53 protein-coding genes and 1 other RNA gene (2 of these 54 only partly in view) are annotated in these 57,164 nt (G+C 65.1%); 36 read left to right on the top strand and 18 right to left on the bottom strand.

The features are described from left to right. From GTK09_RS15725 to GTK09_RS15715, 3 genes are all read left to right on the top strand, one after another. Positions 1–652, top strand: partial view of a radical SAM protein gene (locus GTK09_RS15725; RefSeq protein WP_163464182.1) — the end only. 956 nt of this gene lie to the left of the window's left edge; the window shows 652 of its 1,608 coding nt (coding positions 957–1,608); the start codon falls outside the window, past its left edge; the stop codon is at positions 650–652. 9 nt (positions 653–661) lie between these two features. Further along, on the top strand, positions 662–2,161 hold the full coding sequence (locus GTK09_RS15720; RefSeq protein ID WP_163464179.1) for an ATP-binding protein: 1,500 nt from the start codon (positions 662–664) through the stop codon (positions 2,159–2,161). Between the two features lie 95 nt (positions 2,162–2,256). Then, complete coding sequence (locus GTK09_RS15715; RefSeq protein ID WP_163464177.1) at positions 2,257–4,644, top strand: DGQHR domain-containing protein; 2,388 nt, start codon at positions 2,257–2,259, stop codon at positions 4,642–4,644. Between the two features lie 9 nt (positions 4,645–4,653). On the opposite strand, the gene GTK09_RS15710 is transcribed toward GTK09_RS15715, so the two are convergent. Then, positions 4,654–5,562 carry a hypothetical protein gene (locus GTK09_RS15710; protein WP_163464175.1) on the bottom strand — a complete coding sequence of 303 codons (909 nt, stop codon included), beginning with the start codon at positions 5,560–5,562 and terminating at the stop codon, positions 4,654–4,656. A gap of 619 nt (positions 5,563–6,181) precedes the next feature. On the opposite strand from GTK09_RS15710, the gene GTK09_RS15705 reads away from it, so the two are divergent. The 8 genes from GTK09_RS15705 (at position 6,182) to GTK09_RS15670 (ending at position 14,839) form a co-directional block, all read left to right on the top strand. After that, positions 6,182–6,826, top strand: a complete 645-nt coding sequence (locus GTK09_RS15705) for a hypothetical protein (RefSeq protein WP_163464173.1) — start codon at positions 6,182–6,184, stop codon at positions 6,824–6,826. Continuing rightward, positions 6,823–8,568, top strand: coding sequence for an AAA family ATPase (locus GTK09_RS15700; RefSeq protein ID WP_163464171.1), 1,746 nt, complete (start codon positions 6,823–6,825; stop codon positions 8,566–8,568). The genes GTK09_RS15705 and GTK09_RS15700 overlap by 4 nt, the downstream gene beginning before the upstream one ends. Then, positions 8,529–8,804 carry a hypothetical protein gene (locus GTK09_RS15695; RefSeq protein ID WP_163464169.1) on the top strand — a complete coding sequence of 92 codons (276 nt, stop codon included), beginning with the start codon at positions 8,529–8,531 and terminating at the stop codon, positions 8,802–8,804. Before GTK09_RS15700 ends, GTK09_RS15695 begins: the two co-directional genes overlap by 40 nt. Before the next feature lie 297 nt (positions 8,805–9,101). Next, complete coding sequence (locus tag GTK09_RS15690) at positions 9,102–9,365, top strand: hypothetical protein (RefSeq protein ID WP_163464167.1); 264 nt, start codon at positions 9,102–9,104, stop codon at positions 9,363–9,365. Between the two features lie 80 nt (positions 9,366–9,445). Next, complete coding sequence (locus GTK09_RS15685) at positions 9,446–9,922, top strand: hypothetical protein (protein WP_163464165.1); 477 nt, start codon at positions 9,446–9,448, stop codon at positions 9,920–9,922. Between the two features lie 77 nt (positions 9,923–9,999). Continuing rightward, entirely contained in the window at positions 10,000–12,153 is a 2,154-nt protein-coding gene (locus GTK09_RS28025) for a TnsB C-terminal domain-containing protein (protein ID WP_163464164.1), read from the top strand. A 5-nt stretch (positions 12,154–12,158) separates the two neighbouring features. Continuing rightward, the gene (locus tag GTK09_RS15675) at positions 12,159–13,268 is read left to right on the top strand and encodes an ATP-binding protein (RefSeq protein ID WP_163464162.1); all 1,110 of its coding nucleotides are present in this window, start codon (positions 12,159–12,161) and stop codon (positions 13,266–13,268) included. A gap of 14 nt (positions 13,269–13,282) precedes the next feature. Further along, positions 13,283–14,839: a TniQ family protein gene (locus GTK09_RS15670; protein WP_163464160.1), complete on the top strand. Its 1,557-nt coding sequence runs from the start codon at positions 13,283–13,285 to the stop codon at positions 14,837–14,839. 207 nt (positions 14,840–15,046) lie between these two features. On the opposite strand, the gene GTK09_RS15665 is transcribed toward GTK09_RS15670, so the two are convergent. After that, positions 15,047–16,654, bottom strand: a complete 1,608-nt coding sequence (locus tag GTK09_RS15665; protein WP_163464158.1) for a ComEC/Rec2 family competence protein — start codon at positions 16,652–16,654, stop codon at positions 15,047–15,049. Positions 16,655–17,242: 588 nt separating this feature from the next. On the opposite strand from GTK09_RS15665, the gene GTK09_RS15660 reads away from it, so the two are divergent. After that, positions 17,243–17,578, top strand: a complete 336-nt coding sequence (locus tag GTK09_RS15660) for a hypothetical protein (protein ID WP_163464156.1) — start codon at positions 17,243–17,245, stop codon at positions 17,576–17,578. Positions 17,579–18,160: 582 nt separating this feature from the next. Here GTK09_RS15660 and GTK09_RS15655 read toward each other — a convergent pair. Beyond that, complete coding sequence (locus GTK09_RS15655) at positions 18,161–18,460, bottom strand: Rdx family protein (RefSeq protein WP_163464154.1); 300 nt, start codon at positions 18,458–18,460, stop codon at positions 18,161–18,163. Positions 18,461–18,705: 245 nt separating this feature from the next. Here GTK09_RS15655 and GTK09_RS15650 point away from each other — a divergent pair, with 245 nt between their 5' ends. The 5 genes from GTK09_RS15650 to GTK09_RS28160 all read left to right on the top strand — a co-directional run bounded on the left by GTK09_RS15650 (position 18,706) and on the right by GTK09_RS28160 (position 22,462). Further along, positions 18,706–19,515 carry a potassium channel family protein gene (locus GTK09_RS15650; RefSeq protein ID WP_163464152.1) on the top strand — a complete coding sequence of 270 codons (810 nt, stop codon included), beginning with the start codon at positions 18,706–18,708 and terminating at the stop codon, positions 19,513–19,515. Between the two features lie 156 nt (positions 19,516–19,671). After that, positions 19,672–20,976: a dual-specificity RNA methyltransferase RlmN gene (gene rlmN, locus GTK09_RS15645; RefSeq protein ID WP_163464150.1), complete on the top strand. Its 1,305-nt coding sequence runs from the start codon at positions 19,672–19,674 to the stop codon at positions 20,974–20,976. 126 nt (positions 20,977–21,102) lie between these two features. Further along, positions 21,103–21,543, top strand: coding sequence for a CopM family metallochaperone (gene copM, locus GTK09_RS15640; protein WP_246217932.1), 441 nt, complete (start codon positions 21,103–21,105; stop codon positions 21,541–21,543). 461 nt (positions 21,544–22,004) lie between these two features. Continuing rightward, positions 22,005–22,109 carry a ribbon-helix-helix domain-containing protein gene (locus GTK09_RS15635; protein WP_163464149.1) on the top strand — a complete coding sequence of 35 codons (105 nt, stop codon included), beginning with the start codon at positions 22,005–22,007 and terminating at the stop codon, positions 22,107–22,109. A gap of 125 nt (positions 22,110–22,234) precedes the next feature. Then, entirely contained in the window at positions 22,235–22,462 is a 228-nt protein-coding gene (locus GTK09_RS28160; protein WP_203561060.1) for a type II toxin-antitoxin system RelE/ParE family toxin, read from the top strand. A 169-nt stretch (positions 22,463–22,631) separates the two neighbouring features. Here the strand turns inward: GTK09_RS28160 and GTK09_RS15625 are convergent, their stop codons facing one another. Continuing rightward, positions 22,632–23,312 (bottom strand): DUF1223 domain-containing protein, encoded by a 681-nt coding sequence (locus GTK09_RS15625; protein WP_163464147.1) that lies wholly within the window; start codon positions 23,310–23,312, stop codon positions 22,632–22,634. 117 nt (positions 23,313–23,429) lie between these two features. Here GTK09_RS15625 and GTK09_RS15620 point away from each other — a divergent pair, with 117 nt between their 5' ends. From GTK09_RS15620 to GTK09_RS15590, 7 genes are all read left to right on the top strand, one after another. Next, positions 23,430–23,906 (top strand): hypothetical protein, encoded by a 477-nt coding sequence (locus GTK09_RS15620; protein ID WP_203561059.1) that lies wholly within the window; start codon positions 23,430–23,432, stop codon positions 23,904–23,906. A gap of 117 nt (positions 23,907–24,023) precedes the next feature. Beyond that, positions 24,024–24,581: a biotin transporter BioY gene (locus tag GTK09_RS15615; RefSeq protein WP_163464145.1), complete on the top strand. Its 558-nt coding sequence runs from the start codon at positions 24,024–24,026 to the stop codon at positions 24,579–24,581. 10 nt (positions 24,582–24,591) lie between these two features. Then, positions 24,592–25,266 (top strand): energy-coupling factor ABC transporter ATP-binding protein, encoded by a 675-nt coding sequence (locus GTK09_RS15610; protein ID WP_163464143.1) that lies wholly within the window; start codon positions 24,592–24,594, stop codon positions 25,264–25,266. Further along, complete coding sequence (locus tag GTK09_RS15605; protein ID WP_163464141.1) at positions 25,263–25,853, top strand: energy-coupling factor transporter transmembrane component T family protein; 591 nt, start codon at positions 25,263–25,265, stop codon at positions 25,851–25,853. The genes GTK09_RS15610 and GTK09_RS15605 overlap by 4 nt, the downstream gene beginning before the upstream one ends. 94 nt (positions 25,854–25,947) lie before the next feature. Continuing rightward, positions 25,948–26,949, top strand: a complete 1,002-nt coding sequence (locus GTK09_RS15600; protein ID WP_163464140.1) for an ABC transporter substrate-binding protein — start codon at positions 25,948–25,950, stop codon at positions 26,947–26,949. Further along, entirely contained in the window at positions 26,939–27,748 is an 810-nt protein-coding gene (locus GTK09_RS15595; RefSeq protein ID WP_203561056.1) for an ABC transporter permease, read from the top strand. The genes GTK09_RS15600 and GTK09_RS15595 overlap by 11 nt, the downstream gene beginning before the upstream one ends. After that, entirely contained in the window at positions 27,690–28,451 is a 762-nt protein-coding gene (locus tag GTK09_RS15590) for an ABC transporter ATP-binding protein (protein WP_163464138.1), read from the top strand. The genes GTK09_RS15595 and GTK09_RS15590 overlap by 59 nt, the downstream gene beginning before the upstream one ends. 85 nt (positions 28,452–28,536) lie before the next feature. On the opposite strand, the gene GTK09_RS15585 is transcribed toward GTK09_RS15590, so the two are convergent. Next, on the bottom strand, positions 28,537–29,175 hold the full coding sequence (locus GTK09_RS15585; protein WP_163464136.1) for a pyridoxamine 5'-phosphate oxidase family protein: 639 nt from the start codon (positions 29,173–29,175) through the stop codon (positions 28,537–28,539). Positions 29,176–29,323: 148 nt separating this feature from the next. Between GTK09_RS15585 and GTK09_RS15580 the strand changes: the two genes are divergently transcribed. Then, positions 29,324–30,256 carry a LysR family transcriptional regulator gene (locus GTK09_RS15580; RefSeq protein ID WP_163464135.1) on the top strand — a complete coding sequence of 311 codons (933 nt, stop codon included), beginning with the start codon at positions 29,324–29,326 and terminating at the stop codon, positions 30,254–30,256. 3 nt (positions 30,257–30,259) lie between these two features. Here GTK09_RS15580 and GTK09_RS15575 read toward each other — a convergent pair whose 3' ends face one another. Next, entirely contained in the window at positions 30,260–30,508 is a 249-nt protein-coding gene (locus tag GTK09_RS15575) for a DUF1344 domain-containing protein (protein ID WP_163464133.1), read from the bottom strand. 362 nt (positions 30,509–30,870) lie between these two features. On the opposite strand from GTK09_RS15575, the gene aroC reads away from it, so the two are divergent. The 4 genes from aroC to dxs all read left to right on the top strand — a co-directional run bounded on the left by aroC (position 30,871) and on the right by dxs (position 35,496). Beyond that, on the top strand, positions 30,871–31,971 hold the full coding sequence (aroC, locus tag GTK09_RS15570) for a chorismate synthase (RefSeq protein ID WP_163464131.1): 1,101 nt from the start codon (positions 30,871–30,873) through the stop codon (positions 31,969–31,971). 64 nt (positions 31,972–32,035) lie between these two features. Continuing rightward, positions 32,036–32,962, top strand: a complete 927-nt coding sequence (locus GTK09_RS15565) for a histone deacetylase family protein (RefSeq protein WP_163464128.1) — start codon at positions 32,036–32,038, stop codon at positions 32,960–32,962. Positions 32,963–33,028: 66 nt separating this feature from the next. After that, positions 33,029–33,301: an exodeoxyribonuclease VII small subunit gene (locus GTK09_RS15560; protein ID WP_163464127.1), complete on the top strand. Its 273-nt coding sequence runs from the start codon at positions 33,029–33,031 to the stop codon at positions 33,299–33,301. Between the two features lie 278 nt (positions 33,302–33,579). Continuing rightward, positions 33,580–35,496, top strand: a complete 1,917-nt coding sequence (dxs, locus tag GTK09_RS15555) for a 1-deoxy-D-xylulose-5-phosphate synthase (RefSeq protein ID WP_312869901.1) — start codon at positions 33,580–33,582, stop codon at positions 35,494–35,496. Positions 35,497–35,545: 49 nt separating this feature from the next. Here dxs and GTK09_RS15550 read toward each other — a convergent pair whose 3' ends face one another. From GTK09_RS15550 to msrB, 3 genes are all read right to left on the bottom strand, one after another. Continuing rightward, positions 35,546–35,971, bottom strand: a complete 426-nt coding sequence (locus GTK09_RS15550) for a gamma-glutamylcyclotransferase family protein (RefSeq protein ID WP_163464123.1) — start codon at positions 35,969–35,971, stop codon at positions 35,546–35,548. A gap of 221 nt (positions 35,972–36,192) precedes the next feature. Further along, a complete protein-coding gene (locus tag GTK09_RS15545; protein WP_163464121.1) occupies positions 36,193–37,065 on the bottom strand; it encodes a GGDEF domain-containing protein in 873 nt (290 codons plus the stop codon). Between the two features lie 146 nt (positions 37,066–37,211). Continuing rightward, positions 37,212–37,613, bottom strand: coding sequence for a peptide-methionine (R)-S-oxide reductase MsrB (gene msrB / locus GTK09_RS15540; protein ID WP_163464119.1), 402 nt, complete (start codon positions 37,611–37,613; stop codon positions 37,212–37,214). A 278-nt stretch (positions 37,614–37,891) separates the two neighbouring features. Between msrB and ssrS the strand changes: the two genes are divergently transcribed. Both ssrS and GTK09_RS15530 read left to right on the top strand, forming a co-directional pair. Further along, a non-coding RNA gene (gene ssrS / locus GTK09_RS15535) (6S RNA) lies at positions 37,892–38,048 on the top strand. A gap of 90 nt (positions 38,049–38,138) precedes the next feature. Then, a complete protein-coding gene (locus tag GTK09_RS15530; RefSeq protein WP_163464118.1) occupies positions 38,139–38,711 on the top strand; it encodes a 5-formyltetrahydrofolate cyclo-ligase in 573 nt (190 codons plus the stop codon). Positions 38,712–38,759: 48 nt separating this feature from the next. On the opposite strand, the gene GTK09_RS15525 is transcribed toward GTK09_RS15530, so the two are convergent. Then, the gene (locus tag GTK09_RS15525) at positions 38,760–39,278 is read right to left on the bottom strand and encodes a CAP domain-containing protein (RefSeq protein WP_246217931.1); all 519 of its coding nucleotides are present in this window, start codon (positions 39,276–39,278) and stop codon (positions 38,760–38,762) included. Between the two features lie 136 nt (positions 39,279–39,414). Here GTK09_RS15525 and GTK09_RS15520 point away from each other — a divergent pair, with 136 nt between their 5' ends. From GTK09_RS15520 to GTK09_RS15505, 4 genes are all read left to right on the top strand, one after another. Further along, positions 39,415–40,056, top strand: a complete 642-nt coding sequence (locus tag GTK09_RS15520; RefSeq protein ID WP_163464114.1) for a glutathione S-transferase family protein — start codon at positions 39,415–39,417, stop codon at positions 40,054–40,056. Beyond that, positions 40,056–40,877 carry a TIGR00282 family metallophosphoesterase gene (locus GTK09_RS15515; RefSeq protein ID WP_163464113.1) on the top strand — a complete coding sequence of 274 codons (822 nt, stop codon included), beginning with the start codon at positions 40,056–40,058 and terminating at the stop codon, positions 40,875–40,877. The genes GTK09_RS15520 and GTK09_RS15515 overlap by 1 nt, the downstream gene beginning before the upstream one ends. Before the next feature lie 154 nt (positions 40,878–41,031). Further along, positions 41,032–41,862 carry a TerC family protein gene (locus GTK09_RS15510; RefSeq protein WP_163464111.1) on the top strand — a complete coding sequence of 277 codons (831 nt, stop codon included), beginning with the start codon at positions 41,032–41,034 and terminating at the stop codon, positions 41,860–41,862. A 212-nt stretch (positions 41,863–42,074) separates the two neighbouring features. Then, complete coding sequence (locus GTK09_RS15505) at positions 42,075–43,220, top strand: YbfB/YjiJ family MFS transporter (protein WP_163464110.1); 1,146 nt, start codon at positions 42,075–42,077, stop codon at positions 43,218–43,220. Between the two features lie 122 nt (positions 43,221–43,342). On the opposite strand, the gene GTK09_RS15500 is transcribed toward GTK09_RS15505, so the two are convergent. From GTK09_RS15500 to tssK, 8 genes are all read right to left on the bottom strand, one after another. Then, positions 43,343–44,779: an alpha,alpha-trehalose-phosphate synthase (UDP-forming) gene (locus tag GTK09_RS15500; RefSeq protein ID WP_163464108.1), complete on the bottom strand. Its 1,437-nt coding sequence runs from the start codon at positions 44,777–44,779 to the stop codon at positions 43,343–43,345. 56 nt (positions 44,780–44,835) lie between these two features. Further along, on the bottom strand, positions 44,836–45,564 hold the full coding sequence (gene otsB / locus GTK09_RS15495; protein WP_163464106.1) for a trehalose-phosphatase: 729 nt from the start codon (positions 45,562–45,564) through the stop codon (positions 44,836–44,838). A gap of 183 nt (positions 45,565–45,747) precedes the next feature. Continuing rightward, positions 45,748–47,910, bottom strand: a complete 2,163-nt coding sequence (locus GTK09_RS15490; protein WP_163464099.1) for a serine/threonine-protein kinase — start codon at positions 47,908–47,910, stop codon at positions 45,748–45,750. Continuing rightward, entirely contained in the window at positions 47,903–48,658 is a 756-nt protein-coding gene (locus tag GTK09_RS15485) for a PP2C family protein-serine/threonine phosphatase (protein ID WP_163464098.1), read from the bottom strand. The genes GTK09_RS15490 and GTK09_RS15485 overlap by 8 nt, the downstream gene beginning before the upstream one ends. After that, positions 48,655–49,506 (bottom strand): type VI secretion system-associated protein TagF, encoded by an 852-nt coding sequence (gene tagF, locus GTK09_RS27500; RefSeq protein ID WP_163464096.1) that lies wholly within the window; start codon positions 49,504–49,506, stop codon positions 48,655–48,657. Before tagF ends, GTK09_RS15485 begins: the two co-directional genes overlap by 4 nt. Further along, entirely contained in the window at positions 49,488–53,129 is a 3,642-nt protein-coding gene (tssM, locus tag GTK09_RS15475) for a type VI secretion system membrane subunit TssM (RefSeq protein WP_163464094.1), read from the bottom strand. The genes tagF and tssM overlap by 19 nt, the downstream gene beginning before the upstream one ends. A gap of 27 nt (positions 53,130–53,156) precedes the next feature. Next, entirely contained in the window at positions 53,157–54,683 is a 1,527-nt protein-coding gene (icmH, locus tag GTK09_RS15470) for a type IVB secretion system protein IcmH/DotU (RefSeq protein ID WP_163464089.1), read from the bottom strand. After that, positions 54,680–56,011, bottom strand: coding sequence for a type VI secretion system baseplate subunit TssK (gene tssK, locus GTK09_RS15465; protein WP_163464087.1), 1,332 nt, complete (start codon positions 56,009–56,011; stop codon positions 54,680–54,682). The genes icmH and tssK overlap by 4 nt, the downstream gene beginning before the upstream one ends. A gap of 435 nt (positions 56,012–56,446) precedes the next feature. Between tssK and leuC the strand changes: the two genes are divergently transcribed. Further along, a protein-coding gene (leuC, locus tag GTK09_RS15460; RefSeq protein WP_163464079.1) for a 3-isopropylmalate dehydratase large subunit crosses the window boundary here: on the top strand, positions 56,447–57,164 show its start. Its footprint extends 731 nt past the window's final position; only the first 718 of its 1,449 coding nucleotides appear in the window; the start codon lies at positions 56,447–56,449; its stop codon lies beyond the right edge, outside the window.

The following is a 57,164-nucleotide window of genomic DNA, read 5'->3' as shown; positions in this document are numbered from 1 at the left end:
GCTCTACAATTTCCATGACGGCCCGGCGGATCTGTTCGAGCGCATGTATCTGAACGTCCGGCTGAACGAGGAGTTGGGAATTCGGATCTACTCGTTCCCAATGCGATATCAGCCAACAAATCTACCGGACAGGTCGCATGTCGGCGCGAAGTGGTCCCGATATTTCCTGAGGTCTTTCCAGATCATTCTCCAGGCGACGCATGGCGTCGTATCCGGCGAGCCAGAATTCTATCGACTCGCCTTCGGCTCGACGCCCGAAGAGTTCGTCGACATCCTATCCCTTCCTCACCACATGATATTCAACCGGTCGTTTTATGAGCGGCATGAAGGACGGGGCGAATATGAGGACTACTTGGTAGCCCGCGCCACGCTTTCACAGAGCGAGCGCGACGAGCTGCTTGCCTTTCTATCGGATCGCAATCCATCCGAATACCGAGACGGCCTCGGTGACCTGCCGCTTAACATTGCCAGGGTCGCACGATACCACATTCCACTCTCCAAGGACGTCGAGCGTGACATTCGGTCTCTCCAGAAGGCTCGTCGAGGCGGCGAGGCGACGTTCGACTTGCGGCTTACGAACGAGGAGATCGTCGAGGATTCAGGCCTAGACGAAACCGTCACGATGAAGCCGTCTGGCCGGCAAGCAGCGTAGGAGTTCTCGATGAGTCAAGCACTAGCCGTGAGCGTTAATGCCCCCCAGAGGCTGGACCCGTCAGTCGTCCGCGTCGGCAAGGATATCGTCGAACTGGTCACGTCCGGAATGTACCTCTCGCCAATCACAATCTATCGGGAGTACGTACAGAATTCCGCCGACGCCATCGAATTGGGAATCAAAGAAGGCTTGATCAAAGTCGGGGAAGGATCGGTTGCGATCAATATCGATCATGGCGCTCGATCGGTTCGGATCGTTGATAACGGCATCGGGATAAAGGCGACAGACGCAGCTTCGCTATTGCTCGCGATCGGCGGCTCGGCGAAGCGTGGCACGGGGGCGCGTGGTTTCCGAGGTATCGGCAGGTTGTCCGGCATCGCATACTGCAAGGCCCTGCACTTTCGCACGCGAGCAGCGGGAGAGGATACCGTTTCCGTAGTCGAGTGGGACTGCAAGCGTCTCCGCCAGAGATTGAGTGACGATAGTTTCGAGGGTGACCTTCACTCGGTAATCACGAGCAGCGTCAGGTTTTTAGAACAGCCCGCAAGAGGGGAGGATCCCTCCCACTTCTTCGAGGTCACGATGGTTGAAGTTGCCCGACACCGGGGAGACATTCTGCTGAACGAAGCGACTATCCGCGACTATCTCGGACAGGTGGCGCCAGTCGATTTCTCGGAGCGTTTTTCGCTCGGTGCCAAGATCCGCGGAAGACTAGCTGATCACGGGGTCGACGTTGGGATTGTGGATCTGTCCATCCAAGGCGAGCGTGTGCTGCGCCCCTACGCGAACGTCACGACGTTCCCAGGCAACCTTTTTGAATTGAAGCTGGATGAGGTCGAGTTTTTCGAATTCGCTAACATAGACGGCGAGGTTGCCGCCGTCGGATGGGTAGCGCACCATCAATACGCTCGCAGCATACCTCCGAGCCTCGGTATCGGCCGCCTTCGTGCAAGGATTGGCGACGTTCAAATTGGAGGGGAAGGCGTGTTCGACGAAGTCTTCAAGGAGACACGGTTCAACGGCTGGTGTGTCGGTGAGATCCACATCCTCGACCGCCGCATTCAGCCGAACGGCCGAAGGGACCACTTCGAACTCAATCACCACGCCTACAATCTCCTGGCGCAGCTGGGGCCGAAAGCGATCGAGCTGTCGCATCGCTGTCGGACCTCGTCGATCTCCCGAAACATCCTCCTCATGATCCAAAATCTGGTCGAAGAAATAGAGAAGAAGCTAGCTGAGTCATCTCTACCGTCGAAAGGCGAGATATCGCGATTTAGGGGCTCCATCGAGAGAGCGCGAGGGCGCTTGAAGAACGTCGACCACCTCGAGGCGCGAGAGTTGTGCGAAGCGGCGCTCTCGCGCGTCTCCCATCTCTTGGACCAAGTACCTTCTGACAGCGACGGCGGTGTTATTGCGCTTGATGAGGTCTCTAGCCTCGTTCGCAGCATAGTCACGAATCGCGACCAAGCCCGCAAACTGTTGGAAGCGCTGCAAAGCGTAGCAAGCTGAATGCGCCTATTGGCTCCCAGCGAGCGCATTTGAAGGCCTAACCCGGTCGATCGCTGTACGATGAGCGATAATGGCCAGACACTGGTGGTACTACGGTGGCAATTCGATACTCGCTTTCGGGACTGGTGGAGAAGGAAGCTCTGGATAATGCGGCTCGAAGGCGGGCAGGCAGAAAAGAGTATCACCCGAACCCTCCCACTCACATCGATGAAGAAATCCTGAAGAAGCTCACCCAACATGAGGTCGCGCAGGGCTGGCATGTTGAGAAGCAGTACAAGCGAAGGACGCGGATGTTCCGCGCCAAGGCATCGGACGTCCAACTCGAAGACGACGTCTGGATGCTGTTTTATAGAATGCAGTTTACGTGCATGAATAGTGACAGGCATTTTTTCATCAACGACATTCATGATGAGAAGGATCGCCAAGTGGACATCGTCGCAAAGGACGACGAAACAATTTATTTTATCGAATGCACTCATAAGGCGTCACCAGGTCGAAAATCTGTAACGCATATTATTCAAAAGTTTGTCACTATTCGCAACCGAATACGTTCTCAGGTGCAGAAAGATCTTGTGGACGGCAAATCAATTCAGATAAAGTTCCTTATCGCAACTCGTGGCTTTGAATGGCCGGCTCCGGATATAGAGAGAGCAAGGGCGGAAGGTATAGGTATATTACGAGATGAAGATATCGAATACTTTGAAGAACTAGTTAAGCTTCTGAGAGGTGGTGCACGTTATCAACTTAACGCGCGATACTTTGCAAACAAGAAAACACCTATGCTGGAGAACAAGGTCTTCGCCAGCCGGATACGCGTGGGAGGCCGTGCAGCCTACCATTTCATGGCGTCACCTTTTGACATTCTGAAGATCTCTTCTATCAGCCACCGCGCACGCACCAGCACAAATGACCTCAAAAGCTACCAAAGGATGGTCAATTCGAAGCGTCTTGAGGATATAGGCAAATTCATTTCAGACAATGGATCTTTTCCTACCAACATCGTCTGTAATTTTCGAACGAAGAAGCATGTTCGCTTCGAACCGATCGAGAAGCACGGCGACGTCGAATACGGAAAGCTGACGCTGCCGGGGCTCTATGGATGCCTGATGATAATCGATGGGCAGCATCGTCTGTATGGTTACACCTACGCCGATACGGACTACGGTAACGACAAATCTGCTGTCTCAATTTTGGCATACGACGGACTATCGATCGAAGAAGAAATAGAGATTTTTGTCGACATAAATACAAAGCAGAAGCGGGTTTCACCAAGCTTGGCAGCAGAGATACGCGCTAGCATCGGACTCGATCAAGACGATGCACGCGACAAAGTGTCGGCTATTTGTACGCATGTTGGCCAACGACTTGAGTTAGATCCGCGTTCGCCGTTTCATGGCTCGATAAAGTCTGAGATGGATAAGAAAAATCCTGACAGAATCATCACGCTGGTGAATGTTGCGGAAGGCCTGCGAAAACACAATCTGATCGCGTCTGCAACCAAAAATGGGGATGACTATCAGTTTGTCTGTGGGCCGCTGTCTGTGGGAAAGGATGATGCCGAAGCGAACGTTGCGAAGGCGACGGAGGTGATGATTGGGTTGCTGAATACGGCCCGGACGGCTGCCCCCGACAACTGGGCGAAGCGGGATGCTGATGGTGGTTTCTGGTTCACCAATACGGGTTACCGGACGATTGTTCGCTTGGCATCCTCCGTATTGCAATACCTCGCAACGAGCCGCGGCTTCGACGCAAAGAACGAGCCCGCCCAGCGCATTGTTAGCACGCTCGCGCCGTTTATTCGCTTTGCGGTTGCTTACGTGGAGAGCGGCGGCCGTGAGCGGACCAGCAGCTTTCGCTCAAGGAGTGGCGCGGGCGGGATCGATCAGAACTCCCGCCTTCTTGAGATCGCTTTATGCGAGCAGAGCGCCCTCGATTACAAGCCACAGCTCATAGTCGACTTCATCAACGAACGTGATCACGAGGGGACAACGGAAGCGCGGTCGAAGATTGCGAAGTACACGAAGACACTGCTGGTGGTCGTAAAACGGAACCTCGAGAGCCTATATCAGGCTCATGATGAGGAGTGGTGGTTCCAGGGCGTTCCTCCTGAGGTTCAATCCCATTGCAACGAGGCGGTGACAAAGGACAAGGGCATGTCCGACCGCTGGGATCATGTCGGCCTAGAGCAGATCGTGGAGATCATTGAAAAGTCGGGAAATTGGCGGTCGTTCAAGCAGTTGATGAATGCGAAGACGAACCGCGGCAGTCGGAAGGATCAGGTCCTCGCCGAGATAAAGACAATCATACCTATCCGCGATGATCTCAAAGATCAGGATGTGACACTTTCCAAAACCCAAGTAAGCCAAATCGAGGACTTTGCCGTTCTTGTAGCTGAGATGGCCTCAGAACTTGGATTCAACGACAACGCTTTCGAGGAAGCCGCTGCCGAGGGAGATTCCATCCAGGCCACCGCTTCATATTAGATTTATCGGCTAGCATATAATTGTCCAGTGGTGATAGTCGTATATGCGGCCTAGAATTATAAAAGTCGCTGATGCGATCAAAAACAACGCGCCGAAGCTTATCCATTTGAAAGCGTTGCCCCGTTCAATGTTGTTCATTGGCCATTTTTTTAGTTTGTCAATTTGATTTGCTGGCGTGGGATAAATGTAGGGCCAAGTCCGACTATAATCCATCCAGTCACGCACTAGAACGATGGCCCCGAACGCGTAGAGGAATAGGCTTGGGCCTCCCTGAAGACCCACCGGGCAAGAGTCATTGGGTGAACTGCTTGCAAAAAACGTAATTGCCAGTAGCATCAAAAAAAAACTGTTCATCACGAACCAATATATTCTCGTCGTAAGCTCACGCTTTAATTCTTCCTGGGGTATTGTATGCCTCACACGTGGAATAGAGCTTATGATAAGAAGCACTAATCCCAAGACTATAAGAGTGACGTATGACATGAAAAGCCAGTAATAACCCGAAGAGGCAATAACGTCTTTTCCGAATGAGAAGGCCATCGCGTAGAACGGGACCATTGTCAGCATCTGAACGCCGAAGTCGAAGGCGAAACCGGCGGGAGTCGGGGTAGATATTGGCTCTTTTGCGTATCGGATATCTAGGAATTTTGCCCCTTGGTGAAAGAACAGCGCTGCAGTGACCGCGAACACGCTGGTCATTTCCAAGTGCACGAGTAGCACGCCGATTGTCGGGAACGGTTGTGTCGGGTCCGTGAGTGTGGGGCCTAGTCGCTCAAAGATCCGGCTTGCCGCCAAACCGAAGCTCAGAGAGAACACGAAAGCGAGTATTCGCTTCAGATTATCGATAGTACGCTCGGACTGGCGAACGAGGTCCTTGCGGTCCTCTAGCGACATGCCTTCTGCTTGATCGTCCGCCATGAGCCCTCCTTGCGATTCGGTGACGCCTGAACGTAGCATGCAGCAACTTGGCCGTGGTATGGGTACCCGTATAGAGGGCGTTGCGGGAAGGACCGTCACGCTGAAGAGGGCGCCGCTGGGCTGCCGACGGTCGCCACGGGCGGCGCGACCGACTTGCTGCTCGACTGGAAGTGGACTCGTCACGAAATCCGGGCCAAGACCGTATTGCGCGCCAGGTACGACGTTCAGGACGGGCGTAAGTTGGCTGAGGTGGAAATATGGCTTTGGTCAATTCGCACGGCGCGCCGGCTTCCTGGGGAACGCGCTAATGGCCACCCGATTGATGACGTCGAGCCAGATCGGTAGCGGGTCCTACGCTTTGACGTGGAAGCGGCAGGCTAATACGGCGCTCGGCCTTCTCGTCGTATCGGACGGTCGTTAACCCTTCCCGAAGAACTCTGCTGCTCCTCTTGCCAGCGCTAGTTCGTTCGTCATATGTTCGCGCCATGACGAACCTGTCGCTCATAACGCTGTCTGCCGCAAAACCTGCGGCTTCTTCCGCCCGCCGGAGCTAGACGGTCCTTCCGTCCTCCGGCGCTGACAGCGTTCGCCGCTATTTTGCGGCACCGGAGCGACCTCCATGACATCCCCATCGATCCTGCGTCTCCCGGAAGGGAGCGATGTGCCTCTTCATGCCGAGGGCAATCTCGCCGCGATCCGCCGCAAGGCTTCCCGACGCCACTATGCGCCGGCCGGGACCATGCGCTGCATTGGCATTCCGATCTTCCGCTCGACGCTCGCCCGCGACCTAGGCCTGCTTGTCGACCTCGACGACGAGGTGGAAGCCTGGCAATGCCTGCCGAGGGCGCTGGACTTCTGCGACGCCGACGGCGTTCTCGTCCGGCACGTCCCGGACTTTCTCGTCCGCTACGCCTGCGGATCGGAGATCTATCTCGACGCGGGTCGTATCGGCTTGACGTCGGCCGACGATCGCACCGCCTGGAGCGCCATCTGCGAGGCGGAGATTCGCACCGAGCCGGCACTCCCCAACGCACGCGAGATGCTTCGCTACGCCCGGCGCATCGTGCCCCTCGGCGACCGCATCAGGCTGCTGGCCTACCTTGAGGATGTTGGATCGGCGACGCTCGTCGACGCCGCCTCCGGCATGCGTGAATCCCCCGATCCGGTCGGTGCGGTCATCGCACTGGTCCTGCAACGGGTTGTTCGGATCGACTGGCGGGAACGCCGGCTCGCGCCGGATAGCCGAGTGGAGATCGTCCGATGACATCGAAGATCAGGAAGCTCGCCCGGCTTAGAAAGTCCTCGGTCGAGCCGTTCGCCGTGAACCCCGAGATCGACATGGCGATGAATGACGCGGTCGCCGACGCCATTGCGGAGGCGGTCGACGAGCGATTGAAGCTGATGTCGCCGTCGACCAGGATGATCTTCGACCGGGTGCGGACGCTCGTCCCTGACGGTCTGAAGCAGCGCCTGGAGGCGGCAAAGCCCGCTCTCGTCGTCGTTCACGTCGCCGCGCATGGCTGGCGCCGCGCCGCCTACGACGCGATCGTCGCAGCACTCGAGGACGCGGTCCGGACCGAGGAAATCGTCTTTTCGCGGCCCCACTATGTGCCGGCGGACGAGATCGCGAACCGGTCGTGGCAACGAAAGGGCCAGCGCGAACGGACTGAGCTTGTCATGTCGATGCTCTCGTCGGGCATCACCATCGTCGGCCTCGTCGCCGGAGAAGACCTCGATCCCGCGGTCGCGGCGATCGCCGACATGACCGCCGACCTCACCCGGATCGACGTTGCAGACATTGCGAGAGCCGTCGCCTCGGCTTTCCCGGTTTCCAATGCCTCTTGGCCGGCCGACCTCGGTGTTTCCGACATCGATCCCCAGTGGCTGGATCTCGCGATCGGGCGGTCGTCGACCGCAGAGGAAGCGGTCCGCCTGATCGTCGCGGCGCATCGCCGTCCAGAGACGGAATCGTCCGTGCCGATGCTTGAGAGCCTCTACGGCTATGGGCCGGCCCGCGTCTGGGGCCTGCGGCTCGTCGATGCCCTGCGAGAATATCGGGCGGGTACGCGATCGTGGATCGACGTCGACGCCGGCGCTCTCTTCGTCGGGCCACCTGGCACCGGCAAGACGCTGCTTGCCTCGGCGCTTGCCCGGTCGTGCGGCGTCGCCTTCATCCCGACGTCGTACTCGGCGTGGCAGGGCACGGGAGAAGGCCACCTCGGCGATGTGACCAGATCCATCCGAAAGACGTTCTCGGAAGCCGCGGCGCAGTCGCCCTGCATCGTCTTCATTGACGAGATCGACACGATTCCCGCTCGTGGGGCCGCGGCGCGGCACGACGACTGGTGGCGGACGATCGTGAACAATCTTCTCGAATGCCTGGACGGCACCGGCCGCCGCGAAGGCGTCATCGTCCTGGCGGCTTGCAACGACGATCGCAATCTCGATCCGGCATTGGTCCGTTCCGGACGCCTGGACCGGCGTTTCCATATCGGACTGCCAAATGAAGACGATCTCGCGAAGATCCTCGCGCACCACCTTCCGATGATCGCCGAAGACGAGATCCAGCCGGCCGCCGTGACGCTGGCGGGGTCGACGAGCGGCGCCGACGCGGCGCGCATCGCAAGAGACGTTCGACAACTGGCGCGAAGCGAGAGCCGCCGACCGTCCGGCGACGACCTTTTGAAGGTCGCGCTTCCTGCTGATGATCGACCGGTCGGGCTTCGCCGCCGTGTCGCAGTCCATGAAGCGGGTCATGCCGTGGCCATTCTCCGCCAGGGGCAGGTCCCGCGCGGCCTCTCCATCGTTGCCGCAAACGGGGGCGAAGTCGTTCACGACGTTCCTGTCTCTGAATTTCTTCTCGAGGACCTCCACGCGCAGTTGGCGATCGGCCTTGCCGGCCGGGCGGCCGAGCGGCCGAGGAAGTGGTTCTCGGATCGGTCTCGGCTGGTGCAGGTGGCCCACACATGTCGGATCTCGGACAGGCGACTCAGCTGGTGGCGATGATCGAGGGCAGATACGGGCTTGGAACCCGCCTTGGCCTGGTGGAGAAGATCGACGAGGCCGTGGTCGAGCGTCGGCTGCGGATCGCCTATGCGGATGCCCTTCTCGCTGCGATGCGCGATCGTCAGGCCATCGAAACGCTTGCCGAACTCGCGATGGAGCGTCGGGTTCTGGGTCGCATCGCGCTTGCAGAATTCTGGTCTGCGCAATCTTCTCACACGTTAACGGATCCGAAATAATTTAGGAGGATCCTAATCACCTTGCTTCGGCACGGCTCCCAAGCCCGTGTCCACGTCGTGGAGACGACGATGGCGCCGGAGTATTGCAAAATAACTTGATCCTACGTGGCAATCGCCGGCAAACACATAATCGGCTCTTCTGCGCGCACGGCTTTCTAAAGCTCATGTGAGGTCTCCACCTCTTAAGCCTGAGTTCCCTGGACCGCTGCAGCCGCGCCCCGTCAGCCGACTCCGCCAGGCCAAAAGGTCTCCGAAACGCTTGTGAACGCTTGAACGCGTCCGGCGAACGGAGAGGCCTTGTCGTTGCCCGCCGTTTCAGGGGTCATTTTCATGTTCGATTCCATTCAAATGCTCGACAAGAATTCCCGCAGTCCGTTCGGATTTTCCTCGCTGGTCGCGAAGGCGTCGGACGTCGTCGCCGCGGAGGCCGCCGTCCGCACCGAAGGACGGAGGTCGCACAAATTGAGATCTCCGATCATCGTCCGGAGAAGACGCGACCTGTGGCACGCCGTCCGGCTCGCGCTTCTTCCCATGCTGTTTGCGGCGTCTCCGCCCTCGTAAAGGGCGGCTCCACCCCGTTCGAGAGCGGTGCGGAACTTGCGGCGCATACGATCCTGTCGGCCGACATCGAGACGACGGACATGGGCGCTCAGCTTGGCCCGTACTTCTACTTCGACGGACTGGGAAACCGGCGCAAGCACTACTTCGACGCCGAGACCATCGGACCGAACGGCGAGTGGTGTCTGTACGCGGTCAAGAGCCGCCTTTCTTCGAAGTACGCGGTGACGGTCGAGATCCTGAAGCGTCTCCACGAAGACGACGAGCGGCTCGCGGAAGCGACCCTCCACATCGTCGACGAGGATTGCAGAAAGGTCTGGCAGGTCCAGCGAGCCCGCCTTGTACTGACCGCTCGCCAGTTCGTCGACGACGATGCCGAGGCGGCCGTCCTGGCCTGCCTCGCATCTGAAGACCGAGAGTTCACGGTCGCCGAGGTCGATGAACGCACTGCCCTCGATCACCGCACGCTCTACGCGGTGGCCCGCCTCTACTGGAAGCGCCGGGTCACCGTCCGAGACGGCCTCTTCCTCGACTACGCGGCGCACATCCGTGCCGCGTAGTCTCCCCTCCTCCCTACCCAACGTTCCTGGAGTCCCCCGATGACCGCCTTTCTTCCCTGACGTCGCCTTTTTACGAGGTGACCCGTTACCGGCTCTGCGAGGACGACCGCATCCTGGTCGACGGCGTGCCGCACCGCTTTGTCGAGACGGTCGAGATCGCGCAGATCCTCATCGATCTCGACCGACGCGAGACCGTCGCGATCGAACATCTCGAGTTCGAGCGGCGCCTTCATGCCGGCGAGATCCGCATCGATCTCGGCTACCACTCGGTCTCTGCCACCAGATCGCGGGTCCGCCGATACCAGGCGCTCAGCGAGCTTCCGCCGGAGAAGCGCGCCTTGGTCATGCACAAGCTGCGCTGGGTTCAGGACTTCATCGCGCTCTACGAACGGGGCGAGGCGAAGAAGACGAGCCCCGACGGCTACGCCGCGGCGATCGCCATGATCGAGAAGTCCAGACAAGCCGCTGAAATCGAAGAAGCGGAGGACCGCCGGCGAAAGCCGGGCGCTCGGCCGCTTTCGGGATTCTCGAACCCGTCCGCCTCGCAGTTGAAGAGGTGGGTCTTGGCCTACGAGTACGGCGACCGGGAGACGATGTCGCTCTACGATGGCTACGCCCGTGGCGGCAATCGCCAGCGTCGGCTCGATCCGGTGGTCGTGCGCCTGATCAACAGGGTCGCGGCCCGGTACTGCACGCCGATCCGCCCGACGATGACGCAGCTGCATTCTCTTCTCGGGCGCATGCTCAGACGCTACAACTCGAAGTACAAGCGCGATTACGAGATCCCGTCGCGCAAGGCGCTGGAGAGGGCGATCCACGCCATTCCCGATTTCGAGAAGGTGGCTGGGCGCAGGGGCCTTGCCTATGCGCGCAAGCACTTCGCTCCCGTCCACGAAGGCGTCGTCGCCACGATGCCGTTCGAACGTGTCGAAATGGACGAATGGAAGATCTCCATTCAGGCGATCCTCATGGAGACGGGCGACTGGGAACAGCTGAGCGAGGATGCCCGTAAGGCGATCGGGCGGACGCGCTGTTGGCTGACCGCGGCGATCGACTGCGCTACCCGGTGCATCGTCTCGCTTCACGTTTCGAACCAGCCTCTCTCCTCCGCCACCGCAATCCGCGGCCTTCGGATGATGATGGAAGACAAGGAGCCTCTCCGGAATCTGGCCGGCGCGAAGACGGAGTGGCCGACGCGGGGAACGCCGGCCTTGCTCGTCACCGACAAGGGTTCGCAGTTTCTGTCCGATGAGTTCCAGACCATCGTTGGGTCGCTCGACATCTCGCATGCGCGGCCGCCGGCAGGCATGGCCACAATGCGCGGTCAGATCGAACGGTTCTTCGGGACCTTGGAGACCCGCTTCGCCTCGAACTTCATCGGTCGGACGTTCTCCAATCCGACGCAGAAGGGAGAGCACGACGCCGAGAAGCTCGCGGAGCTGACCGTCCACGAGCTGGAACAGGCCCTGATCCGCCACGTGTGCGACGTCTATCACCGGACGCCGCATGGGGCTTTGGAAGGACTATCGCCGGCCCAGGAATGGAACCGGCTGATGCACGCGACCGGCGTGAAGCCGTTCGTTGACGAGAGGAAGACGCGGATCGTCTTCGGCCTTCATGTGACGCGTTCGATGAGCGCCAGGGGAGTCCGTCTCTTCGGCACCTTCTATCAGTCGGAGCCACTGCACGCGATGTGGATGGAGCGGGAGGGGCGCCGGGTCCGGATCGCTCTCGATCCGGACGACCTGAACACGATCGCCGTCGAGCGCGGCCCGGGCGACTGGATCGAGGCGGAGGTGATCAACCGTCCGAAGTTCGTCGTCTCGACGGACACCCTGGCAATGAACTTCGCGCAGCTCGTCGCTCGCGGGCTGCCCGCTTTCAACGTCGACGATCTGGTCGAAAACCAGCGCATCCTCGACGAAGCCCTGGGCGACATCGAGGCGATGGCGAACGCTGCCCGCCGCCGCAACGGCATCGTCATCGAAGAGGCCTTCGAGAAGGGACTCGAAGATCTCCGCCGAAATGTCCGCCGCGCCTTCGCCGACTACCGGAAGCGCACGGACGGGAAGTTCCGGGAAATCAAGTCGGAAGCGGTTTCGCTCCCCCGACGCGAGCGTCCTCGAGAGGAAGCACACACACCGCCGGCTGAAACGCCGACGGCAATCGATCAACCGAATGCGCCGACATCCCGTCGGGCACCGCGCACGAGCGCACCTTGGAGAGAGTGAGTAACATGGCACGCTGGAACGAAGAGAGAAATGAAGACGCCTCCGCCAAGAGGCTGGTGAGCGACGCCCTCGGAGGCATCTCCGACCGGCTGAGCGAATATCCGGACGACTACCGGGAGCGGCTGGCTGCCGCGAAGAACGTCTACATCGGCGACACCGAGCGGGACGCCCCCGTCCGGGAGGCGTTCAGGGACCTCGTCGACAACGCCCTCAGCCAGGTGAACGGCGCAGCTCCCGGACCCGGCGAATATCTCACGCTGACCGGTGCGTCGGGCGCCGGCAAGTCGCGGCTGGTCGCGAGGATGCTGGAGAAGACGGACGCCCTCGCCCCGATCGAACTCGAGAACCGGACGTTGCGTCCGATCATCAAGTTCGGCGCGCCGCAGCCCTTCACCAGCGGGCAGGCGGCGATCGCGATCCTGCGGGCCATCGGCCTCGAGACCGACACCAAGATGGAGTCGAACTACGCCTGGCAGCTGGTCCAGAACCACCTGCCTCGGTCGAAGACCAGCCTCATCATCGTGGACGACGCTCAGCACGCCCTGCGACACACGAAGGCCGAGGACGTCATGACGATCCGGGACGCGTTCAAGGCGATCACCCAGTACGATCCCTGGCCGGTCTCGTTCTTCTTCGTCGGCATCCCGGTCTTCAAGAGGTTCGTCTGCACTGACAACCAGTTCATGCGACGCAATACCTTCGTGGAGATCCCGCGCCTCTTCGCCCACCGGGACGAAGCGCTGGTCCGGGAACTGGTCTCCGCAAAGCTGGAAGCGGCGCGGCTGCGGAAGGGCTTCGAGGACACCGAGGAATTCTACGCCCGGGTGATTTATGCTGGGGGTCTGGAGTTCGGTCGTTGCGAGAAGCTGGTCCAGCTTGCGATCCGCGACGCGCTGCGCAACGGCAGCCGGTCGCTCGACGTCACCCATCTGGCGGACGCGCTCCGCAAGGCGACGCTGGTCGCCGACGATCGGAACACGTTCCTGACGACCCTGGAAGCGGCCCAGGTGATCCCGCAGTGGGTCGAGGAGTCGGACGAGGACTTCATCGCCGAGGACGACATCCTCAAGGCGACGATCAAGCCTCGCGACAATCGAAAGCCGCGCAAGCCGTGAGGATTCGCTTCCCCTTGCGCCCGAGGTTTCACCGCGACGAGACAGTCCACAGCTATCTCTCGCGGTTGGCCTCGGCCAACGGCTTCACGACGATCGCGGCACTCTGCAGCTTCGTCGGCGTCCGCCGGACCGACGTCACCTCCGCTCGGGCGGAGGCCGTCGATCTGGTGGCATATCTCGGTGACGTCGACCCGGATCGCTTTGCCGCGAACGCCATCGTCCCGCTCGGCGAGCAGCGCTACGGCCTTCGCGGCGAAATCCTCAACCATAACGACCTGATCGCGAAGGATTATCGGATCTGCCCGCGGTGCGTCGAAGAGGATCTCGACGGTCCGGATTGGCTTGAGCCAGAAGAGCGGGTCCCCGAACGCCTCGAATGGCGCATCGGCCGGTTCACGTACTGCCCGACGCATGGGGTCGCGTTCGTCACCATCCCTCTGACGGCGCCCAGGATCACTGCCAATCTCACCGGCGTCGCGGCGTCCTGCCTTGAATATGTCAGGGACCGGCCGGAACTTCGAAATCTCCCGTTGTCCCAACGACAGCACTATCTCCGAGATCGACTGTCTGGCGAAATGCCGGCGTCGAACGCATTCCTCGACGTGATGCCATGGTACGCCGTGGCGCGAATGTGCGAGCTGGTCGGACATGCGGATCTTTGGCCGGGGCAGACGAAGCGGAATCCGACCGCCCTGAACGACGCAGATCAGACAGTCGCGGACCACGGCTTCGGAATTCTCCAGGCCGGCCGTCCCGGCTTTCTGGCCTGGGTCGACGGCCTGATCGAGGAGGCCCGCCGCGACCGGACACGGAACTTCGGCCTGCAGTCGATCCTCGGTGCCCTCGGCCAGGCGCTGAACGTCAGCGCGGATCCTGCCTACGACGCCGTGAAGGACGCCGCCGTCGAGGTCGCCTTCCGCAAGCTGCCGATGACGCAGAGCGGCCACTTCTTCCATCGCAGCCCACCGCGCCGGTTGGTGCATTCGATCGCGAGCGCGTCGAAGGAAGTCGGCATCCCGGCGCCAGGTTTGCGGACCTACCTAGAGCGCGCCGGCATCATCGCGGCCGATACGCGGGACCTCAAGCCCGACAAGGTCACCTTCCCCGCCGAACGACTACCCGATCGCGACCGGCTCCTCGCCCTCAGCATGCGAGGGCGGGACTGGACACCAGACGACGCTGAAGCTCTCGAGATCTCCCGAGCTGCGGACCTTCTGGGCATCGGACCGACATTCATCCGTTCATACGACGATCTGCTGGCGGACGACGAACGACCGTCCGGAGCACGACGCCTCTACGATCGCCGTAAGCTGGAGGATCTGCGGAATTGGCTTCTCTCGGGCTGCGAACTCGTCGAGTGCGCCGAGCCGGAGCACATCGGGATCGAGGAGATCGCCCGCCGGCGTCATATCCCCTTGTCCGTCGTAGTGCGCTTCCTACAAGAACGCCGGATAGAGTGGAAGGGGCGGATTAGAGGTTCCGAAGACCTGTCGGCAATCGTCTTCCTTCGAGACGAGATCGCCGGCCTCTGCTGGAGTGGACGACGATGGGCCAGCAGCGCTGCCGGTTAAAATGAGGCGCCTCGCTCACCGAACCAAGATCGCCTAAGGGGTCAGAGACGAAAGCCAACTGACGACTCTTCCCTTACGACCTGACGGAACCAGAACCTGTAATTCCGGTGCCCCGCAGACAAGCCAGACGCGGGATCGCTGCTGGTGTGCCCGATCGCGGCACGCTCCTTGCATCAACAATCACGTGGGCCGCTGTCAGAGCGGCACCTAGAATTCAAATGTTCCATACAACATCCAACCGCGACGTGCATCAACTTGGACGCAATTGTACTCCCAGAATTGTCGAACAACATCGGCATGAGGATGCTTCTTCCCTTTTGTAGGGTCGGAACAAAAAATACTAGCACGTGGAGCGACCATCTCTGCGACCTCGGGCGAGGAATTACCTGAGGCGCCGTGGTGCATGACTTGGAATATCGCCGCCTTGGAGAGGCGACCATGAGGCGAAAAGTAATTTTTAAAGGCAGTTCGGCGAGGCGATGAATTAAGCGAACCGTCACCAGTTAAAAGCACCGCAAAATGATCCGTCGAAACCCGCGTGTAATCGCGATATTTTGCCCAACCACCGGTACTCTCAAAAAAGAATTCTGGAGAAAAATTCGCGTCCACCGGTTTCGTTGCCGGGCCACCGTATAGAAACATCGATATGATGTTCCGATTTTTCTTGCCGAATGTCTTGTCGTAGTGACGTTTTAAAGCACCAAACGCCTTTTTCGTTTCGGCCGAGGTGGTGGCATCCTGCAAGGCCGCAATAAGAGGTTCGACACTGGCAGGAAAGGATGGCGGACACTTTTGCGCTTGATTGGCGTCGTTGTAAGGAACGAACTCCCAAAAGCCCTCAACATCTAGCACAGACCCTCTCCTGAGAAATTCAGCTGCGGGCGTCTCCACGCGTCTAGAGCCGGGAATTTCGCCACTCAACAGATCGGGGCGGTGCTCTGTTTCCACGCGAATTCTCAGGGGACGCCCGTCGGCTTTCTCGGGAAAACGACGTTCGCGTTCGTCGCCGTCCGGATCAGGACCGGGGTCGGGGTCAGGCAGCGGATCGATCGGGGGTGGTGGTGTATCATCGCTTGGCGGCACGAATACAATCCGAGGCTGATCTCCGCCGGCTGCATTCCGAAGAAACTCAGCTGGGTCTAACAAGAATCTCAGGAATTCGACATCGAATTTATCCGCAGCAGCGATCCAAAGTCGTTGCCATAGCGGCATAAAGGGAAGAATAATGATATCAACTCGAAAAATTCTAAGAAGATATACGATACCTGAGACATGATCCTTGTCGAAATGAGATAGCGCTACAATGTCGATTAAGGGTTTTTCCCCAGGCTTCTCCTTGATATGTTCGTAAATATTATCAAGCGCATCCTCGACTAATTTATTAGATGTAACGCTTCCGCAGTCATATATCCAATTGATTGACTTACGATGACCATTGCGCAAATTTCCGGAATGCAGCATTCCTTGCCCGACGGGGTGGAACCGGTATTCAACGCGCCATTGCCTGGAAAGATCTCTATTGAAAGTCAGCTTTGAAAACAAATTCTGCAGATTCGATGAGGCCGCCCATCTGTCCAGGAAGGACTGTAACTCAACTGTGCTCGCGGGTTGCAGTCCGCTGTTGCGAGGAGCTTTCCTTAGCCTTGAAATACGATTGTGATTGAAGTCCCGCCCCGGCTGACTGAAGAATGCGAGGATTTGCTGGTCTTTCAAACCAGCATCTATCATCGCCAGAATTATTCGCTTGTCCCGTTCGGGTATGGTTATCGGCCCTTGGCGGACAAGACCGTTAAAGCGAATTGGCGATCGGGTCATGTGATATAGCCGCGACGGGCCGTTAGCGATGGGGAGCTTTCTTTCATTTCGGTCGTCGCCTGCGCCTCTGAGAGTATCACTCTCCTAAAAGATAACCCATTCCATACCGCCGCGCCCGGAAATTCAGTCACGCCGCCTCGCAGCGTAGGGGGCGGCGCCGATGGCGCCGTTGCATGCACCTGGCTGTGTAGTCGATCGAGCGTCGGCGATGACACGGATGGGTGGGAAGCAACTCGGCGTCAGCTTGGGCAATTTCCACGCCTCGAAGTCGGAACACCGCGGGTGCCAATGTCGACGCGCACTGCGTTGACGAGGACGCCCACAAGTCATTTTGCCTTTCCCGTATGCAGCTCGGCTACGGCCCTCGAATGCCAGAGCTTCGCCGCTCAGAAAATCCGACCACCCCCGTGAAATGGGGCCACCTAATGCCAGACAATGCCTACGGAACAAGGGTTTCAGGCAACTGAGTTTTTTTTCAGGGGGTAGTGCAGACTGCCGTCAACCTCGAAGACCTTGCCCCAGCGTCTTCGCGTCGGTGCCACGACGGAAGGCGCAGGTCGCGGGATCACCCGCAGCCCTGGTGCACCGATGAACATGGCGGATCGACCTTATCCGCAAGGCGCCCAGGATCAACTGAATGAAGGTCGAAAAGGAGAAGGTCACATGTCCGCATGCAGACCCGGTCACGAGCCGCCATTCCCGAAGGGCTCGATCATGAAGCGCCTCGCGAAGATCGCGCAGACGCTGCAATGCGCCGCAACGATGGCCAAAGTCGTCGCCACGATCGGCGGCATCGTCATGCCACTGATCTTCCCGGTCAACCTGACCCCGATCGATCGACCCATGGCGACGCACCGCATCATCCTGGCAAGTGCCGACCGCTCCGGTCTTGATGCCTCACAGCTGAGGCTGCATTTGGGCTGACGCCATTGCCGCCACTCTGAACGAGACTCGCCTGGTGAAGGCCGGTGCCTGGCATCGGTCACCTGGTTGACGAGTCATTTACTCACCGGCCGCCCCTGCGGGACGGTCGGTGAGGTGCTGTCTTGCGTCGAAAACCGTATTTCACACTGCTCTCGGGGGATCACCATTCACGCGAGAGGTCGCGCTCGCCATAAGGGGATTATTCGAAATCGAATGGATCCGACCACTCGCGTCCCAAGGAATCGCTCAACTTCCTTCGTTGCGGATAACTGATTGATTTGTCAGAGACTGAAGGACGGCCGCGGGTCCAGTCCCAGCGTCCGGCGACACATTCCCCCCGAATGGCATGCCGTTCGTCAGCTGAATCATTCACCGACTGCCTGGATGTGCGAGACGACCACCACGGCGTGATCCGACGTCGTCGATAACGTGGCGGCTCGCGCAGCGCGCGCGAATCGTGGCGAAAAGCCAACGGAATCCCACGATACGCACGGCGCGTGGCGAAAGCTCGTCCGGCGCGAACGGACGCAGTGCGCCTCGCACGTCCGCCTTTCGGCTGTCACGGCGACGTATTCCCGCCCCTCACTTCCGATCGCTGTGCCCGAGATCGCGGCCGGGATCGAGCCGGTCGCGCACGCGCTGCTTCAGAAGCTTGGCCTCCGGAAAGCCGCCGTCGGCCTTGCGATCCCAGATCATCGCCTCGCCCGCCGCGTCCTGGTAGCGGATCTCGAAGACACCGCCTGTGCCGGGAACGAGCGCCACCTCGCCGAGGTCTGGCCCGAAGGTCGAGAGCAGTTCCTGGGCCATCCACGCCGCCCTCAGGAGCCATTGGCACTGGGTGCAGTAAGTGATCGAAATTCGCGGCATACGCGTCTCGCTCATCGATGAACTCCCATTGGTTGGCGCGCGCAAACGTCCCCGAGACGGGCCGGACGGATTTAAGCGGCGTTGCGGACGCCCGGTTCAATCGGTTACCGCAATTTTCGTCGCTCCTGTGGCTCGGCGGTAAAATTTCCGGTCCATTGCACGGTTGGGCGCGCCAGCGTTTCCGGCCGCTGATATGGAGACGGATCGGCCGGCACCGACATCTGCCCTATCTGCCGCTGCCGAGCCTGCAAAGGAAGACCATGCCCGGATCGACGCCGCCGATCGACGCCGTACCACCCTACGAACGGCCGTTCGCGCGCCTGAGAGCCACGCTTCGCCGCCTCTATCACGGCGACAGCCGTGCGGCGCTGCGCTTCCAGGCGGCCGCCCTGATCGTCGATCTTGCCATCATCGCCCTGTTCATCGCCCAGCCGGTCCTGAAGAACACCGAGGCGTTTCTCTATGTCGATTACAGCGTTGCAGCCGTGCTGGCGATCGACATCGGTGCGCGCATGCTCGCCTCCCGCCGGCCATGGCACAGGCTGAAACAGCCGGTCGTCCTCCTCGACCTGTTCATCTTGATCACCCTCCTGTTGCCGGAAACGCTGATCAATTTCGGCTTCCTGCGGATCGTCCGGCTGTGGTCCCTGTCGAAGACCGGCCGTCTCTGGCAGCCCCTGCGCCGTAAGGGCCTCGACGAGTGGGAGCTGCCGGCGCGGGCAGTGGTCAACCTCGTCACCTTTCTGTTCCTGGCGACCGGCTTCATCTACACGACGTTCTTCCGCAACGACGGGCTCGAGGGCTATCTCGACGCGCTCTACTTCACCGTCGCCTCGGTGACGACGACCGGCTACGGCGACATCACCCTCGACGGCTCTTGGGGGAAGCTGACCTCGATCGTGGTGATGATCATCGGGATCAGCCTGTTCGTGCAACTCGCCCAGGCAATCTTCAAGCCTGCCAAGGTGCATTTTACCTGCCCCCAGTGCGGCCTCCAGCGGCACGACACGGACGCCGTCCACTGCAAGGCTTGCGGCCACATTCTCAACATTCCGAACGACGAGAGTTGAAACGGACGGCAGAAGCAAAACCGGCAGACCTTGAAGTATCGGCTCCAAACGGGCATGTGTCTCGGTAATCCGACACATAAGCGCGCCGCTTGCGGCGACGCCAGAGAACGACGGCCGCGAACGGTCGACGTCGAGACATTTCCGCGAAGGACCCTCATGGCCGTTTCGATCGATCTGAAAGCGCCGCAGGCGCGCACCGGACTTGCCGAAAACGTACAGGCCGAGAACCTCCTGGCCGAGCGGGCGATCGCCTCGAAAGCCGCTTCCTCTGCCGTGCCGGGCGCCGCGCCCGGCGAGGAAAAGCCCTCGCTGATCGGCCTGTCGCGCGAGGAGCTCGGCGAGGCGCTCGTCTCGGTCGGCGTCGAGCGGCGGCAGATCAAGATGCGGGTCGCCCAGCTCTGGCAGTGGCTCTATGTGCGCGGCGTCGCCGATTTCTCCCAGATGGCGAACGTCTCCAAGGATCTGCGTGAGAAGCTCGCCGCCGCCTTCACCATCGCCCGGCCGGAGATCGTCACCGAGCAGGTGTCGGTCGACGGCACGCGCAAATGGGTGCTGCGCTTTCCGGCCAAGGGCGCCGGGCGCCCGGTCGAGATCGAGACGGTCTACATTCCGGAGGAAGGCCGCGGCACGCTCTGCGTCTCCTCCCAGGTCGGCTGCACCCTTACCTGCACCTTCTGCCACACCGGCACCCAGCGCCTCGTCCGCAACCTCACCGCCGACGAGATCGTCGGCCAGGTGCTCCTGGCCAGAGATAGGCTCGGCGACTTTCCCGAGGCCGCGACACCCGCCGGCGCCATCGTGCCCTCGGAGGGCCGCCTCGTCTCGAACGTCGTGATGATGGGCATGGGCGAGCCGCTGTATAATTTCGACGCCGTCAAGGCGGCGCTGGCCGTCGTATCCGACGGCGAGGGCCTTGCCCTGTCGAAGCGGCGGATCACGCTCTCGACCTCCGGCGTCGTCCCGATGATCGAAAAGGCCGGCGCCGAGATGGGCGTCATGCTGGCGATTTCGCTCCATGCGGTGCGCGACGAACTGCGCGACGAGTTGGTGCCGATCAACAAGAAGTATCCGCTGAAGGATCTGCTCGCGGCCTGCCGCGCCTATCCGGGCCTCTCGAACGCCCGGCGCATCACCTTCGAATACGTCATGCTGAAGGGCGTCAACGACAGTCTCGCCGACGCAAAGGCGCTGGTGCAGATCCTCAAGGGCATTCCGGCGAAGATCAACCTGATCCCGTTCAACCCGTGGCCGGGCAGCGCCTACGACTGCTCGGACTGGGACCAGATCGAGCGCTTCGCCGACGCTGTCAACCAGGCCGGCTACGCCTCCCCCATCCGAACCCCGCGCGGCCGCGACATCTTCGCCGCCTGCGGCCAGTTGAAGTCGGAGTCGGAACGCATGCGCAAGAAGGACCGCGACAGCCTCGAGGCGGCGCGCGTCACCGAACTCGCCGCCGGATAACGCGATCGTGCCCGATCGTGCCTGGGGCGGCATTGACCCTCCAGTAGCTGGAAGCCTCATCTCTCTTCCGCAACGATTCGGGGCCCTTATCGGGACCCGACGGCCTTTTGTTGGGAGACGAGACGGATGACCAGAATCGCAACGCTGGCTGCTGCCTTCATGCTCGGGACGACGGGCCTCGCCATGGCGCAGACCTCGCCGGAGCCCGCCGAGCCGGGCATGATGGACCACGCCAAGCCTGGCATGGCCGAGATGCCTGGCATGGACGGCGCGCACGGCATGCATGGAACGACGGCGGACGGCGCGGCAGACACGCCGTCGACCCGCGCCTTCATGAAGGCGATGGGCGACATGGAAGCCGGCATGGCGACCCCGATGACCGGCAATCCCGACATCGACTTCATGCGCGGCATGCTCGCCCATCACGAAGGCGCCGTCGCCATGGCCGAGGTCGAGCTGCAATACGGCAAGGACCCGGAGGCCCGGGCGCTGGCCGAGACGATCATCAAGGCCCAGGAGGCCGAGATTGCCCAGATGAAGGCGTGGCTCGACCGCAATGGCGGCTGAGGGGGCGTCGCTCCACCGCCGGCCTGCTTGAACCGAACCGCCATCCGCTTGGGTTCGCCGACGGCCCGCCAGACGCGTGACCGCGACATCTTCGCCACTTGCGGCAGCCGGAGTCGGAGAGCGAGTGCATCCGCAAGTCGGAACGCGAGGCGGTGGCGGAATGGGGCTGCCGCTCCCCATAGAAGCACTCGGCCCGGGGCGTCATGACCTGGAATTTCGCTCGGCGAAGGGCGTCGGCATGCGGGTGATCGAGGTATGAAGGGCGCTTCATCCGGAGATGGTGCCATGCGTCTGCCGCCGGCCCCGCCAGCCCCGCAGCCCGCGAGGCAGTTGCGGGATGAGGCTCGGGCGGGTTTCGGGGTCTGCGCGGGTTGATTTGGAACCTGAAGCAGAATCCGCAATTCGCTTTCATTCCAAACGCCCTTCATAGCTCTCGGCATTCAAGAGGCGTGCCCGCCGAGATGGCCGCGGCCGTCAAGGCGGCCGTCCGGGAAGGTGAGTATGCCTCGACCAGCGAGGTGGTGCGCGAAGCCCTGCGCGAATGGACCAGATCTCGCGATGGCTAGCGGCGGGAACTAATGGCGCTGCGCGAGGCGATCCGGGCCGGCGACGCGAGCGGCGCGAGTATTCCGGCCGAAGAGGTCTATGCCGAACTTCGCGCCGCCATCGAGGCGCGGCGCGCGGGTCCGCGGTGAAACGGCTCGGATATTCCCCGGAGGCCCTGGCCGACCGTCGCGACATCGCGCTGTACATCGCCGAGGAGAATCCCGACCGGGCGATGAGCTTCGTCGCGGAACTGGAGCGGAAGGCGGCCCAGGCCGCTCTGCGTCCGACGAGTTTTCGGGAACGACCTAGCTCCCGGCCTGCGGGCGACCGTGCACGATCGCTACCTGATCTTCTTTCGGGAATTGGACGATGAGGTTCGCATCGTCCGGGTCCCGCACGGGCCGGCAACCTGCCCGGCCTGTTCGAGCCATGAGGTGATCGCTGCCGACCGCCCGATCCGGCTGACATCTGCCCTCAGCGCTCCACGCAAGTCGCCGGAGCGGCTGCTACGCAGACCTCAGTCACCGCGCCCTGATGCCCTCTCAGTCCGCCGCGCCCAAGATTGCCCCCGGCTGATCCTCGTTACCGGCCTGCAGGATGACGGCGCAGGCGTCGGCGCCCTCGGCCGACGCGCAGGCGCCGAGGGCGAATCGCGCCGGTTTGCCGGTCCAGCGGCCGAGCGGCGTCAGTCCGCGCACGGCGTTGACGTAGGTGACCGTCCGGCCACGGTTCTCGCCGCGGGCGATCGGCACCGCAGACGCGCGGGTGTAGTCCACCCGCCAAAGCGTCGCGCTGCCCCGACCGCCCCCGATGCTGACCGTCCCGGCCTTGCGGTCGAGGCAGACCGCGACCGGCAGCGGCGCACCCATCAGGCCGGAGACCGCGCCCGCGTTCGAGCCGACCGCATGGCCGCCGCCGTCGACCACCGCCTGCGGCGTATAGACCCGGCCATCGCCGCGACGCACCGCATAGTCGCGCTGGCGAAGGGAATGGGCGGACGAGCCGAGCGTGTCCTTCCAGCCGAGGCGGTCCCAGTAGTCGACGTGAAAGCCGAGCGCGAGGACCTCCCCGTCGCCGGAAAGCTGCCGCAACAGGGCGTCGGCGGGCGGGCAGGAGGAGCAGCCCTGGCTGGTGAACAACTCCACCACGTGCCGAGGCCCGGCGGCGGCCGGCGCGATGGCGCGCGTCGCGATCGAAACGGCGGCGAACCATCCGGCCAGCATGGATCTCTCCTTGAGATATTGCTCTCGACCCGGGTTCGATGGCGCGGCAGGAGGGGTTACAGTCGCCGCATCGGGATTCGATGACGATTCCGTGTGGCCTGGAGAGAGTTCGCGCCGATGGGCACGGTCCTGAGATTTCTGTTCGTCGTTCCGCTCGCTTATGTCGCGGCATGCCTCGCGGCGGCCTTCGCGATGCTATGGCCGTTCGTGCAGATGAACACGCCCGATGCGCTCGATCCGATCTTCATCGGCGAGGTGGCCTTCTATTTCGGCGCCCAGACGGTCCAGATCGGCGCCGTGGCGTTTCTGCCCTGGCTGTTCTTCATGGTGGCGACTGAAGTGCTGGGCCTCTCCTCGCTGCTCCTCCACATAGTCGCGGGGCTGCTCGGCGGCATCGCCGTTCTCTTCACCGCCTATGGCCCGAACGTGCCGCATATGAGCGTCCAGACGGCGATCCTCGTCGCCTCCCTCACCTTTTCCCTCGTCTATTGGATCCTCGCCGGAAACCGGGCCGGCCGCTGGCGGCGGCGCACCGCCGGCAAGCCGCCGCCGGCCGACCGGCGGCCCTCGCCGCAGCAGGGCGACGCCGCCTAACGTACCGCGCGAGGGCCCGATCCAGCGGCCGCACCACTGGGCGGACCTTCACCCATTGATTTTTGCGTCGCGGTGCGATGATTGGGCCGGTGTTTCGCGTCCCGAAAGGAATGAGTCATGTCCACCCGCGACATCGTCCTCGTCGCGCTGTTCGCTGCCCTGATGGCGGCGCTCGGCGCCTTCCCGCCGCTGATGATCCCGGCGATCGCCGTGCCGATCACCGCCCAGTCGATGGGGCCGATGCTGGCCGGCGGCATCCTCGGGGCAAAGCGCGGCGCCCTGTCGATGCTGCTCTTCGTCCTCCTCGTCGCCGTCGGCCTGCCGCTGTTGTCGGGCGGACGCGGCGGTCTCGGCATCTTTGCCGGGCCGACCGCCGGGTTCATCTTCGGCTGGATCGCCGCCGCCGCCGTCACCGGATATCTGGTCGAGCGGTTCTGGACCTCGCTCAACTTCGTCACCGCCTTCCTCGCGGCAACGGTGGGAGGGATCGTCGTCCTCTACGGCATCGGCATTCCTTGGATCTCCCTCGTCGGCGGCGTGCCGCTCGCGACGGCCGCCACCGGCTCGGCCGCCTTCATTCCCGGCGATCTCGTCAAGGCCGGGCTCGCGGCGGCGGCGATCCTCATGGTGAAGCGTGCCTATCCGATGATCCGCCCGGCGCATGGCCGGCCCTGACGGGCAACCGGTGATTTCCCTCACGGGCGTTCGCCTCGATCGCGGCGAACGCACCGTCCTGTCCGGCATCGATCTGACATTGAGCGAGCGCCGCATCGGCGTGATCGGCGCCAACGGCTCCGGCAAGAGCAGCTTCGCCCGGCTCCTCAACGGCCTCCTCCTGCCGAGCCGGGGAAGCGTTGCCGTCGACGGGCTCGATACCCGCAAGGACGCCGGGGCCGTCCGCCGCAAGGTCGGCTTCCTGTTCCAGAACCCGGACAACCAGGTGATCTATCCGACGGTCGGCGAGGATCTCGCCTTCGGTCTGAAGGGGCGAAAGCTGCCGAAGGCCGAGATCACCGCAAGGGTCGAGGCGACCCTCAAGCGCTTCTCCCTCGACGGTTTCGGCGACCGCCTCGTCCATGAACTCTCCGGCGGCGAACGGCAGATGGTGGCGCTGGCGGGCGTGATGATCCTCGAGCCCGACTGGCTGGTGCTCGACGAGCCGACGACCCTCCTCGACCGGCGCAACACGCGGACGATCATGGCCGCCGTCGAGGCGCTCGACCAGCGCGTCGTCCTCGTCACCCACGATCTGCGACTGCTCGAGAACTTCGACCGGGTCGTCGTCTTCGAGGAGGGCGGCGTCGTCGCCGACGCCCCGCCGGCCGAGGCGATCCACGCCTATCGGCGGCTCGTCGGATGATCGTCGGCCTCTACCGCGCCGGCGACAGCCGGCTGCATCGCGCCGGGCCGGGCCGCAAGCTCCTCGCCCTCATTCTCGGCGGCACGCTGCTCCTGGCGATTTCCTCGCTCTGGCTCGCCGCGCTCGGCGTCCTGATGGTCCTGGCGCTCTACGGCCTCGCCGGCTTTGGGCCGCGCATCCTCTGGGCCCAACTTCGGCCGATCGCATTCGTCCTCGCGATCCTCTTTCTCGCCCAGCTCTGGCTCGCGACGCCTGCCGAAGCCGTCCTCGTCGTCCTGCGCTTTGCCGCCCTCGTCCTTGCCGCCGGCCTGGTGACGTTGACCACCCGGACGAGCGATCTCGTCGCCGCGATCGAGCGCGGCCTTTCGCCGCTTTCGCGGCTCGGCCTCGACGTCGCCAAGATCAGCCTCGCCATCTCGCTCGCCATCCGCTTCATCCCCGCGATCGGCCAGATCGCCGGCGAGGTGCGCGAGGCGCAGCTGGCGCGGGGCCGCCGGCCTTCGCCCCTCACCCTTGTGGTTCCGGTGATCGTCCGCCTCCTGAAGATGGCCGACGAGATCACCGACGCGATCGATGCGCGGTCGTGATCCGCTCGCGCGGTTTCGGGACGACGGACCATCGCATTCTGCCATTGAAATCCGTATGATCGCTTTGGGCATCGTCGATTTTGGGAGGATCGTCATGCGGCTCATGCGCGCCGTCGCGGCTGTGTTCGCGCTGCTTTTCGCCGTTCAACTCGCCCCGAATGCTCACGCTGAGAGCGAGGCGACGCCGACGATCCGCGTCGGTATCCTGAAGTTCGGCACGGTGAACTGGGAACTCGACGCGATGACCCGCGCCGGCCTCGACGAGAAGGCGGGCGTCGACGTCGAACTCGTCCCCTTTGCCGGGGAGGACGCGTCGGCCGTCGCGCTGCAGGCCGGCAGCGTCGACATGATCGTCTCCGACTGGCTCTGGGTGTCCCGTCTCAGGGCATCGGGCGCGGACTACACCTTCGTGCCCTATTCCACCTCGGTCGGATCGCTGATGGTCGCCGGCGACAGCCGGGTGCAAAGGCTCAGCGACCTGAAGGGCAAGACGATCGGCGTCGCCGGCGGCCCGCTCGACAAGAACTGGCTGCTCATCCAGGCGCTGGCGAAGCGGAAGCACGGCGTCGATCTCGGCGCCGAAAACTCCATCGTCTACGGCGCTCCGCCGCTCCTCACCGAAAAGGCCCGGCAGGGCGAGCTCGATGCCGTCCTGAACTTCTGGCACTATGCGGCCCGGCTGGAGGCCGAAGGGTTTCGCACGCTGGTCTCGGGCACCGACGCGGCGATGGAGATGGGCACCGCCGGCCCGGTCGCCTCGATCGGCTGGGTCTTCCGCGACGAGTTCGCCGAGAAGAACCCGGAGGCGATCGCCGGCTTCATCGCCGCCGACAAGGCGACGAAGGCACTGCTCACCACCTCGGACGCGGCCTGGGAAGAGCTGAAGCCGCTGATGAAGGCCGAGGACGAGAAGACCTTCACGACGCTGCGCGAGCGTTACCGCGAGGGTATCCCGTCGCGCCCGGCGTCCGAGGAGAAGGCGGACACGGCAAAGCTCTACGGGCTGCTCGCCGAAATCGGTGGGGAGCGGCTGGTCGGGCCGGCGAAGGAGCTCGCCCCCGGCACCTATTTCGACGACGGCAAGAATGGCTCTTGAGCTGGACCACCCGGTCGCGGCGGAACGCAGCATCGCCTCGCGCCTCGGCCCAGGCATCGTCACGGTCGCCTCGCTGGCCGGGCTTCTGGCGATCTGGTGGGTCGCGGCGATCGTCGCCGACAGCCGCGTCCTGCCGGCGCCGCCGGCGGTCGTCGAGGCGTTCTGGCGCGACGCACGGACGGGCGAGTTGTTCTTTCACCTCGCCATGACGCTGATGCGGGTCGCCGGCGCCTTCGTCATCGCCATGGTGGTCGGCTCGGCGATCGGCATTCTCCTCGGCATGAACCGCGAGGCGAACCGCTTCTTCGACCCTTGGCTGATCCTCTTCCTCAATATCCCGGCGCTCGTCGTCATCGTCCTCGCCTATATCTGGTTCGGCCTCAACGAGGCGGCGGCGATCGGCGCGATTGCGGTCAACAAAATCCCCAATGTCGTCGTCACGCTGCGCGAAGGCGCAAGGGCGCTCGACCGGGACCTCGAGGAGATGGCCAAGGTCTATCGCTTCGGCTGGACCAAGACGCTCCGCCACGTCGTGCTGCCGCAGCTTCAGCCCTATTTCGCCGCAGCCTCGCGCTCCGGCATCTCGCTCATCTGGAAGATCGCCCTCGTCGTCGAGCTGCTCGGCCGCTCGAACGGTGTCGGATTCCAGATCAACCTCTATTTCCAGCTCTTCGACGTCGCCGCGATCCTCGCCTATACGCTCGCCTTCGTCGCCGTCATGCTCATCATCGAGTTCCTCCTTGTCCAACCTTTCGAAGCCCACTCCACCCGCTGGCGGCCCAAGCGCGCTCGAGGTTGAGATCCGCGGCAAGACCTTTCGCGGTGCCGACGGCGGCGACGTGCGGGCGATCGAGGAGATCGCCTTTAAGGTCGCGCCGGCGAGCTTTGCGACGCTGATCGGCCCGTCCGGCTGCGGCAAGACGACGACGCTGAGGATCATCCTCGGGCTCGATCCGGATTTCGAGGGGCGGCTGAGGCTGCCGGAGGGCGGCGCCGGCCGGGTGGCGGCGGTGTTCCAGGAGCCGCGGCTGCTACCCTGGCGCAGCGTCGAAGAGAATGTCCGCCTCGCGCTTCCCGATGAGGATGCCGGCCGCGACCTCGACCAGCTGTTCTCGATCCTCGGCCTCGACGAGATGCGCTCGCGCTATCCGTCCGAGCTGTCGCTCGGTCTCGCCCGCCGCGTCGCCCTGGCGCGGGCCTTTGCCATCCGCCCGTCGCTGCTCGTCCTCGACGAGCCCTTCGTCTCGCTCGACGAGCAGACCGCGACGCGGCTCCGCAAGCTGTTGATCGACGTGTGGTCGGCGCGCCCGACCACCGCCCTGATGGTCACCCACAATCTCCGCGAGGCCGTGCAACTGTCGGACAGGATCATCTTCCTGACCGAGCGGCCGGCACGGATCCGCGGCATACACGACATCGTCACGCCACATGCGGAACGGGACACCCGCTGGCGCGAGACGACGCTGTCGGCCATCGCCAAGCGCTATTCGGGTGTTCTCTAGCTAGCGCCCGGACGCAGCGCCTCGCCCCTGCAGCGAGAGCCCACCCGCGGGGAAAGAGCCCCCCTTGGAAGAAGGCGACGGGCGCTCAGTCTTCACCGTTGCCCTTCAAGGCGGCAAGTCTCGCCTTCAGCGCCTCGTTCTCGGCTTCGAGTTGCGCCAGCCGCATGCGGACCGGAGCGACGGCCTGCGAGACCTCCGCCTCGGTGAAGCGCGGCGTGATGTGCTGAGGGCAGTTCCAGTCGAACGCCTCCAGGTGGAACAGCATCGCCCTCTCGACCTTGGCATTGTAGGCGGGAAGGGCGAGCCTCTCGGTGAGATCGCCATCCGACGCGAGGTCCCTGACCTCGGCGCGGGCGAAGATCTTCAGCCGAGCGCGGCGGGGATAATCCATCAGGAACAGCGAAACGCGGTCGTCGGCCTTGAGGTTTCCGAGGCTGATATACTGCCGGTTGCCGCTGAAGTCGGCGAAGCCGAGGGTCGTCTCGTCCAGCACCTTGAGGAACCCGGCCGGCCCACCACGATGCTGCACGTAGGGCCACCCCGTCTCGGAGACGGTCGCCATGTAGAAGCTGTCGCGGCTCGCGATAAATGCCGACTCAGCTTCGGTGAAGCGGTCGAAGGTCCGGTTCGCCCCGGCCTTCGACCACAGCTCGAGGCTGCCGTTTTCCGCCTGGGCGGCCTTCACGCTGGGAGTCGCGGCGATGTCGAGAAATCCATAGGCCATGACCGATCCTTTCCCGGAAGGGTTTGCGGCTCAGGCAGCCTTGGCGGGGTTCGGCTGCAGGCTGCTATCGAAGAAAAAGATAGCGGCTTTTGATGGCAGATATAATGCGGTAGCTTTGAGAAGCATTATCTCATTGGATGAGACAATCATGGATCGCCTCGAGGCGATGACGATCCTCGTCGCGGTCGTCGAGACGGGAAGCTTCACGGCGGCCGGCCGGCGCCTCGGCGTTCCCCTTCCCACGGTCAGCCGCAAGCTGGCGGAGCTGGAAGCTCATCTCGGCGGGACGCGCCTTCTGACGCGGTCGACACGGCGGCTTTCCCTGACCGCATCCGGTGCGGACTATGTCGCTGCCTGCAGGCGGATCCTGGCGGAGATCGATGACGCCGACCGCAAGGCGGCGGGCGAGTACGTCGCGCCGCGGGGCGAACTCGTCCTCGCAGCCCCCATCGTCTTCGGTCGGCTCCACATGGTGCCGATCGTCAGCGAATTTCTTGCCGCCTATCCCGACATCAGCGTGCGGCTGCTGCTTTCCGACCGCAATGCGCAACTGCTCGACGACCACATCGACCTCGCCCTGCGCATCGGCGTCTTGCCGGACAGCGCGACGATCGCCCTGCGGGTCGGCTCCGTCACCCACGTCGTCTGCGCCAGCCCAGCCTATCTGGCTGCACAAGGCAGGCCGAAGGTGCCCGCCGATCTGGCGCGGCACGCCTGCGTCACCTTCGACGTCGCCGGCACGGCGACGTCGTGGAGCTTTGTCGGGCCACCGGGCCTGCGCAGCGTCGCCATCCGCTCGCGCCTGTCGGTGAACACCGCCGAGGCCGCCCTGGACGCCGCGGCACAGGGGGTCGGCCTGACGCGGGTGCTGTCCTATCAGGCCGCCGGCGCAGTCGAAGACGGCCGGCTCGAGATCGTGCTCGAAGCCTTCGAGTCCGAGCCGCTACCGGTCAGCCTCATCCACCTGCCCCGGCAGGTCCTGCCGCTGAAGACCCGCAGCTTCATCGATTTCGCGGTGCGAAGGCTCAAGGCGAGGCTCAGATCACCCCGAAAGTCGGGCCGCGAAGCGGAGAGCGGATGACGGTCAGATCGCCCGAAGTTTCGGGCGCTCGGCGTCGGCGTCGTAGATGAGGACCACGGCCATGCCCTGGGCGATGGCGTCGTAGTTGAAGTCCGGCGGCAGATTGTAGACCTGACCGTCGCTTAGGCGCAGCTGCGCATGCTCCGGATCGATCGACTCGATGACGCCGTCGGTCTCTTCCGCCATCGCCGGTATCGACATTGCGACGGTCAGGAAGGAACTTGCGAAAAGTGCCAGAATACGTCTCGTCATGACTTTCTCCTCGCTGGAACCCCGTCTGCCTCTCGGCAGTGCGCCGGCGTGCCTCGTCTCGAAAGCACTCCCCGCGCCGGGGTTTCGGACCATCGTCGGCCGAGGTGAAATCTCGCCTCCGATTGTGTCCAAACTCGTACCGGGACATGTAGAATTGTTTCGAAAGATTTGCCTGCATGGTAAGCCTTTCGTTAATCGCGCGGGCCAGACCCCGGCCGCTATTCCCGGCTCTTCCGCCCCCCCTGCCGCGGCCGATCCCGCCCGCATTCGCTTTCGCCGTTTGCACCGGATGGTGCTTTGCGCGTAGAGAAAAATGCGAACCTTTTCCGCTGCCCCGCCATCGCCCCCTGCCCCGAGCGTCCATGTCGCACAACAGCTTCGGCCACCTCTTCCGCGTCACCACCTGGGGCGAGAGCCACGGGCCGGCGATCGGCTGCACCATCGACGGCACGCCGCCGAACGTCCGCTTCACCCTCGCCGAGATCCAGGCCGAGCTCGATCGCCGGCGTCCCGGCCAGTCGCGCTACACCACCCAGCGCCAGGAGGCGGACGCGGTGCGCGTTCTCTCCGGCGTCATGCCCGGCGAGACAGAGGGCGAATATATCTCGACGGGGACGCCGATCGCGCTGCAGATCGAGAACACCGACCAGCGTTCCAAGGACTACTCCGACATCGCCCGGCGCTATCGGCCCGGCCATGCCGACGTCACCTACGACGTCAAATACGGCATAAGAGACTATCGCGGCGGCGGCCGATCCTCGGCGCGCGAGACGGCGATGCGGGTCGCTGCCGGCGCCATTGCCCGCAAGGTCGTGCCGGGCCTCGTTGTGCGCGGCGCCCTCGTCGCCATCGGCGACATCTGGATCGACCGGGCCCGTTGGGACTGGGCCGAGACTTCGAACAACCCGTTCTTCTGCCCCGACGCCGAGACGGCCATTCGCTGGGCCGAGTATCTCGACGGCGTTCGCAAGCGCGGCTCCTCGGTCGGCGCAGTGGTCGAGATCGTCGCCGACGGCGTTCCCGCCGGCCTCGGCGCACCGATCTACGGCAAGCTCGACGCCGACATCGCCGGGGGTCTCATGTCGATCAATGCAGTCAAGGGCGTCGAGATCGGCGACGGTTTCGCCGCCGCCGCTCTTTCCGGCGAAGACAATGCCGACGAGATGCGCCCCGGCGAGAAAGGCCGGCCGGACTATCTGTCGAACCATGCCGGCGGCATCCTCGGCGGCATCTCCACCGGACAGCCGGTGGTTGCCCGCTTCGCCGTCAAGCCGACCTCCTCGATCCTGACCCCGCGCCAGTCGGTGGACGCCGACGGCAACGCCGTCGACGTCATGACCAAGGGCCGGCACGATCCCTGCGTTGGGATCAGGGCGGTGCCGGTCGGCGAGGCGATGGTCGCCTGCGTGATCGCCGATCATTACCTGCGCGATCGCGGGCAGGTCGGAGTGGCGCGTGTTTGACGCCGCTCGCCTGGCAGAGGCCGGACCATTTGAAGTTTGGCCTGGAGGGCGCTAGCTCGGTAAGATGAACACGCGGCTCTATTTTCACGAGATCTTCGCCGAGCACCTGACCGGCCCCGGCCACCCGGAACGTCCGGACCGGATGAAGGCCATCGCCGCAGCGCTGGAAGCCGAGACGTTCCACCTGCTCGACCGCGTCGAGGCGCCGGAGGGCGCGCTCGAGGCGATCTATCGCTGTCATCCGGAGGACTACGTCCGCAAGGTGGCCCTGACGATCCCCGAGGAGGGGCTCAGCCGGATCGAATCCGACACGCTCGTCAGCCCGAAGAGCTTCGCCGCCGCCATGCATGGGGTGGGCGCTGCGACCGCTGCCGTCGACGACGTGATCTCGGGCGCGGCGAAGAACGCCTTCGTCGCCTCGCGGCCCCCCGGGCACCACGCCGAGCGGGCCACCGCCATGGGCTTCTGCCTGTTCAACAACGCCGCCATCGCCGCCCGCCACGCCCAGGCCGTGCACGGGCTGGAGCGGGTCGCCATCATCGACTGGGACGTCCATCACGGCAACGGCACCCAGGACATCTTCTGGTCGGACGCCTCGGTGATGTACGCCTCCACCCACGAGATGCCGCTCTATCCCGGCACCGGGGCGAAGACGGAGCGAGGTGAAGGCAACATCGTCAACGCACCGCTCCTGGCCGGCGACGGCGGCGACGCCTTCAAGGAGGCGATGCGCGAGCGCATCCTGCCGGAGCTCGAAGGCTTCGAGCCGGATCTCGTCATCATCTCGGCCGGGTTCGACGCCCACTGGCGCGATCCGCTCGCCAACATCAACCTGACCGAGGCCGACTTCGACTGGGCGACCGCCCAGCTCCTCGACGTGGCCGACCGGCATTCCGGCGGGCGGCTGGTCAGCCTCCTCGAAGGCGGCTACGACCTCCAGGGCCTCGCCTTTTCCGCGGCCGCCCACGTGCGGCGGCTGATGACCGGCTGAGCCGACGACGCCCGCCCGGCGCTCTTTCGCAGCGGCCGGAAACACCAATGACGAAAGGCACCGACCATGGCGGACACCGCTGAGACGCCGCTGCCGGCGGACGATTCCGACATCAAGCGTATGAGCTTCGAGGATGCGATCGCGGCGCTCGAGCGGATCGTCACCGATCTCGAACGTGGCGACGTACCGCTCGACATCTCGATCCGCATCTACGAGCGGGGCGAAAAGCTGAAGAACCATTGCGAGCGGCTTCTGTCCGCCGCCGAGGACAAGGTCGAGAAGATCAAGCTCAATCGCGCCGGCAAGCCCGTCGGCACCGAGCCGCTCGATCCGGGCTGAACCCTCGTCCGCCGCCTCGGAACCCGTGGTGGGAAGCGGCCCGCCGCTCTCGCCAACCGGCAAGACGCTGCACGGCCATGGCTGTCGGCTGCCCGGCTTCGGCCCGTCATTCGAGCGAATTGCTTGGCCGGGCTTGCGGTTCTGCGCTTGAAGGGCGCAGTTTGTGAACGATCTAAAGCAGTCGGGTCGTCATGCCTCGCTCTGGAATCGCGGCATGGCGGCGGGAATGGTCAAAGCGTCCGTCGGTCGGAGCGTCAGTGTCGTTGAAAGGTTTTGAGGTGGCAGAAACGTCGAATACGCCGCTGCTCGATCGGATCCGGTATCCGGAGGATCTGCGCGGCATCGAAGAGGAACGACTCCCGCAACTCGCCGACGAACTGCGTGCCGATCTCATCGACCAGATCTCCAAGACGGGTGGCCATCTCGGCGCCGGGCTCGGCGTCGTCGAACTGACCGTCGCGCTCCACTACGTCTTCGATACCCCTCGCGACCGGCTGATCTGGGATGTCGGCCATCAGGCCTATCCCCACAAGATCCTCACCGGCCGGCGCGAGCGGATGAACACCATCCGCCAGGAAAACGGACTGTCCGGCTTCGCCAAGCGCACCGAGAGCGAATACGACCCCTTCGGCGCCGGGCACTCCTCGACCTCGATCTCCGCCGGCCTCGGCATGGCCGTCGCCCGCGATCTTTCCGGCGGAACGAACAACGTCGTCGCGGTGATCGGCGACGGCGCGATGAGCGCCGGCATGGCCTATGAGGCGATGAACAATGCCGGCGCCCTCGATGCGCGGCTGATCGTCATCCTCAACGACAACGACATGTCGATCGCCCCGCCGACGGGCGCGATGAGTTCGTATCTCGCCCGGCTCGTCTCCGGGAAGACCTACCGTTCGCTGCGCGACCGGGCCAAGAGCTTCAGCAAGCATCTGCCCGCCCCCTTCCGCGAGGGCGCCCGCCGCACCGAGGAATATACCCGGGCCTTCTTCACCGGCGGCACTTTGTTCGAGGAACTCGGCTTCTACTATGTCGGACCGATCGACGGCCACGATCTCGACCACCTCCTGCCGGTCCTGAAGAACGTCCGCGACTCCGAGAGCGGTCCGATCCTCGTCCATGTCGTCACCAAGAAGGGCAAGGGATACGCCCCGGCCGAAAGCTCCGACGACAAGTATCACGGCGTCTCCAAATTCGACGTCATCACTGGCGCCCAGTCGAAGTCGAAGGGCAACGCCCCGAGCTACACCGGCGTCTTCGCCGACAGCCTGATCCGCGAGGCCGAGGAGGACGACAGGATCGTCGCGGTCAACGCCGCGATGCCCGCCGGCACCGGCCTCGACAAGTTCGGCGCCCGCTTTCCGGACCGCACTTTCGACGTCGGCATCGCCGAGCAGCATGCCGTCACCTTCTGCGCCGGACTTGCCTCGGAAGGCTACCGGCCGTTTGCGGCGATCTATTCGACCTTTCTGCAGCGCGGCTACGACCAGGTGGTCCACGACGTCGCAATCCAGCATCTGCCGGTGCGCTTCGCCATCGACCGGGCCGGCTTCGTCGGCGCCGATGGGCCGACCCATGCCGGCTCCTTTGACGTCGCCTTCCTCACCTCCCTGCCCGGCATGGTGGTGATGGCCGCCGGCGACGAGGCGGAGCTCAAGCACATGGTGCGCACTGCCGCCGCCTATGACGAGGGGCCGATCGCCTTCCGCTATCCGCGCGGCAACGGCGTCGGCGCGGAGATGCCGGAGCGGGGCGAGATCCTCGACATCGGCAAGGGCCGGGTGATCAAGGAAGGCACCAAGGTGGCCATCCTGTCCCTCGGCACGCGGCTCGCCGACGCCTTGACAGCGGCGCGGGAACTCGACGGTTTCGGCCTTTCCACCACCGTCGTCGACGCCCGCTTCGCCAAGCCTATCGATACGGCCCTCATCGCCCGCCTTGCCCGCGAGCATGAAGTTCTGGTGACCATCGAGGAAGGCGCGGTCGGCGGTTTCGGCTCCCAGGTGATGCAGTTCCTGGCGATGAACGGCCTCCTGGACGGTGGGCTGAAGGTGCGCCCGATGGCGATGCCCGACCGCTTCGTCAACCACGCCTCGCCGGAGGGCATGATCCGCGAGGCCGGCCTCGACGCCAAGGCCATCGTCGACACGGTGTTCCGGGCGCTGGGCACCGAGGCGAGCCGGCAGTTGCAGGCGTAGGCACCATCCTAACGCGGCGGCTTTCAGCCGCGGCGGTGCCCCGCCCGGGTCAGCAGGAAGATCGGGGGCGATGGGCCCGCCAGTCGCCGCCCGGCACGGCGGGGTCGCCCGCCGGCAGCTGCGAGACATAGACCCAGGCGACGGTGCCGGCGGGTTCGGCCAGCGGCAGCTTCCGGCGGACATACATCGATCCGGCCTCGTCGGCCGGATCGTAGTTCTCCCAGGCGTCGAAGACCGCGAAGGCCTCCGGCCGCAGAATCTCGTGCAGCTCGGCGACGACGAGGCCACCAGCCACACCATCGACCGCGGCGGCGGCCGGCTGCTCCGGAAAATAGCCGGGATAAGCGCCGTGATCGCGCGGGGTGCCGGCAAGTCTGCACGGTCCGACCTTTTGCACCAATCCCTCGGTGATGGGCGTGTCGGCATCGGCGGCGCCGTCCATCAGCGTCCCGTAAAAGGCGAAATAGTCTGGCATCGGTTCGCCCCAGTGCCGTGCGTCTGAACGTCTTCGGCGCACATACAATCTGGTGCCGACCGAAGCCAGAGGCGATCCCGAGGGCGGCGTCAACGACGCTAGCCCGACGTCGTCACATCCGTCGGGCTGTGCGGGCTCATCGGCGACGATCGCGATGCGAGGGCCCAAGCGGGCGCGGACATCCGCCGGTCCTCTCCGCCACCACGTCCCGCCGAGCGAGCTCAGCTTGCCGACAGGCGGTTTCGGCCCTTCCGCTTCGACGTCAGGAGTTGCTCGTCCGCCCTCGCGAACAAGCCGTCGAACGTCCGGTCGCCGGGGCCGAGCGTCGCCAGTCCCATGCTGAGCGTCACCTCGGCGGAAGCGGCGATGAAGCTCTCGACGCCGAGTTCGGTGGCGAGACGGATGCGCCTCCCCGCCGCCGCCGCGGCCTCCCGGTCGGCTTCCGGCAGGAGGACGCAGAACTCGTCGCCACCGAGCCGCACCCCGTGGCCGCCCGACCCCGAGCCCTCCCGGATCGCATCGGCGACGAGGATCAGGACCTGGTCGCCGACGGCATGTCCGTGTTCGTCATTGAAGGTCTTGAAGCGATCGACGTCGATGACGAGGAGCGACAGGGGGCGCTTCTCGCGTCGAGCCTCCGAGACCATGCGTTCGCCACGGTCGTCGAGCCAGCGGCGGTTGTAGAGCCCGGTCAGCGGGTCGGTGACGGAGAGGCTTTCCAGCGTCTCGATCGTCCGGTCGAGCTGCATGATCGTCGTCTGGACGCTCGCCATCAGCCGGCCTGCCGCGTCGCCGTGAATCGTGGGAAGATCGGGGCGCCGACGCATCCCGGCATAGGCGTCCAACGCCTCGGTCGCACGCAGGATCGGCGAGAGCATCGCCGCCAGGCCCAGCAGCGCCCCGGCGGTGCCGACGAGCGTCGCGACGAGCACCACCAGGATCTCGGCGAGATTGTCCTCGATCCGTCCCTTTCCGATGAGCCAGGCGATCAGCGCGATCAGCGGGACGTGCGTTCCGACGAAGCAGATGGCCAGAATCTTGCCGCGATACGAGCGGGGCCAGCCGACCCACTGCATGAACGCATAGAACCGCATCGACGAATCCCTCCCGCGCAAGGCGCCGTCACTTGCCCCACCACGAACCGGAGAGGCGCTTCATCGCGGGCGACGAATGTTTCCGTTGGACGAAAAGCCCCGGTCGAGCCGCTCGACGGAGGCTTGCAAGGCGTCGGGAGATGGGCTCACTCGGGCTCGAAATTCAGCGCGACGCCATTGATGCAGTAGCGCAGGCCGCTCGGCGGCGGTCCGTCGGGGAAGACATGACCGAGATGGCTGCCGCACTGGCTGCAGTGGACCTCGGTGCGGACCATCCCGTAGCTGCGGTCGACGGTCTCCTCCACGGCACCTTCGACCGGCGTGTCGAAGCTCGGCCAACCGGTGCCACTTTCGAATTTGCGGGTCGCGACGAACAGCGGCTGGCCGCAGCCGGCGCAGGAAAAGGCCCCGGCGCGCTTTTCGTGCAGCAAGGCGCAACTGCCGGGACGCTCGGTGCCATGGCCGCGCATCACCTCGTACTGCTCCGGGGTCAGCATCGCGCGCCATTCGGCATCGGTGCGGGTGACGGGGAAGCTGCTATGATCCATGATTTCATCCTCTTGGGCTTGCCATTGCCAGCCGTCTCGGCCCCAAATTGTGGCGGGACAGCCTCCGGATCAAGCGCCCGAAAGGCAATACGATCGGATCCCCAGGTTGATCGCGCTGTGGCTTCGGCAGGTATCCGCCCGCCCGCATCCGGCCCCGTGGTGGACAATACCTCAGATCGCCTGACTCCTCCGCACCGTATAGAAGGTACGACGGCGCCGAGCGATTTTCTCCGCCCGGCCCTTTCGCCGGGAATCCTGGCGGCCTATATCTGGTTCCAGGCGGGCTGCGCGGTTCGACAGGGGTAACATTTCCTCGGGGCCTTAGTCATTCCCAAGGGAGCTGTCCCTGCCTCGGCCCGTGGGCTGGGGCATATGGCGCCCACCTACGTTGTAGGTTCCCGGGTTCGACTTCTCCATCGGCCGGGTGGCTCGCCGTCTCACCCTTTCTGCCGCCGCCCTTTTCGCCAGGTAGGGCAAGGGTGCCAGCGCTTTTGCCCCGAACGAATCCGGAATATCTCGTCGACGATGGTTTCAGACAGCAAAGAGCGCAAGGCGACGATCCGCCGCAACGCCCTCGCCCGTCGCGATACGATGGCCGACTCGGAGCGCATCGAAGCCTCGCTTGCGGTCTGCGACCGGGCCACGGCCGCCGTCTCGGTCGCGCCCGCCGTGGTTTCCGGCTTTCTGCCGATCCGCTCAGAGATCGACATTCGCCCGCTGATGATGACCTTCGCCGACCGCCGGGCGCGGCTCTGCGTTCCGGCGATCGTGGACGGCGCGCTTCAGTTCCGCGAGCTCGTCCGCGGCGCACCACTGGAACCGCAGGGCTTCGGCACCTACGCGCCTGGAAATGACGCGGCGGTCCTCGATCCGGAGCTGATGCTGGTTCCGCTCGCGGCCTTCGACCGCCGGCGTGGCCGGGTCGGTTATGGCCGCGGCTATTACGACCGGGCGATCGCGACCCTGCGCGACAAGGGGCTGTCGCCCCTGCTGGTCGGGATGGCGTTTGCCTGCCAGGAGGTCGAGGCCGTGCCGATGGATGCCCACGACGTGCCACTCGACCTCGTCGTGACCGAGCGCGAGATCATCCAGCCGTAGGGGCGATGCGTCGGACGCGAGCGTCCGGCAAGCGGCTCGCCGGCGAAATCACTCCGCCGCGCCGAGAATCAGCGCCCAATATGGCTCCCCCTTCGGGCCGGCCGCGGCCGCAAAGCCGACATCACGAACCCGCGGGTTGAGCAGGTTCTTGCGGTGACCGGCGGAGTTCTTCCAGCCGGTGATGACAGCCGGAACCGAGCGATAGTTCCATGCGAGGTTCTCTGCCGCGGCATAGACGTCGTAGCCATAGGCCCTGACCCGGTCGGGCAGAGTGCCGTCGACACTGTGGGAAAGATCGCCGCGCGCCGCCATCGCCCGCGCCTGGCGTTCCGCCACTTGATCGAGCAGCGGATCGAAGCGCAGGGCCGGCAGGCCGTTCTCGGCCCGGAAGCCGTTGATCGAGGAGAGCGCCAGTTGCCGGTCGACGGGAACGTTGCGGGTCGAGGCGACGTCGACGCTGCCGAGGCCGCCCGCACAGCCCGAGAGGCCGAGGGTCAGCATCAGCGAGACGAGCAGCGCCAGAGCCGCGCGAATCGGCAGCTGCGCCTCGAAAGATCGACGATGCATGGCAGTCATTTCGATATCCCCCAGATCGTGTCGCTCGGATGCGCTGCGGCGCCCCCTTCCTTTTCGCCGAGGCGAAGCGACCTAACTCTTGCCCGCATTCCCGCCCAAGCCCATGACGTCCGACCGAGGATTTTTCATGATCGACCTTTACACTTGGCAAACGCCGAACGGAGAAAAGCCGGTCCTGATGCTCGAGGAATGCGGGCTCGATTATCGCCTGCGCATGATCGACATCTCCGCCGGAGAGCAGAAGACCCCGGACTTCCTCGCCATCAACCCCAACGGCAAGATCCCGGCGCTCGTCGACGATGAGGGAGGCCAAGGCCATACCGTCTTCGAGTCCGGCGCGATCCTCGTCTATCTTGCGGAGAAGACCGGCAAGTTCCTGCCCGCCGCCGGCCCCGCCCGCCACGAGACGCTGCAATGGACCTTCTTCCAGGTCGGCGGCACAGGACCGATGCTCGGCCAATGGCACCATTTCGATGCTGCCGCGCCGGAAAGGATCCCCTATGCGGTGGAGCGCTACAGGAAAGAATCGCTGCGCCTCCTCGGCGTTCTCGACGACCGTCTGAAGGATCGCGAGTGGCTCGCCGGCGACTATTCGATCGCCGACATCATCAATTTCGGCTGGGTGCGCTCGGGGCTCTCCGGGTTGAAGGACGCCGGCGCGAGAGATCTGTCCGCCCTGATGGCATGGACCGAGCGTGTGGGGTCGCGCCCGGCGGTCAAACGCGCTATCGAGAAGCTCGACGTGGCAAAGCGTGACAAATCCGGCTGATGCGGTTTCTCTTTCTCGGTGACATGGTCGGCCGCTCCGGCCGCAATGCGGTGTTTTCCGCCCTCCCTGGCCTCGTCGCCGACTACCGGCTCGATTTCGTGGTGGTGAACGGCGAAAACGCCGCTGGCGGTTTCGGCATCACCGAGGAGATCCTCAATCAGACGCTGTCGGCCGGCGCCGACGTGATGACCACCGGCAATCACGTCTGGGATCAGCGCGAGGCGCTGGAATTTGCTCCGCGCGAGCCGCGCTTCCTGCGCCCGTTGAACTATCCGAGGGGCGCTCCGGGCAATGGATCGGGGCTGTTCGACGCGAAGAACGGCGCGCGCGTCCTCGTTTCCAACATCATGGGCCGGGTGTTCATGTCGCCTGATCTCGACGACCCGTTTGCCGCGGCCGATCAACTCGTCGCCTCCTGCCCGCTCGGCGAACAGGCCGATGCGATCGTCATCGACTTCCATGCCGAGGCCACCTCGGAGAAGCAGTCGATGGGCCACTTCCTCGACGGTCGGGTCAGCGTCGTCGTCGGCACCCACACTCACGTGCCGACGGCCGACCATCAGATCCTTTCGGGCGGCACGGCGTATCAGTCCGATGCCGGTATGTGCGGCGACTACGATTCCTCCCTCGGAATGGAGAAGGAGGAACCGCTCAACCGCTTCGTCACCAAGGTGCCGCGCGGCCGCTTCGAGGCGGCGCAAGGACCGGCGACGATTTGTGGGCTGGCCGTCGAAATTTCCGACCGAACCGGCCTCGCCGAAAAGGTCTCGGCGGTGCGGATCGGCCCGCGGCTCGAGGAATGCCGCCCGGATTTTTGGTGACAGCGGACTTTCATTTGCCGCCTGCCGCCACATCTGCTGCTTGCCCGGATGCAGTGATCGCGGGCGACCGTACAATTTGAGCCGATCACGCCAGGAAAGGCCGCCGCCTCTCCCGGCAGTTTGACGTTCGACCACCTCGTGCCCTGGAGCCCCGATGGCCGACATGTTCGATTTCCTCGCCGATCCCACCGCTTACGTGGCGCTCTTCACCCTGGTGGTGATGGAGATCGTCCTGGGGATCGACAACCTCATCTTCATCTCGATCCTGTCGAACAAGCTGCCGGAGAACCGCCGCGCGACGGCCCGGCGTGCCGGCATCGGTCTCGCCCTGATCCTCCGGCTCGCCCTGCTGTCGACGGTGGCGATCATCGTCCAGCTGACCGAGCCGATCTTCGAACTGTTCGGCCACGGCTTCTCGTGGCGCGACCTCATCCTCATCGCCGGCGGGCTCTTCCTCGTCTGGAAGGCGACCAAGGAAATCCACCACTCGGTCGATCCGGAGGATCACAAGGACACCATCGTCTCCCAGGCGGCGACCGTCACCATGGGCGCGGTGATCTTCCAGATCCTGCTCCTCGACCTGGTCTTTTCGGTCGATTCGATCATCACCGCCGTCGGCATGACCGACGAGATCGGCATCATGGTCATCGCCGTCGTCGCCGCGGTGATGGTGATGCTGCTCGCCTCCGGTCCGCTGTCGCGCTTCATCGAGCAGAACCCGACGATCGTCATGCTCGCCCTCGGCTTCCTGTTGATGATCGGCACGACGCTGATCGCCGACGGCCTCGGCTTCCACGTGCCGAAGGGCTACATCTACGCGGCGATGGCGTTCTCGGCGCTGGTCGAGTTCCTCAACATCCTCGCCAAGCGCAAGCGGCGGCTCGACCGCGAAAAGGCCGCTGGTGCCAAGGCGGAATCGACCACGCACGACGAGCCGATCAAGGTTCCGGCGCAGGTCCATGGTGCGCCGCCGACGGTGACCTGAGGCCCGCGCGACGACACTGCATGAGCATGCAAGGAACGGCGGAGCGGAACGCCCGGCCGCGCCGTCCCCTCCATGCGCTGTGAGATCGGTCCCATGGAGTAATTTCGTCCTGGCGGCTATGGCCGCCGGGGCTGCGTCCTTTAGATCAGCGTCGAGCCGACTCCATCGCTGCGGATTCGATCCGCGTTTCCTCCCCCTCTTGCCGATCGCCCATGCATCCGACGACCAGACTTCTCCTCGGAGGGAGCCTCACGCTCGCCATCGTCATGGGCGTCGGGCGCTTCCTCTACACGCCGCTGCTGCCGCTGATGCAACGCCAGTACGGCTTCGGGCCGGATGTCGCCGGGCTGATCGCCAGCGCCAACTTCGCCGGCTATTTCGCCGGTTCGATGCTCGCCGCCCTCGCCTCGCGGGGAACATCACGCCGCCTCGCCTTTCAGGGGGGCCTCGCGGCGAGCGTCGCGACGACCATCCTCATGGGCCTGACCGACGACGTCACGCTCTGGCTGATCCTGCGCCTCCTGTCGGGTCTCGCCAGCGCCTTCGCGATGATCTCGGCTGCCGGGATCATCGCCGAACGGCTCGCGAAGGTCGGGGAGGAAGGGCGCCTCGCCTGGGTGTTCGGCGGCGTCGGCGCCGGGGTCGCTGCTTCGGGCCTCGTCGTTCACCTTCTCGTCGACACGATCGCATCGTCGACGCTCTGGGTGCTGATCGGCGCCATCACGGCGCTGCTCCTGCCGATACCGCTGATGCTGGTGCGCGAGCGCGATCTGCCGGCCTCGATCCGCAAGGCCGATCCGAAACGGCGGATCCCGCGCGCCCTGCCCTTCTGGCCGCTGTTCGTCGGCTATACGCTGCAGGGCCTCGGCTATTCGGTCTTCGCGACCTTCATCGTCGCGCTGATCAAGACCCGCCCCGGCATCGAGGCGCTGGGCGACTGGGTGTGGATCGTCACCGGCCTCGCAATCCTGCCGAGTTGCCTGTTCTGGTCGAGGATCGCCGAGAAGATCGGCTTCGCGGCCGCCCTGGCCGCGGCCTATGTGGCGCAGATCGCCGGCGTCATGTTGCCGGTCATCAGCGGCGCGCCCGCCGCCGCGCTGGTCGGAGCGATCCTCTTCGGCGGCACCTTCATCGCCATCACCCTGTTGACCTTGCCGCTCGGCCGAAACGGGCTCGGCGGCCGCGGCTTTGCGGTGCTCACGGCCGGATTCGGGCTCGGCCAGATGGTCGGCCCCTACGCCGCCGGCATGCTGGTTTCGGCGGAAGCCGACTACACGCTGCCGCTCGCAGCCTCCGCCGGCGTCCTCACCCTCGGCCTCATCGCAGTTCTATGGGCGATTCGCGGGCGCACGGCATGAGGGCTCGAAGCGGGCGGGCCTGACGACGCCACCCCGCTCGCCGGCCTTGGCCGATCGTGACCGCTTTCGAGGCAACCCGCGGTTCTCCGCAAGGCCCGTCCAGGACGTCACCGAGCGTTCGGTCAGGAAGGATGCGCCTCGGCGGCCGCCTCGGCGGCCGGGCCGTCATCGTCGCCTCCCGCCGCCTCCAGCCGACGCAGGAAGCCGTCGCACCAATGGGCGGAGGTGCCGTGGAACACGGCCTCGCGCATTTTCTCCCAGCGGCGTTTCCGCTCGTCGAAGGGCATGGTCAGCGCCCGCTGCAGAGCTCTCGCCATGTCGTCGGTCGAATAGGGATTGACCACCAGCGCGTCCTGAAGCTCCGAACGCGCACCGGCAAAGCGCGACAGCACGAGCACGCCGGGATCGTCCGGGTCCTGCGCGGCGACGTATTCCTTGGCGACGAGGTTCATCCCGTCACGCAGCGGCGTGACGAGGCAGACACGCGCCGCCCGGTAGATGCCGGCGAGCGCCCGCCGGGTGAAGCCTCGCGTCATGATCTGCAGCGGCGTCCAGTCGAGGGTGGCGAAGCGGCCGTTGACGTGGCCGGCGAGCTCCTCGAGTTCGCGGCGAAGTTCGACATACGCATCGAGCTCCGAGCGCGACAGCGGCGCGACCTGCAGGAACTGCACGGTGCCGCGATTTTCCGGATATTCCTCCAGCAGACGCTCGAAGCCGCGGAAGCGCTCGACGAGACCCTTGGAATAATCCATCCGGTCGACGCCGATGATCTGCAGCCGGTCGCCGGCGATCCCGCGCACCATCTCCTCGTGCTCGCCGGCTTCCGGCGAGACTGCGAAGCGCGCATAGCCGGGAGCGTCGATGCCGATCGGGAAGCTGTCGGCGACGACGATCCGGTCGCCGACCTTGATGCGGTGGCCCGGCAGCTTCTCGCCGCCGAGTTCGCGGACGCAGAAATTGGCGAAGTTGCGCCGGTCGGTGTCGGTCTGGAAACCGATCACGTCATAGGCCAGCATCGCCCGGACGATGTCATGGCTGGCCGGCAGGGCGGTGAAGATTTCCGGCGGGCAGAAGGGGATATGCAGGAAGAAGCCGATCTTGCCCTTGAAACCGCATTGGCGCAGCTCCGACCCCATGTAGAAGAAATGGTAGTCGTGGATCCAGACGAGGTCGTCCTCTTCCAGAAGCGGCGCCAGCCGTGCGGCGAAGCGCTGGTTCACCGAGCGATAGATCCGATCGGACTGACGGTCGAACTCGGCGAGGTCGAGCCGATAGTGCAGGAGCGGCCAAAGCGAGCGGTTGGCGTAGCCATAGTAGAAGCCGTCGAGCTCTTCCTCATTCATGTCGATGGTCATGAGAGCGACTTCGCCCTCGATCTCGGTCACCGCCTCGCTGAAGGTTCCCTCCGACGAAGTGTTGCCGCTCCAGCCGAACCAAAGCCCGCCGCGCCGCCTCAGCGCGTCCGACAGGCCAACCGCCAGCCCACCCGCCTTGCCTTCGTCGTTCAGCGGTCCGACCCGGTTCGATACCGCAACAAGACGGCGACGCCCCTCAGCCATTGTCTCCCTTCCTCCTCGTCCTGCCGGCCGGGCGCACCCGGCCGATCGTTCGTTCGTCAAATTCCGCAGACGTCCAGCCAATGATGAACGTCGGCGACGTCGGCGAGGCGATACTCCGCAACGCTCTCCTTTCCGCCGACCTTGATCGCAATGCCTCGCATGTCGGTGACGATCTTCAACGCAAATTCGTCCGTCGTGTCGTCGCCGAGATAGACCGGAATCCTGCCCACGAAGGGCGCCGCAGCCATGAAGTCGGCAAGAGCCTTACCCTTGTCCATGCCGGCGGGATGAACCTCGACGATGTTGTCGCCTTCCATGACGACGAGGTCGTCGCGCCCGGCAACGGCTTGGCGCATCACCGACTTGGCGGCCTCGGCGAGATCCGGTGCGGTGCGATAGTGAAGAACGAGGGCGGTGCCCTTGTCCTCGAGCCGCAGCCGCTGATTGGCCTCGAGCGTCGGCGCCACTGCGTCGCGCACCGGATCCAACGCCTCGGGCTGCATCAGAAATTCGATCTCGCCCTCAGGCCGGCGGCGGCGCTCCAGCCCGTGGACACCGGCGGCGGCAAAGGCGAGCGGCGCGAGAAACCGGTCGAGATCGGCGATCCTGCGGCCGCTGACGACCGCGAGCGCGCCGGAGAGCCGATCGGTCATCTCGGCGAGGCGTTCGATCCGATCGGCCGCCAGGGCGACCTCGTTCGGATCGTCGACAAGTTCGACGAGCGTGCCGTCGAAGTCGAGAAAAAGAGCATGGGTTGTCGGGTCGATCGCGGGGGGGCGTTTCATCGGTCTCGGGCCGGTTCGATCCAAAATGGCTTGGCGATTACGTTTGATTTTCGTCGTCCTTTAGATAGGGCGGGCAATCGCAATTTGTATCCAAAAAGACCACCGACCGTTTGCCGTCAAGGTCAATGACCGTAGACAATCCGGCCTTGCCGCGCGCGGCGGGGCGAGAGTCCGGCATCGGCTTCAGCGGCCGATCCGCAGCGACTTGAGATTGACCGAAACACCGATCGCCTTCTGCTTCAGCCGCTCGTCCAGCCGGGCGAACACCGATGCCGCCTGGGCCGGCAACTTCGGCAGGAGAGGGCCGAGGGCGATCGTCGACGTCATCGCCAGCATCAAATGCTGCTCCGGCGCATCGCCGTCGAGATGGGCGACGAGACCGAGTTCGGCCGTATCGCCCCGCCGCCTGGCCGCGGCGCTCGCATCCTGGACGAAGCCGCGGCCGTCGACGAAGAGGACGACGAGTTCACTCGCGCCGAGACCTTCGATCCGCGCCCGGACGGTCTCGCCGCTGGCGACGATGTCCTCTCGAAGCGCGATGGCGGCCCGATCGCCCCCCTCCGTCCGCCGCTCGGCGGCAAAGTCGAGGGCGGCGCACTGGCGCTCGGTCACAGGGCGAAAGCCGATGTCCGGCTCAATGCCGAAGCGGACCTGAAATTGCCGCAGCAGCCGCTCGGCCGGGACGACGTCGCCGCCATAGGCCTCGATCCTGACGGCGGTGTCGGCGACGTCGGCCGGTATCGCGTAGAAGCAGCTGCCGCCGTCGAAGCGCTGGATGAAGTCGACGAAGCGGGCGGTGTCGTCCAGGGCTTCGCCGCTGTCCTGCAACGGCCCGATCTCGTCGGGCAGCGAAGGATCGGGCTGGCGCTCCCCGTCATGATCCGGCGCGTCGGGCTTCTGGCTGGGCTCCAGCGGCGCGGGCCGTGCCGGTTGTCCTAACCCGTCGCCGTCCGGCCGCGCGGGATCGCCGAGCATTGCCTGCCGATCGCCTTCGGCGGTCGCCGCGGGTTCGGCGGATTCGGCTTGCAGCGGCCGCGGTTGCGGCCGGTCTGCGGCGTCGTCGAGAGGACGCTGGGTCGGCGCGGGGGTGTCGGCGTCCGCTGCCTCGTCCGGCGCCGTGCCAATCCGCTCCGCCACGAGATCGGCCGGCGCGCCACCGTCAGCGACTTCGCTCGACGGTGAGAATACGACATCCGGCCAAAGCCAGCCGACCCCCACGGCAAGGATCGCGAACGCCGACAGCGTGCAGGCCACGACGATCATCCACCGCCCGCCTCGGCTTCCAGGGCCACGCGAGGCGCGGTCGGTGGGGCGGGAGGCGGCGGCCCTCCCTTTGCCGGCCGGTGTCTCCTCGGCGCCAAGTCCGGCATGCTGCGGCGCGACGCCCATCGCGCCGCCCCGCGAGCGGCCGGGATGCCAGCCGCGAGCCACCGGACCCTCACCCGAAAGCTCGCCCTCCATGTCGATCAGCGCGACGCAGACCTCGGCCATGCCGTCCGGCCGGCTTTCCGGGTCGGGCTGGAGCATGCGGTCGAGAAGGCCGCGCAGGGGCGGCGGCACGTCCGCGAGATCAGGCACGCGGCGGCGCTTGTCGAGCCGGTCGAAGTCGCTGCCGCCCATGTCGAGCGGGCGGCCACGCAGGGCCGCCACGGCGACGAGGGCGAGGCTGTAGACGTCCGATCGGCCGGTGACGTCACCCCCGAAGTCCCCGAGCTGTTCGGGCGAGACGAAGTTGTCCTTGCCGGCGAAGCTGTCGCCGAGGATCGTATTGTCGCCCGGCCGGGCGGATTTGGCGATACCGAAGTCGATCAGCTTCGCCCGCTCGACGTCGCCCTCCGGCAGGATGACGTTGTCGGGCGAGAGGTCGCGGTGGACGATGCCGGCCCGGTGGGCGACGTCGAGGCCCGAGGCGAGCCGCAGGAGGAGCAGCCGCACCGCCTCCGGCTTCAGCGGGGCCTGGGACGCGATCTCCTTCAGCGACCTGCCCTCGACGAATTCCATGGCAAAATAGGCCCGGTTGAGCCGCCGATCGATCGTCATGACATGCGAGCGCACGATGGCGTCGTGGTTAAGCCGCGCCAGCGTCTCGGCCTCCCGCAGGAACAGCCGCATGAAGGTCGGATCGCCGGCAAACTCCGGCAGGATCACCTTGATGGCCACCGTCTCGCCGGTCGCCAGGTTGCGGCCGCGATAGACCTCGCCCATGCCGCCGGTGGCGAGCAGCGCTTCGACGACATAGGTGTCGTTGAGTTCGGTGCCGGGTTCGAGCCGCGCGGCCGGCCGGTGGGCCTCGGTTCGCGGCGCCGAGCCGCGCTCGCCGGGGCTGAAGAGGGTTTCGTCAGCCATGATCGCTTCCCGGCCAGGAAGAGGCTGAAAGGCAGCGCAGGACGACGACCGTGACGTTGTCGCCGCCACCGCGCTCCAGCGCCGCCGCGATCAGCGCCTCGGCGGCCGCTCTCGCGTCGGAGCCGGCCAGCAGAGCGGCGATCTCGTCGTCGCCGAGATGGCCGGTCAGCCCGTCGCTGCAGAGAAGGAAGACGTCGCCGATCCTCGCTGTCTCGGAGACCCTCTCAAGATCGAGCCGGGGCGAGACGCCGACGGCACGGGTGATGACGTTGCGTTCCGGCCAAGTCGCCGCCTCCCCGGGCGAGATCAGGCCGGCGTCGACGAGTTCCTGAACCTTGGAATGGTCGCGGGTTACCTTCGACAGTATGCCGCGCGACAGCCGGTAGAGGCGGCTGTCGCCGGCCCACAGGCAGGCGAAGCGGTCGCCGAAGACGAGGAGCACGACGACGGTCGACCCGACCGTCGCGCCGGCCGCCGCGCCGTGCGACCGAATCGCCTCGTTGGCGGCGATCAGCCGGGCCTCGACCCGGGCCCTGAGGTCGGCGGCCGTCGTGGCGATGCCGACCGTCGCCAGGCGTTCGACGATCGCGGCGCTCGCCAATTCGCCGCCGTGATGGCCGCCCATGCCATCGGCGACGGCAAAGACGCCAGTCGCCGCATCGACGAGAAAGCGGTCCTCGTTGAGCTCGCGCACCCGGCCGACATGGCTTGCCCCGAAAACGTCGAAGCGGAACGTCTGCCGCGTCACGACGGCAACTCCGCCTCGCCCGGCCGAAGTTCCTGCGGCGCGACACCAGCGACCATGGCGGCGAAATCGGCCGACGCCGGCAGGCCCGTCCGAACGAACAGCGCCGGCCTTACCCCGCCATGCCCCGCCGTCCAGAAATAGGACAGGCCGGCCGCGAGCCGGCGATGGTCTTCCAGACGGGCGCCTTGCAGGAAAGCCTCGAGGGCAACAGCCCCGTCCCCGCCCGACGGCTCTCCCGGTCCTGCACCCGGCAACCCGCCCGTACCGACGACGGCTGGCAGCAGCGCCGGCGGTTCGAGACCGGCGGCGATCGCCGCCCCGTCGAAGGGCGCCCCCGTCTCGGCGCCAAGCGCCGCCATCAACCGCGCCTCGATCGCCTGGAGCACCTGTTCGGCCGGGTCGACCATCGGGTGTTCGAAGCCCCTTCCCTCCGGCGCGACGGCGAGGATCGCCAGCGGAAAATGCCGCCCCACCCCGTCGACCGAGGGAACGAGCGCGCCGAGCGCCGCATGGCCGAAGCAGGCCGGCCCGATCCAGAACCGCCAGGCCGGCATCACCAGATAGTCTTCCGGGAAGGCCTCGCCGAGATCCTGCCGCGCCTGCCCCATTCCAGCAGAGAGAAACGTCTCGAACGGCGCAAGCAGCGCCTGCGGCATGGCATGGGTGACGAAATCGCGCCGCTGTGGAAGCTTGCCGTAGAGGGCGAAGAGGGCGCCGGCATCCTCGACCGCCGCCGTCGCCGCGGCCGGGCCGGCTTCGGCGCGACCGGCAGCATCCTCTCGCTGCCCTTTATCGATGCGCGACTCAGCGGCGCTCGGCGCCCAGTCGTTCAAAGCTCCGCCGGACATCGGAACTCCGTCAGCGCCGGGAGATAGAAGGGGTTCAGCGCCGTGTCGATCTTCACCTGATAGCTGACCGATCGCCCGCCGATCGGATAGCGCAGCTGGATCACGTCGCCGCGCTTTTGCGGCGAGCCGGCGGAAATCAGGCGCAACACGGCCCAGGGACCATCCCGTTCGAGCTTGTGGTCCCGGCCGGGCGCCGGCGGCATCAGATGCACCGCCGCGTTGCCGCTGCTTTCCTCAGGCCACTCGAAGGTTCGGGACTGGCTCAAAGACGAGCCCTGCGGCGAGGCCGAGAGGACCTGATCGTTGATCGTGAGCATGGCATATTGCGCATCGCCGTCGAGCGTCGTCTGCTCGACCCGCAACGTTACTTTCGGGTCGCCGCCGCCTTGCGGAAAGAACGCGTCGCGGATCGTCGCGGCGCGCTGGAAATCGGCCAGCGTCGCCGGAGACAACGAGCGGCCGAGTGGCGTGTCGTCGCGCCAGCGCCAGCTCTTGCCGCTGAGATCGGCATAGGGGGCGAGCTTCTGCTGGAAGAAGCGGTCGATGATGCCGTCCGGCGAAAACAGCCGCGAGAACTCGGCGATCGACACGTCGCTGGAACTCGATCGGTCGAAGGGATAGCGCCCGTCGACGATGCGCCGGCAATCGCGGGTGACGCGCCCCTGGAGATCCTGTGCGAGCTCGGCCTTCGAGGCGTCGACCGCCCCGCCCTCTATGTCGTTGACGGCGGACTGGACCATCCGGGCGACCGGCTCCGGCAGCCGCGAGATGGTCGAGCGCAGCGTGCCGACATAGCCCTGCATCGCCGCCTCGCCCTGGCCGACCGAAGCAGGATTCTGTTCCATGGTGACGAGGGTCTTGTGGACCTCGGCGAAGTTCTGGCGCAGGGCGTCGACCGGCCGGGTGCCGCGCGCGCCGTCGACGAGCTGGTGATAGGGGCGGAAACGCGCCTCGACGTTGCGGCCGGAGAGAAGCTCGACCGGATTGGCGCCGCCGCCCTGGCCGGCGAAGGCGCCCAGCCGGCTCTGGGATTTGCGCACCGCGATGTCGAGGCCGATGCGCGACAGCCCGCTGAGGCGATCGCTGATCCGCGTCTTCACCGCGCTCGCCAAATCCGCCGCCATCGACGCGTCGCTCTTGTCGGCGACCGTACCGGACTGCTCCTCCGCCTCGCTTTTGGTCAGTTCGGTCTCGCGGGCCACCTCCTCGACCAGGACGACGAGGGGCGAGGTCGGCGCGCCGAGGGCGCCGAGCGCCCGGTAGAAAGGCTTGTCGGCGGCCATCGGCTGGAGTTCGAGATTATCGAGCATGCCCTCCCAGGCGGCGACGAAATCGCGGCCATAGCGCTCCAGAAGCTCCGGCCCGAGATTGGCCAGCTGGTTCTCGATCGCCGTCTGGTCGCCATAGTCGCCGAGCACCCAGCGATTGTCCTCGAAACGCTGCGCTGCCCGCGACAGGCGGTCGAGGAACACCTCGTGGAAACCGGAATATGTGTAGAGCATCGCAATCCGGACGTTTTCCACCGGCGTCCCGTCGCGGGTGCGCAGGACGAGATCGGCATCCTGGGGAATGCGGTCGGCCAGGACGAAGTCTGGATAGGCGGCGATCGCGCCCGCTTCACCGGACTGGATCGTGGCATAGACCTGATCGGCGATGGTCATGCGGGCGAGCGTCTTGCGGGCGTCGTCGACGAGGTCGGCGTTGAGGCCGTAGTCGGCCTCCCTGCGCCTGGAAAACGACAGCATCGCCGCGACATGCCGGTCGAGCGCTTCGATAAGGTGCGGGCCATCGTTCCCGACGAATGCATCCTGCCAAAGATTGCGGCGCAGCCAGTCGCCGACAAAGGCGGCGTCGACCTTCGCCGCCTCGCCGCTCAGCATCAGATAGACCTTCAAAGCGTCGAAGGTCGGCATCGGCTGGTTGGCGGCGACGAGGCCGGCGAGATGATTTTCGACGTCGATAAGGATGCGCGACTTCAGCATCCTGTCGAGGCCGGCCTGGTAGCCGATCCCTGCCGCCGAGACGAGTTCGGGCCTGACGGCGAGGCCGAAGCCCTCGACAAGGGGAACCGGCCGGTCGCGATTGTCGTAGCCGACTTCCATCGTTCGCAGGATGTCGAGGGCGGCGGCGGGCCCCGCCACCTCGGCGTCGGCGATCTCGCTCGCTTCGAGATCGGGGCCCGCCGCCTCGTTGTATCTGTGGACGTCCGCTCGGGTCGCGGCGATCAGGCTCTGGTTGGAGACGTAGCTGAGCCCCCACAGCGCGGCGAAAACGAACGCCACGAGACCGATCGCGGCAAAGGCGCCGTAGCGCACCGCAAGGCCGCGCATCACCGCCGCCCGGTCGTGGGAGACGAGGCCGGCCTCGGCGAAGATCACTTTCTTCAACAGATCATGCAGGAAGAAGCTGCGACCCATGCCGGACATCAGGCCGCCGGCGGAGCGGCGACCGTTCGAGCCGCCGGTCCCCATCCCCGCCATCGCCCCGAGCAGCTGGTCGATCGGCGTTCCCTCCTGGGTGCCGGAGGTGAAGTAGAAGCCCCTGAGGCTCGCCTTCGCCCGGTAGCGCGTCGGCTCGAAGATGCGGCCGAGCATGCCGAGGACCGCCTCGCGCAGCATCGCGAACTGGGCGGGAAAGCCGTAGATGGCGATGCGCGAATGCCGGTCCGGCTCCTCGTGCAGCCGGTCGGTGAGTTCCTCCGTCAGCCGCCGGACCAGCGCGTCGAACTCTTCCGGCACCTTGTCGAGGAGGGATGCATCGCGCCGGCCGCTCTGCACCGTCGCCCCCCAGACCTTCTGCCGCCGCGCCCGGGTGAAGCTGCCGAAATAGTCGGAAAAGCCGGCGACGAGGTCGGCCTTGGTGAACAGCGCATAGACCGGAAAATCGACCTTCAGTTCGCGGTGAAGCTCCGTCAGCCGGTCGCGGATCCGGGTCGCGAACGCTTCCGTTTCCGCCGCTGGCAGGGTCATTAAATCTTCCAGGCTGATCGCGACGATGACGCCGTTGATCGGCTGGCGCGGCCGGCTTGCCTTGAGGAGGGCGAGGAAAGCGAGCCAGCTCTTCGCATCGGCCTTGGCGTCGGAATCCTGCGTCGTGTAGCGGCCGGCCGTGTCGATCAGCACGGCATCTTCCGTGAACCAGAAATCGCAGTAGCGGGTGCCCCCCGCCCCGGCGATGGCAGCGGGGCCGCCGGGCCCGGCGAGCGGAAATTCGAGGCCGGAATTGACCAGCGCGGTGGTCTTGCCGGAGCCGGGCGGACCGATGATCAGGTACCAGGGCAGTTCGTAGAGATAGGTGCTCTTGCCGCTCGACTTCTTCAGGACGGCAAGGGCGTCGTCCATGCGGTCGGAGAGGACGGCGCCGTCGCCGAGGATCTCCGCCTCGCCGTTCTCGGCGATCAGCGCCGCCTCCAATGCCTTCTCCCGCCGGCGACGCCTGAAGGAGCGGATACCGTAGACGAGGCCGACCGCCAGCGCGACGACGGCGATCACCGCGAAGCGCACCCAGCCGGACCCCAGCGGCCTGACATCGGCAAATGCGATGAAGGGCCCCGCAAGCCAGACGACGGCCGCGAAGGCCACAAGACCGAGGACGACGAGGACGGGCAAGAGAAGTCGGTTCATCGGCAGATCACACGCTCTTCGTCGGCATCAAAGGGTCTCCTCCCGCGGGATGGCGATCTCCACCCGGCGATTGCGCGCCCGGCCCTCCTTGGTCGCGTTGTCGCCGATCGGCACGTCGGCGCCGCGGCCCTCGACGACGATCCGCGCTTTGTCGGAAAGGCCCTCGGCGAGGATCGCCTCGACGGATTTCGCCCGCGCGAGCGACAGGTCCTGGTTCGACTTGAAGCGGCCGAAGCCGCTCAGCTTGACGTTGTCGGTGTGGCCGGTGACGAAGATCTGCCCGGGCTCGTCGTCGAGCGCCCCGGCGATGTCGGCGGCGAGCGTCTGGAAGGCGGGCGTGACGTCGGCGCTGCCGCTGTCGAACAGGAGCGAATTGTCGACCCTTATGGTGATGCTGTCGCCGACCGGAACGACGTCGAGGCCGCCCTTGCCGATCTCGCCGGCCAGCGCCTCGCGGATCCGTTCGAGCTGCGTCGTCTGCGGCGGTGGCGGCTGGACGATCTCGGCGCTGGCGGGCCGAACGAGCGTCGGCAACGGTTTCAGGTTCATCTCCGCCAGTTCGCCGGCGACCGCCTCGGCCTCCCCGGCGAGCAGGATCCGCAGGGTGAAGAACAGGGCGACCAGCGACACCGCCGCGAGCGAGGCGACGACCCAGACCGGGATGGCTGCCCGCAGCGCCCGCGCGCCGATCGCCTGACCGCGCCAGCGCGGCGAAATGTCGTCGTCGGCCCTCGCCCTGACCCGCCGCAGGGCCTCGTAGACCTGCCGGCGCTCGTTGGAGAGCCCGGCGTCGCCGCCGTGGCCGGTGCGGTACTTGCCCTCGAAGCCGAGCGACAGGCAGGCATGGTAGAGTTCGAGGAGGTCGTATTCCGCCGCCGGATTGGCGAGAATGTCGCGCAGCACCTCGAAGAACTCGACACCGGAATCGCGCACGCCGAAGAATCGCGCCAGCATCGGATAGCGCAGCCATTCCGCCCGCTCGCGGCTCGGCAGGTTCTGGACGATGTCGTCGGCGGTGGCCGAAAGGGCGTATTGCCCGCGCCGCGCATCGTCGGTGGAATAGCCCGCCGCGACGGCCTTCCTGGCGAAGCCCTCGATCTCGGAGATGACGTGGTTCATCAAAGGCGCCGCCTCCATCTCGACGACGCCGAGTCTCAGGCGGCCAATCAGAATGAGCAGCGGCGCTGCGGCATCGAGCAGCGGATTGGCACTTGCCATCCGCTCGCCCTCGCGCGCCCCGATCACCGCGGCGAGCGGGATCTTTCGTTCCGGGGGCCGGTCTTCCTGTTTCGGCCGATCCTCGGGAAAGAAGTCGTGGGTTTCCTGGCCGGCGCGCGGCGCCTGCCAGCCGCCCGGCGCCTCGCCGCCCCGCGCCCAAGCGGGCGGGCGGGCCTCGCCCGGCGACCCGACCCAGCCGCCATCCGCCTTCCGCACGGGCTGCGCCCAATCTTGTCTCGACGACGGGTTCGCTGGCTGCTGGCCATTCTGGCGCATGCCACCGGGATTGGGACGGATGACCGTGCGGTCGCCCCAGCCGTCGCCAGAGCCCGTCATCGATAGCCCTCCTGGATCGCCCAGAGTTCCATCGAAAGCTCAGGCCAGTCGGCCGAGACCTGGATGCCGATGCCGGGCGCCACCGAGAATTCCGGCCAGTGCGGTGACTGCTTGTCGAGCCGGAAATAGACCCGGTCGGAAAAGGTCTGGATCTGCCGCGGCGGCGTCGGCATCTCGATCAGCTGGATGCCCGGCAGGTGCATGTGGACGATCTCCTCCATGCAGGTGGTCGGGCCGATCTTGCAGAGGTCTGGGAAGCGGGCCCGGATCTGCCCCTGCGGCCGGGCGGCCGAGACTTCCAGGACGAAGACCGCGTCGCGGAAGAGATTGCGGTTCTTGATCGGGGCGACGAACTGATTCTTGTCGCGCTCTTCGAGATCGAGGCGGATCGGCCGGCCGATATCGATGTTGAGCAGCCGCTGGATGTCGTCGAGCACCGGCTCGAAACTCGCCCTGAGGTCGTCCTGGTCGTAGGGCCGATAGGTCCTGGCGCGGCGCTCGGGCGAAAACGTGGAGAGTTCGCCGGCGATCGACAGGAGCTCGCGGTAGAGTTCGATCGGATGGGTGTAGCGCGAGGCGGCAAGATGCTTCAGCCCACCGATGACCCGGTTCAGCATCTGCAGCCGGAGATAGTCGATGTTCTGCAGGCCGCCGCGCGAGGACGGATCGGCGGCGAAGCGGGCGAGCGTCGCCAGATGGTTGTCGACCCAGCCGATCACCCGCTCGGCAAAGCCCGCCACCACCCGGCTGGCATCGAGGACGAGAACCGGCGGAGCGAAGCTCTGGTCGAAGACGATGGTGCGGTCCCGCACCTCGACGATCCGCGCCACCTTCAGGCAGTGAAAGCCCGGCCGCGGCGTCTCGCGAATGTCGAGCGCAAGCCGCGGATGGGCGACCTCGATCGCCTCCTCCAGCGGCATGGCCGACACCGAATCGATGGTCTTGAAGGTGCCGGTGACATAGCGGCTGGCGCTGCTCGCCTCCGCCATGTCGAGCTCGCGCCCAAGCGCGATCGCCGCCGGCATTGTCAGCCAGGCGAAGAGATTGCCGGCTTCCGCCGCGACCTCGACCGGCTGGGGCAGCGGGCTGACGCCCGGCATGTCGAAGGGGGTGCCGTCGGGCATGATGCCGGCCGCCTTGCGCAGGGCGAATTTCGACTGCTGGGCGAGGTCGCCGTCGATCTCGATCTCGGCAAAGCCCCAAGGGTAGGGCGACAGATGCCGGACGCGGCATTCGATCAGCTTCTCGAGATAGCGGTCGTGCTGCTGCAGATGGTGCTGCCGCAGGAATAGCCCTTCCGTCCAGGCGACCTTGCTGTACCACGACATCGGGCGAGCGCTGCTCCGAATGCACCAAAAAGTAGAAATAAATGGATAACTGCAAATCGAAGGTTGTTCAACCGGCGTCTCGCCCGGCTCGGACGCAACCTTTCCGTCCGGCGAGGGGCGCTCGCGGCGGCCGCTCTGGAACCATTCGATTGTCATGGCGGGGGCGAGTTGTTATTTTCCCCGCCATGAACGGATTGTTGCGAGCATGGTCGCGCGCCAGAGGGCGCGTCAGGCTGCCGACCAGCGAGGGCTTCGCCAAGCTCTCCGATCATGTGCGCCTGCCCGGCCGGTTCTTCTACCGGTTGACGGTCGCCGGCGGCAGATAGCGCCCGGCTGCCGCAGAGCGCGGCCGTTTCGCCATCATCGATCCGAACCAATGCGTTGCGGCCGTCGCCCTTTCGAACGGACGACCCGCCGCCCTCCGGGAGAGACCCCATGACTGAAGCCAGCGAAAAGCCCCGCACGATCTACGACAAGATCTGGGACGCCCATCTGATCGAGAACCAGGAAGGCGGTTCGTCGCTGATCTACATCGACCGCCATCTCGTCCACGAGGTGACCAGCCCGCAGGCCTTCGAGGGCTTGCGCCTCGCCGGCCGCAAGGTGCATCAGCCGGGGCGCACGCTGGCCGTCGTCGACCACAACGTGCCGACGACGCCGGACCGGGTGAACGGCATCAAGAACGAGGAAAGCCGCATCCAGGTCGAGGCGCTGGCGAAGAACGCCGCCGACTTCGGCGTCGAGTATTTCGACGCCGCCGACAGCCGCCAGGGCATCGTCCACATCATCGGCCCCGAGCAGGGCTTCACCCTGCCCGGCATGACCATCGTCTGCGGCGACAGCCACACCTCCACCCACGGCGCCTTCGGGGCGCTCGCCCACGGCATCGGCACGTCGGAGGTCGAGCACGTGCTCGCCACCCAGACGCTGATCCAGGCGAAGGGCAAGAACATGCTCGTCGAGGTGGACGGGCCGATCCCGGAGGGCATCACCGCCAAGGACATCATCCTCGCCATCATCGGCCAGATCGGCACGGCGGGCGGCACCGGCTACGTCATCGAATATGCCGGCGAGGCGATCCGGCAATTGTCGATGGAAGGCCGCATGACCGTCTGCAACATGTCGATCGAGGCGGGCGCCAGGGCAGGTCTCA

The sequence above is a fragment of the Jiella pacifica genome, assembly GCF_010500815.1.
Lineage (GTDB): Bacteria > Pseudomonadota > Alphaproteobacteria > Rhizobiales > Rhizobiaceae > Jiella > Jiella pacifica.
The sequence above is the reverse complement of the archived record's forward strand: the minus strand, read 5'-3'. Positions and strand labels throughout refer to the sequence as shown.

Coding starts and splice junctions, on each gene's coding strand:
- GTK09_RS15695 (WP_163464169.1), top strand. CDS start 8,529: ATGTCGGATCTCGGACAGGCGACTCAGCTGGTGGCGATGATCGAGGGC.
- GTK09_RS15595 (WP_203561056.1), top strand. CDS start 26,939: ATGGCTCTTGAGCTGGACCACCCGGTCGCGGCGGAACGCAGCATCGCC.
- GTK09_RS15635 (WP_163464149.1), top strand. CDS start 22,005: ATGGCCGCGGCCGTCAAGGCGGCCGTCCGGGAAGGTGAGTATGCCTCG.
- tagF (WP_163464096.1), bottom strand. CDS start 49,506: ATGTCCGGCGGAGCTTTGAACGACTGGGCGCCGAGCGCCGCTGAGTCG.
- GTK09_RS15500 (WP_163464108.1), bottom strand. CDS start 44,779: ATGGCTGAGGGGCGTCGCCGTCTTGTTGCGGTATCGAACCGGGTCGGA.
- GTK09_RS15510 (WP_163464111.1), top strand. CDS start 41,032: ATGGCCGACATGTTCGATTTCCTCGCCGATCCCACCGCTTACGTGGCG.
- GTK09_RS15650 (WP_163464152.1), top strand. CDS start 18,706: ATGCCCGGATCGACGCCGCCGATCGACGCCGTACCACCCTACGAACGG.
- GTK09_RS15560 (WP_163464127.1), top strand. CDS start 33,029: ATGGCGGACACCGCTGAGACGCCGCTGCCGGCGGACGATTCCGACATC.
- GTK09_RS15600 (WP_163464140.1), top strand. CDS start 25,948: ATGCGGCTCATGCGCGCCGTCGCGGCTGTGTTCGCGCTGCTTTTCGCC.
- copM (WP_246217932.1), top strand. CDS start 21,103: ATGACCAGAATCGCAACGCTGGCTGCTGCCTTCATGCTCGGGACGACG.
- GTK09_RS15505 (WP_163464110.1), top strand. CDS start 42,075: ATGCATCCGACGACCAGACTTCTCCTCGGAGGGAGCCTCACGCTCGCC.
- tssM (WP_163464094.1), bottom strand. CDS start 53,129: ATGAACCGACTTCTCTTGCCCGTCCTCGTCGTCCTCGGTCTTGTGGCC.
- GTK09_RS15575 (WP_163464133.1), bottom strand. CDS start 30,508: ATGACGAGACGTATTCTGGCACTTTTCGCAAGTTCCTTCCTGACCGTC.
- otsB (WP_163464106.1), bottom strand. CDS start 45,564: ATGAAACGCCCCCCCGCGATCGACCCGACAACCCATGCTCTTTTTCTC.
- GTK09_RS15515 (WP_163464113.1), top strand. CDS start 40,056: ATGCGGTTTCTCTTTCTCGGTGACATGGTCGGCCGCTCCGGCCGCAAT.
- GTK09_RS15720 (WP_163464179.1), top strand. CDS start 662: ATGAGTCAAGCACTAGCCGTGAGCGTTAATGCCCCCCAGAGGCTGGAC.
- GTK09_RS15675 (WP_163464162.1), top strand. CDS start 12,159: ATGGCACGCTGGAACGAAGAGAGAAATGAAGACGCCTCCGCCAAGAGG.
- GTK09_RS15520 (WP_163464114.1), top strand. CDS start 39,415: ATGATCGACCTTTACACTTGGCAAACGCCGAACGGAGAAAAGCCGGTC.
- GTK09_RS15700 (WP_163464171.1), top strand. CDS start 6,823: ATGACATCGAAGATCAGGAAGCTCGCCCGGCTTAGAAAGTCCTCGGTC.
- GTK09_RS15530 (WP_163464118.1), top strand. CDS start 38,139: ATGGTTTCAGACAGCAAAGAGCGCAAGGCGACGATCCGCCGCAACGCC.
- GTK09_RS15705 (WP_163464173.1), top strand. CDS start 6,182: ATGACATCCCCATCGATCCTGCGTCTCCCGGAAGGGAGCGATGTGCCT.
- GTK09_RS15685 (WP_163464165.1), top strand. CDS start 9,446: ATGGGCGCTCAGCTTGGCCCGTACTTCTACTTCGACGGACTGGGAAAC.
- GTK09_RS15605 (WP_163464141.1), top strand. CDS start 25,263: ATGATCGTCGGCCTCTACCGCGCCGGCGACAGCCGGCTGCATCGCGCC.
- GTK09_RS15655 (WP_163464154.1), bottom strand. CDS start 18,460: ATGAGCGAGACGCGTATGCCGCGAATTTCGATCACTTACTGCACCCAG.
- rlmN (WP_163464150.1), top strand. CDS start 19,672: ATGGCCGTTTCGATCGATCTGAAAGCGCCGCAGGCGCGCACCGGACTT.
- GTK09_RS15585 (WP_163464136.1), bottom strand. CDS start 29,175: ATGGCCTATGGATTTCTCGACATCGCCGCGACTCCCAGCGTGAAGGCC.
- GTK09_RS15545 (WP_163464121.1), bottom strand. CDS start 37,065: ATGCGGTTCTATGCGTTCATGCAGTGGGTCGGCTGGCCCCGCTCGTAT.
- GTK09_RS15710 (WP_163464175.1), bottom strand. CDS start 5,562: ATGGCGGACGATCAAGCAGAAGGCATGTCGCTAGAGGACCGCAAGGAC.
- GTK09_RS15550 (WP_163464123.1), bottom strand. CDS start 35,971: ATGCCAGACTATTTCGCCTTTTACGGGACGCTGATGGACGGCGCCGCC.
- GTK09_RS15615 (WP_163464145.1), top strand. CDS start 24,024: ATGTCCACCCGCGACATCGTCCTCGTCGCGCTGTTCGCTGCCCTGATG.
- msrB (WP_163464119.1), bottom strand. CDS start 37,613: ATGGATCATAGCAGCTTCCCCGTCACCCGCACCGATGCCGAATGGCGC.
- GTK09_RS15665 (WP_163464158.1), bottom strand. CDS start 16,654: ATGACCCGATCGCCAATTCGCTTTAACGGTCTTGTCCGCCAAGGGCCG.
- GTK09_RS15565 (WP_163464128.1), top strand. CDS start 32,036: ATGAACACGCGGCTCTATTTTCACGAGATCTTCGCCGAGCACCTGACC.
- GTK09_RS15580 (WP_163464135.1), top strand. CDS start 29,324: ATGGATCGCCTCGAGGCGATGACGATCCTCGTCGCGGTCGTCGAGACG.
- GTK09_RS15625 (WP_163464147.1), bottom strand. CDS start 23,312: ATGCTGGCCGGATGGTTCGCCGCCGTTTCGATCGCGACGCGCGCCATC.
- tssK (WP_163464087.1), bottom strand. CDS start 56,011: ATGTCGTGGTACAGCAAGGTCGCCTGGACGGAAGGGCTATTCCTGCGG.
- GTK09_RS15620 (WP_203561059.1), top strand. CDS start 23,430: ATGGGCACGGTCCTGAGATTTCTGTTCGTCGTTCCGCTCGCTTATGTC.
- aroC (WP_163464131.1), top strand. CDS start 30,871: ATGTCGCACAACAGCTTCGGCCACCTCTTCCGCGTCACCACCTGGGGC.
- icmH (WP_163464089.1), bottom strand. CDS start 54,683: ATGACGGGCTCTGGCGACGGCTGGGGCGACCGCACGGTCATCCGTCCC.
- GTK09_RS15490 (WP_163464099.1), bottom strand. CDS start 47,910: ATGGCTGACGAAACCCTCTTCAGCCCCGGCGAGCGCGGCTCGGCGCCG.
- GTK09_RS15660 (WP_163464156.1), top strand. CDS start 17,243: ATGAACATGGCGGATCGACCTTATCCGCAAGGCGCCCAGGATCAACTG.
- GTK09_RS15525 (WP_246217931.1), bottom strand. CDS start 39,278: ATGCATCGTCGATCTTTCGAGGCGCAGCTGCCGATTCGCGCGGCTCTG.